Raw genomic sequence first — 52,097 nt, 5'->3', positions numbered from 1 at the left:
CGGGATGGAAAGAAGAGAAGATTATCGAACGGCTAAAAGGGTATAAGGGGAAAAAACTGAACCAATACGGATTCGGAAATATGATGACCGGGCAGGCGACCAAATTGGATGAATCAGAGATGAAAAAAGTGGCCCATTATATTTCTAACCTTACTTCGCCTCAAGAGGAAGTGACGGACACTAACACTACCGAAGAGGCGGTGACCCCGGAGCAACTTGAATATAAAAAATTTATACGTGAGTATTTTATCGCAAATCCGAAATACGGAGAGATTCGACAGGCAAACCGTTTATGGGAAGAGAAAAAAATGAAAGAAAATAGTGCCAAATAAAAGAGGAGGGTGATAATTCCCCCTTCCCCGTTACATCCGTTTCGATTGGCGCTTGGGGGTAATAAAACCGGGTTCGGTCCGTTTATTTTCCAAAAAGAGGTTTTTAAGGGAGGCTGAGAGTTTTCTCCCCGGCGTTTGTGCGATATCTTCCAAAAGGGTTGTTTCAATGAGGAGAGGATCGTAACGCTGTTGCAGATAGAGATACAACAGTGCAATCTGCCGATCGAGTGATATTTTCCAGGTTGAAAGCGTTTGGGTATAAATCCACTCGCTAAAGCTATAGAATCCTTCAAATACTTTTCCCTCTTCCCAGAGCATCTTTACCGATTGGTTAAAGTTTCCGCTGTTGTAGTAGATATCCCAAAAGCGGGCGAACCGTTTCATCTTCTGGATTTGAATAAAACTGAGATCATTATTCTGGAGTATGTCATAAGGGGGGATGTCACTGTAGATCATTCCATACATCTCATCGTGTCGAGAGAGCGTGGTACCGGAGAGATTTTTAAGAATTCCGATTTGAATTTCACTGCGGGTCAGAGAACATAGGGTATCAAGATTGCGTCCGAACCCTTCCATACTCTCTCCCGGGAGTCCGACGATCAGATCGAGGTGCATATGTGTCGAGGTGCCGGTTTCCAGAAACGTTAGATTTTCAACGATTTTTTCAAGACGCAAAGGACGGTTTATCCCTTTGGCAATCACCGGATCAAGGGTTTGTATTCCGATCTCCAGCTGGAGCGATCCGGGAGGAAAAAGGGAGATTTTGGATTTGAGAAGATCCGGAAAATGGTCGGGAATTACTTCGAAATGGGCAAAATAGGGGGGCTCTTTGGAGAGGAAAAAATCGAGAATCCGATTGGCAAACGACATATTGAGGTTAAACGTACGGTCAATAAATTTAAAGCTCCGGGCACCCCGCTGCCATAAAACTTCAAAGGCTTCGAGGAGGTGCTCTAGGGGAAAGTTTCGCACTTTTTCATCGATGGAAGAGAGACAGAATTCGCATTCAAAAGGGCAACCCCGTGACGCTTCGACGTAGATATAGCGATGGGCGATATCTTCGTCGCTGTAGGCGCTGTAGGGGAGATGGATCTGTTTTAAATCGGGGAGCGGTGCGCGGATAAAACGCTCCTCAGGAGCGTTTTTGTCAAGTAAATTGCGGCACAGTTGATAAAAAACGGCTTCCCCTTCACCGCTGATGATGTAGTCGGCACGATCAAAATTGACCCGATGGGGGAGATAACCGGCTTCCGGACCTCCCAGAACAATCAGCGTGGAGGGAGAAACTTTTTTAACGACCTCGATGAGTTGCGCTGTTTCGGAAGCATTCCAGATATAGACTCCGATTCCGATGATTCGCGGAGCGTGTTCGAGTAATCGCTCGGCAATGCTTTGGATTTGTTCGTTGATTGTAAATTCGAGAATCATTGAATCTTTTTTCAATTCGTTTAAATTGGCATAAAGACAACGTAATCCAAGTGAGGTATGGACATAGCGGGCATTGAGTGTTGTAAGAATAATAGGTGTCATGGATGTCATTTGGGTATTTAAATAGATTTTATTATAGCGGAAATATCTTTGAACCGGGAGTGGGGGAAGGTTAATCGATTTTTGTGCTATTCTTATGGCACTAACTGCGGGGGGAGAAGATGCATTATATTCGTCAATTGGATTCGCTCAATTTGGAAGATATCGCTTTAGTCGGGGGAAAGAACGCGAGTTTGGGTGAAATGATCGGTTCGCTCAAATCATTGGGTGTCAAAATTCCCGAAGGATTTGCGGTAACCGCCCATGGGTATCGGGCATTTATCGAACATAACCGGTTTGAACCGCAGATTCGTGCACTACTGGAAGGAGTTGATATTACCGATATCGAATCGCTTAAAAAGTGCGGAGAAGCCATTCGTATCGTGATGCTCTCGGGAAAAATGCCCGATAGGCTCCAAGCGGAGATTGTGCAGGGATACCGTACGATGGAAGAGTTATACGCAGAGGTATCGGTCGATGTTGCGGTCCGCTCTTCGGCAACGGCAGAAGATTTGCCGGATGCAAGTTTTGCAGGACAGCAGGAGAGTTATCTCAACATCCGGGGCGAAACGATGCTGATCGAACATGTCAAACGGTGTTTCGCCTCCCTCTTTACCGATCGTGCCATCAGTTACCGTCACAGCCGTGGATATGACCATTTTAAAGTGGCCCTCTCGGTAGGGGTGCAAAAAATGGTGCGCAGTGATCTCTCCAGCAGCGGCGTAATGTTTACTATCGATACTGAAAACGGTTCGGAAAATTTGATATTGATTAATGCAATCTGGGGACTGGGTGAAAATATCGTCGGGGGTAAGGTGAACCCGGATGAATTTTATGTGTTCAAGCCGACATTGAAAGAGGGCAAGACGACCATCTTGAAACGTCAACTCGGTTCTAAAGCATTGACGATGGGATACGATGAGCGTCATCATACGATTAATGCGGCAACCCCGAAAGCGTTGCAGGAAAAATTTTCCATTAACGACGAAGAGATTGCCGTATTGGCAAAATACGCGATGATTATCGAAGAGCACTATACGCTCAAAGCGGGGGAATACCGCCCCATGGACATCGAATGGGCCAAAGACGGTCTCAGCGGAGAGATTTATATCGTACAGGCCCGTCCGGAAACGGTGCAGAGCCAAAAGCTGTTTGATAATATCTTGGAGCAGTACCGCCTTAAGGAAGAGTCTGCCGTACTCCTCAGCGGAAAAGCGATCGGGGAGAAAATCGGTTCGGGCAAAGTCAAGATCATCCGTTCGCCTCATGAAATCGAGCGGTTTAATGAAGGGGAGATATTGGTTGCCGATATCACCGATCCCGACTGGGAACCGATTATGAAAAAAGCCTCCGCCGTCATCACCAACCGTGGGGGGAGAACCTGTCATGCGGCTATTGTTGCCCGTGAGATCGGGGTGCCGGCGGTTGTCGGAACCATTAATGCGACCAATCTCCTCTACGACGGACAAGAGGTGACGGTAAGCTGTGCGGATGGGGAAAACGGGCAAATTTATGAAGGATCTCTTGAATTTGAGATCCTTCAGACCGATTTGGGGACCTTTCATTCGACCAAAACAAAACTCTATATGAATGTCGGAAATCCCGAAATCGCCTTTAAAGTGGCCAAGCTTCCCAACCACGGGGTTGGGTTGGCACGGATGGAATTTATCATTTCCCATTATGTGAATGCCCATCCGATGGCTTTGGTCGAGCTCTCTCAGGGGAAAAAAGTGGAGGATGCAAAAGGGGTTGAAAGCGCGATGCGCGGATACGATGATCCGAAAACTTTTTTTATCGACAAAATTTCCGAAGGGGTAGGGATGATCGCGGCAGCATTTTATCCCAAACCCGTTATTGTCCGAACCAGCGATTTTAAGTCGAATGAATACAAATACATGGTCGGCGGGAGTGTATATGAACGGGATGAAGAGAACCCGATGATCGGTTTTCGGGGTGCAAGCCGCTACTATTCACCCCAGTACCGCGAAGCTTTTGTCTGGGAGTGTGAAGCCCTCAAGCGCGTGCGCGATGCGATGGGACTTACCAACGTTAAAGTGATGCTCCCCTTTGTCCGTACCCCGGAAGAGGGGAGAAAAGCGATTGGGGTGATGAATGATGCGGGATTGGTGCAGGGGGAAAACGCTCTGGAAATCTATGCGATGTGCGAGATCCCCTCTAATGTTATTCTGGCGGATCAGTTTTTGGAAATATTCGACGGTTACAGTATCGGCTCAAACGATTTGACCCAGTTGACGCTGGGGGTGGATCGTGACAGCGCCTTGGTGTCGTCGGTTTTTGATGAACGTAACGATGCGGTGACGCGGATGTTGAGTATGGCGATACGTGCGTGCAAAGAGCGGGGGAAATATATCGGTATCTGCGGTCAAGCCCCCTCCGATTATCCGGAAATCACCCGGTTTCTGGTCGAAGAGGGGATTGACTCGATTTCACTCAATCCCGACTCACTCCTGAAAATGGCGCAAGTCGTCAGCGCGTTCGAAGCTAAATTATAAGGTTGTTCTGGAAAATGGAATAATATGTTCGATTAAAGCTATTATAATTATAATATAATCTTTTATTGTAAACAAATGAAAATAGTAAGGGTGCGTAGGTATGATAAAAATTATAAACAGTGAAGAGTTTTCCTATTTTTTACGAGTCCATCGAAATGAAATTATAAAAATCTGGATGAATAAAAGTGAGGTACAAAATGTACTTCATCGGCACTCTTTACCCGTGATTGAAAAAAATACCCACCTTTTTTATCAGTTTTGCGACTGTTATATCAGTGTCATAGAATGGCGCGCGACTATTTCGGAGTGCCAGATAAAAATTGATTTTTTGCAGTTGCTCAATCACTACAATGTTACGGTCGCCGATCTTTTTACCCTGATCACCAAATTGAAAAATGCGATTGAACAGATTATTTTTGAAAACGGGAACCTCTCTTTTGCCTTGCACAGTGAAATTGATTTTTTGACGTTACAAATGGCCAATGATTTGGCATCTAATTTTGAAAACATCATCAGCAGCAACCGCAATTACAAAAGTGAAAATTCGAATCTTTTGGCAGAATACAAAAAAGCGGTTGATTTAAGTAATATCGTCTCAAAAACGAATCCAAAAGGGGTTATCACCTATGTTAACGACCGGTTTTGTGAAATCTCCGGATATGTGCGCGATGAACTGATCGGCAAACCCCATAATATTATCCGTCATCCCGATATGCCAAGAGAAGCGTTTAAAGAGTTGTGGGACACCATCAAAGCAAAAAAAAGTTGGAACGGCGTGGTTACCAATATGAAAAAAGACGGGAGTCAGTATATCGTCGACACTACTGTCATACCGATATTGGATGTTGACGGAGATGTTTTGGAATACATTGCGATCCGACACGATATCACCGAATTGGAAGAGACGAAACAGCAGTTACGCAATATCAATAAAGCGATGAAGCATAAAGTGGATGAACTCTATTCGATGACCAATAGATTGGAGCAAAAAGCGTACAAAGACAATCTCACCGGAATCAATAACCGGGAAAACTTTGATGATATTTGTAGTACGGAGATGAGGCATTCAAAGCATAACGATCAACCCTTAAGCCTGATCATTTTTGATGTGGACCATTTTAAACAGGTAAATGATACCTACGGGCATCAAGCCGGCGATGATATCCTGATAGATCTGGTACATCTGATTGAAAACAACATCAAAAACGGAGATATTTTTGCACGGTGGGGGGGAGAAGAGTTTGTGATTCTGACCCCGGCAACCGATGAAGCGGGTGCTTATAATTTAGCGGAAAAGCTGAGGAAACTGGTTCAATCCCATACCTTTGCCTATGTCGGAAAAGGGTTGAGCCTGAGTTTCGGGATTGCTCAATTTACCGCTGAAGATAATAAAAGGACCCTTTTTGAAAAGGCGGACGGAGCGCTGTACGAAGCGAAAAAGAACGGCAGGAACCGGAGTGAGGTCTACCATCCATAATAAAAACTAGCTTTAGGGGATGTTCGATCAGGAAAATCTTCTACGCATCATTTTATAATGGACAAAAGCCACTATTCCAAGAGCCGTTAAGAAAACGGTAAATCGCAATGTATCCAATCCGGCAGATTTGGCTCCGATAGCAAATCCAAACAGGAGAAGGAGAAACAGTGTCGTGAAGCGGGAAAAAAGTTTGGGTGTTTTCATGAATGGGGCTTTCTTAAAAAATAGAACAACCATATCGGCACTAAAAATATTTTCTGAAGTAAAACGTGCTGTATTGTGGAGAGTAAGAACCGCTTTTCAAAACGGATTTTCAATTTTTTCCGCCTCTTTGATCGTTATTTGATCGGGTAAGTTTCTATCCCGTTTAAGGGCATCAATCGAGGCATCGATAAGGCGTTTGAGTTGTAACGCCGATTCAAGCCCGTGGCGGTCTTTGGTAGGTCCAAAGAGCCGTACAGCGAGATGCGGTCAAGACGATTTTCGACCGTCAGATTACCGATAAGGAAAGAGTCAGTTTCATTTTCGTATGCCATAAAAGGTTGCGTGGGCATGGTTAGAATATCCATTTCAAAAGAGTTTCTAGTAAATGGATTATATCCTTATTGGTAAGATTGTTGTAAGAGCTTCCATGACGTTCTTGCGGATCGGGCAAATCCATTGCCTTTTGTTTGGCGGAAGGGGTCATTTTTGGAAAGAGTTTCAGTCCCGATATCTGCTCGAGTTCAAAGATACTGACCACTTCATAATCGCCGGTCGGGGCATTGCTGACCAGATAGGCCGCTCCCCGGCCGCTTGAGGGATCGTAGATGGCTTTGTATAGTTTTGTGGGGACCAATACTCTCCCGCCGATCCGTTTGACTTGTGAACCGCTGAAAATGGGTCCGGTGATGACGTAAAGTTCCCCTTTCTGATTGGTCAGATGGCGCGTCGCGCTTTCGATGGCCGACCATATTCCCCGATTGTTTTCCCCGTTTTGGGGAATCATATTGGCAAGGGTAAAACACTCGTGCTGTGATTGTTTCGTCCCCATATCGGCTGAAGGGGCCATGTGCCCGCGATCATACCCTGATCGTGCATAATCGGAGAGTTCAGCGCGCTCATCCGCGTTTAACTGATCGTCGGGATGAAAATCGTTCGTCCGTTTGCTCTTATGGCGCAACCCTTGTTGGGTCAGATGTTCGGCGCTCCATAAGGGGGTACGGGAGATTCCGGAGTGCATGAGCGCAAAGGAGCTATAGCAGAGCTCTTTGGTTTTCGGAAGGAGTTTGGTATTGAGAATATCGGGAGCCTCATCCCCGTAATAGAGCCCGCTGCATTGTGTCGGGGCGGAAAATAATGCGGTTGAGAGCAAAAGCGATGCGATGGGTAAGAGAAATAATTTCATGGGTGAATTTTACCATTATTTTCTTGTTTCACGGCTCCTTTGAAAACGTTTTGATCATCAGTTTGATTGATATATAATAGCTATAAGATTTCACTATAGATAAGCGGACCGGAATGAAAAAAAAGATAGTCGAACGGTATGAACGAAGCGAAAATAATGAGATCATTATTAATATCTCAGCCCATAAAATAGAAGATTTGTATGATGATTTTGACAAAAAATCCCATTTTTTAAAAAAGGATTTAAACCGCCATCTGGTTGAATATATTATTGATAGCGTATCGGAGATAGACGGAGAATCGTTTTTAATTGAATTTTCTTTAGAAGAGAAATCCACGGATGAGGCAATATCAAGAGTACGTAATAGTGTGAAAAACTTTTTTCTCTATATCAAAGAGTTGAAACTTAAAAAAATGAAAGAGATGATTCGAACATCGATCATTCTTCTTTTTACGGGTCTTGTCATAGCGGGAATGTCGGTATTGATGAATGAGAATGAATGGGCAAAAGCAAGTATTCTTGGCGGGGTGATCGCCGAGGGGCTGACGGTAGCCGCATGGGTTTCCCTCTGGGAAGCTCTGGCTACCTTTTTAATCAAATGGATGCCCTATCGGAAAAAAATAAGGCTTTATCAGAAAATATCCGAATCAAAAGTGATTTTTAGTTTTGTAAATGAATCGGCAGTTTGATAATTTCCTTTTTTGTTTTCACGCGTTAAAGAGCCGTTTTGTCACAAAATCGCGGATATCTGTGATGTTACGCACTTTTCGCTCAAAGCCCGTAAAGTGGCAGGGACTGGCGTCCATACAACCCCCTAAAGCTACCCGCATCTTTCGGATGCGCGAGAATAATGCCCCATGTTGCACTTTCTAAAGCAAGGTGCGTAACATCAGATACTCTCTTCTGTAGTGGAGTAAAAAGGTCTGTTGTCATGTGTACTATCGCACTGGAACGATAAATGAATACATGAGGGTAAAAGGTTTTCCATGGCACAAACCAGCACCTCCCCGAAAGTCATACTGCTCAAAGGCAACGGAGGGATCACGGTCAATAGTGAGATGATGGAGCTACTGACGATCACCCTCGCACACGGATGCATCGGTCTGCCGCTGAAGTCGTTGTATGCTGAAAACGTCTACATCGTCGAAAACAGAGAGACATTTTGGGAGATACACAAACAGATCAAAGAGAAACCGTGCTGTTTCGTCCACGGTATCGACGGACTGGATGAAGAGGATATGAAGAAGATCAAAGCACAAAGCGTTACGTTTGTGTAGCTCTCGTGTTTTGCAAACCGCGTAGGCTGATGGTGGATTTGAAGGGTGAAGAGATTATAAAGGAAGAAAAAATTCTCAGAGTGTAAAGTCATTTTTTACATCATTATCAAAACTCAAAATTTTTACACCTTGTAATCGCTGTCTGGCACACAGTAGTGCATCAACAAAATCGATATTTTTGTTTTCAATGATGGATAATGTTTCGAAGAGGATCAGTTTGTCATCATTGACCACCCCCTCTAACGATAAAATTCGCTTGAGATCGTTGATGACCTCTTCTTTGGGAATTTTATAAAATTCGGTAAGGACAAAAAAAGCTTCCATTGCTACCGATTCGAGGATATGAATTTCAATTTCGCCTTTTTCAACCCGCTCGAAAATAGCACTGCTTTGCGCCAAATGCCCCGCGTGATCGCCGACGAGAAAACGGATGATGATGTTGGTATCAATAAGATAGACCATATTTTTCACCCATCGCTTCCATCATGGCCGATTCTTTAGCTGCTGTGAGATCAGCTGCAGCTTCTACACGATCTTTGTATTTACCTGCTAAAGAGAGTATGGAGGCGGAGGATGAAGCAGGGTAGACAATAGCGACGGTTTTGTTGCGCCGCTTATCGACGATACGGATTGCTTCGGTAAGCGTGGTCAAAATAGAGATATTTTTTTGAATCTGTCCGACACCCATGCTGATCATTTCATGCTCCTATATATGGTTATTGTGATTATTATATATAAATAGTGGGTGGTGTGTCAAGAGGAGGGATGTTACGCACTTTTAGCTCATAGCCCGTAAAGTGGCGGGACGGCCCAGCCGGCACTTCGTGCATCGGCTCCTAAGCTAAAAAAGCCAAGCAGTTGGCTTTTTTGACGCTTTTCACCCCTGAAGCTACCCGCATCTGTCCGATGCGGGAGATTACTAACCTTTTCGCACGTGTTTAGACAAGCTGCGTAAGGTCAGTTATTTCAGAGAAACATCCCTTCGGGAGTCAGCCCCCTTTTTTTCTCTTCCCATATGAGAGAGTGGAACGATGAAAAAATCTACCTGTTCAATCGGTATCTCTTTTTTTGCCATCATGTCAAATACCCCTTCGATCTCTTGTTCTTTGACTCCGTTGTCCTGACCGATATATCCAACAGGCGTAGTTGTTTCGGCTAAATAGTATTTTTTACCCTCAACGCTCACATAAGAAGCGGGAGCGGTAATCTCTTTTTCGTTTGCAATATGAATACCAATGAATCCATGATCTTTTGTAGTAATTAAAAGACATGGGTATTGTTTTTGTAAAAGCAACGTAGCCAGTAAAAATGATTTTTCGTCACAATCACCGCCATTTTGATTGATCACATCTGATGGGTTGCGATTGGTGGAGCTCTCTTTGTAGGGGATTTTAAGAACATACTGATATGCTCGATCAACCTCGCAATACGGATTACCGTTGCACCCTTTTGTCAGCATATCTACAAAAGGCTTCATTTCATTATGCTGATACACATCGTATTTGTAAAACCGGTTGTGTATTTTGACCATTCCCTTTCGTTTACAATACTCGGCATCTGTCTCAGGAGGAACATTGGCTTTTGCATATATCGTATAGCCAATCAATGCTGCGATGCTATACAAGGCGATACGAGAAAAAAGACGTTTAATCACCTCCACACCCTCCGCCATCACAGCTTGAATCTCCTCCACAGCCGCTGGAACAACCACTGCTGCATCCGATATGACCGGCACAATACCCATCACCGTATGCGGGAGATGTGGGGTCGTTGCAATCGAGAACATAGTGATAGCCATCAGGGATCATGAGGAGAGCATCGATGGCAAAGATCATCGGTAGACGATCCGGTTTTTTAGGATCGATCTTTTCGTTGACGCAGGCGATTCTCCACGCCCTTTTTATCCCCTCTTGTGCCAGTGTAGGGGTTTTCATAACTTCGGTCGGGGTATGGTGCAAAAAGCGTCCCAGTCCACGATCACAAAACTCTTTGTAGGAGCGGGTAAAGAGGATAAACTCATGCCATGCGACATCAACAACCTGTGAGGGCATGGAGACCATGGTTTTACCTGCACGATGGGTCATAAAAAAATACTCACGTAGGGTATCGAAAACCAAAGTGATATTGTCATCATTTAGATGTGGGTAGCGTGAGAGAAGTTTTTTACGCAATGCGGGATGAAAGCGATAGGTTTCGAGATATTTCAGACGAGAGATTTTAGTAGAGTAGTTATAGATCAAAAGCGCGACACTGAGTAGCACGAGAGCGATGATGATTTTTTCCATCGATAGGTCTTTTTAATAATTATAGCGTGTTTAGATTGTGATTGAATGAGCTGTATTGTGTATGAGGTATTCCCACTGGGGAGAGAACGTGTGAGGAAATTAGAACAGATAATGCAATGTATAAAGTCATGATAGTAGCTAAGTTCCAAGGAGCGATTTATGGCAGTGTTGATCACCGACTCCTGCATCAATTGTGATGCGTGTATCGAGGAGTGTCCCGCGACGGCGATCGTAAGCGCCGATGAGTCACCTCTGCGTAATGGCGAATATACCTATGTAAAGCCCGAAAAATGTATCGAGTGTGTCGATGCCGCCGTCCCGAAATGTGCCGACGTCTGTCCGACGGAAGAGTGTATTGTCTGGGATATGCCCTATATTCCCGAATACAACGGGTATTTCGTCCACAGTGATCGCTATTCGATTCGCGAACATAAGAAAAAGGGGCTGATGTCTCCTGCAGTGAGCCCGATGCCGTGGCGTGAGGGGATCACGATAGAACAGAGAAAAGCTCATGTGAGTATCGGGCAGACGCTGAGGCTCTACAACTAGAGCGAAGGGTACTCGTTTGTTATTTCGCGATGGGCAAACAATCGTTTTTGAAAAAAGGTAGACAGATAGTAATCACCTTGGACTCCTTTTAAGCCTATTTTCCAAACATAAGAGGACTTCATTCATTAGCTTGTAGTGTATTTTTTCAACCGGAATGACATTGGATAAAAGACGGATAAATAGGTTATTAATCTCTAAATTGATTTCATAATCTATTTTTGTTTGGCCATTCATCTCGCTAAGCGTCCAAATTCCTAAACCGGAGTAAATACCGGAATATTTCATGACAAGCTTAATCGGCTCAACACTCTCAGAGAACTCACATAAAAACGGTATTCCGCCGTAGGGTCTGATTTCTATTTGGGAGCCTATAACATCTTGCATAGCATTACGTATTTTGATTTTGAGTGTCGGAGGCCACCAGAGAGGATAAGATGGTATGTCCGTAAGAACCGTCCATATTGGTCGGGCTGAAAAAGGTATCGTAATGGAATTTACGGAATGTATCTGTTTCATTGTAAATATTAGAGACCTTTCTATGATTTGGAATCATTAATCGGCTATTTTGTAATACAGTGCTTCGTCATTTTGATATGTCCTTTTCTTTTTAGAAAAGAAAAGAACGAAAAGGAAAGCACCCTCTCACCAGAACGCTGGCGGTACGCTTGTGCGACCGTGCTCTTGGTGGAGGAATTCGGAACCGTACCCAAATACTCTATGCCAAACAGTGCGAACGCGCATGTGTTCAATGACACGGATTTACTGGAGCAAGATCGGTTTGAATAATATTCAAAGTTTATTTACTATACCTTTTTGTCAGTCTGCAAAAATCGTAAAAATCACTCAGCATCAAATAGCGAAATTCGACATCTTCGAATTGTTTCATCATGATCGGTTCGCCTTGGAGGTAGAATTTCACGTCTTTTTGAAACTCTTTGGGATACTCCAGCTTTTCTGCCTGCAACGATGCGAAACAATCCAGAAAATCCAGAAAAAGATCACTTACGATCTCTTCTTGTTCTTGTGATCGGTGTGCGAGAAAATCGGCAATAGTTTCAAACCTTTCACATATATGTATCAAACAAGGATTCAAGCTTTCTCCCTACGTGCGATTGTTTGAAACGGTATACATAAAGTATTCTATGATAGTTTAAACTATTCCCGCAATCCAACACCTAGAGCCGCTCCGTTGGCAAACGTGCCGAGAGGAGCGAGCGTTTTTGCTCTTTTCAGAGAAACATCCCTACGGGAGCGCTACGCTTGTTTTGCTACTTTTCGAGTACAAAGAGAAAAGTAGAGAGAAAAAGTAGTACTTCCCTTTTGATCAGGGGTTAGAAATATTGATATTGATGATTTAAGTTTCGCCTTCATCAATTTTGACGATATTTACACCTTCGTGATAGGATGACGCGTATTTACCGCGAACACCGTTCCTGAAATCATAGCTTTGAGGAATGTCTATTTCTTCGAGTGGGATGTAAAATTTACCTTGTTCAGCGTTGGTGAAGTCGTATTCTTCTTTCATTGTTAAGCTGATCGGCTATTGAGCCATTTTTGAAACGATTTTTGGCTTTCTCCCGATGGTTTTCCGAGCAAAAGAGCTTCGATGCTGATGTCTTCGTCGATGGATTCGAAATGGATTCCCGAACCTTTACCGATAAAGCGAAAATCATTTCGTTCTGCTTCGGTAGCGTTCAGAAGTCTAGGAAACCATGCCAGCGGAACGGAAATAGTGCGCCCGTCATTCAAATCGACAGAGAGGGTGTCATCGGTAATGATGACGTTTCGCGCGGTGGGAATACTCATTTCATTCATCAAAATAGTCATGCCATGCCTCCACAAATTCTTGGTGGTGTTCTTGGACAGTTTTTAGCATTTCGGAAATCTCTTTCCGGTTGAAACCGCCACTGTTATCCAAACGGACCGGGTCGAGCCAAATTTTTGCGATTTTGTCATCGCGTTCAATATGGATATGAACCGGTTCATCCCTGTCGCCGGAATAAAAAAAGTACCGATAAGGTCCGATTTTTAAAACCGTTGGCAAAATGATCCTTTAAACGTATTGTATCAATTATAGCGCAAGTTTAAAAAGAGTGCTATTTGATTAAATGATTTTCGTGTAATGGGTAAATATTTAAAATATCCCCGCGATCCAACCCCTAGAGGAACGAGCGTTCTTGGATCGCGGTATGCTCTTTTCAGAGAAACATCCCTGCGGGAGCGCTTCGCTTGTTTTGGTATCTTTTCTCGCTAAAGAGAAAAGTAGAGAGAAAGCTTTTCTCGCTCCCAAGCTCCAGCTTGGGAGTGTATACCATTAGTCTGCATTCCCAACGAGGACGTTGGGAACGAGGGAAAAAGCCCATCACCGAAAGCATCGGTGTACGGTTTTCCGAGATTCGGACCATGTTCTTCGATCATCTCGAAGATATGGAGCATTTTTGCCAAAATCTTGGCGGGGAGGGATAGGGTATCAGTTTCAACCGTGTCGTTGAAAAATTCGATAGCCCATTTCATGAGATTATATCAAAAATGATAACTTTTGGAAAGTAACTGTAAATAGAGAGGCTTAGATTTTTCCGCATTATCAACTCCCTTTTTAGAGAGTAGTGTAATGCTTTGGTAGAATGTTTTGAAAATATATTGCAGTATGAAAGATTATTCCTTTTCTTTTTCATAAGAAAAGAACGAAAAGAAAATCGCATTGCGACAAATCGCTGGCGGTACGTTTCGCCCTGCAGCGAACGACCTTGCTCTGGGTAGCGTCGCAAGGCATTAAACTATTTAAAATATCCCCGTGATCCAACACCTAGAGCCGTTACGGAGGCAGGAGTGCCGAGAGGAACGAGCGTTCTTGGATCGCGGTATGCTCTTTTGGTACTTTTCGGCTAAACAGAAAAGTTGGGTAAGTTATTGGATTTTTCTCGCTCCCAAGCTCCAGCTTGGGAGTGTATACCATTAGTCTGCATTCCCAACGAGGACGTTGGGAACGAGGGAAAGAGAAAAGTACAGATAAAGTTTGATGACTTTTAAGTTATAGTTATCACCTGACCCGAATGGCACTTACTTAAGGGAAAAAGAGCCTAAAAAGCCTAATATATTTACTTGTTTATGTGACTCTATTTGGAAGTGAGGCTTTAGCCTCGCCATCGTGCGGGACTGAAGCCCCACTTCCGATTAAGTTTCATTTGTTTTAGTCTCCGAAATAAGGCTTAAAAGCTTAAGTAAGTGCCATTCTCACCTGACCCCTATTTTTTAGGAGAGTGGAAACGAGGGAAATTTATTTTACCCATTTTCCATTTTCTTCGATTATTTTGCATGGCTTGTCGTCTTGTGACAAATGCAGATTGCATCTCTTCAGGGCACTTTCTCTTGCAGATTCTATTGTCTCTTTACCTGCATCCCATGACCATGCTCCACCAGGAGATTGAGCAAATGCACGGTTGTTACCTGCAATCAAATACTCACTCTTGTACGCAATTTTTGCTGCATTATTTATAATGATATCATTAATGGTGTTCCCGAATAAACTGCTAGTTAAAAATATAGCAATACTCAATTTAATCATATAATACCCTCTAAATGTATGAGTTTCTAAATGATTATAGCATAAAATAAATTTTTAATGTGTGTTTTAATGATGTAGAGACTGGATTCCCGCCTTCGCGGGAATAACGGAGAGATTACAGCGCCTTCGCCATAATACGATTCAATCGAGCAATAAACCCTGCGGTATCCGCAAGCGTCTCACCCTCATACAGTTTCGCCTGATCGAGCAACACATGCGCCGCATCGTCGATGAGGTTCATGTCTGCTGAATCGCTGAGTTTTTTGATCAACTCATGGTTCGGGTTGATTTGGAGGATCGGTTTTGGAGCCGGGAAATCCCCGCCCATTTGCCCGAACTGTTTCATCATCTGTGCCATCATGTACCCTTGGTCTTCTTTATCGACTTTTAGACAGACGGCAGAGTCGGTGAGATCAAAGGTCGTTTCGACTTTGGATACGTTCTCACCCAGAGCGTTTTGGAGCTGACCTACGAAGCCCTCAAGCCCTTTAGCCTTCTCTTCGTGCTCTTTTTTCTCCTCTTCGGACTCTTCGAGTTTCGCATCGACGACGTTGACGAATTTATAGTCGTTGTACTCGGTGACCATCGGGAATACGATCGTGTCGATCTCTTCGTTTAGGACGAGTACATCGATCCCTTTGGCTTTGAAACGCTCCAGCGCCGGAGAGTTTTTGAGCATTTGGAGGGACATTTTCGCGGTGATGTAGTAGATCTCTTTTTTCTCAGCATCGACACCTTTGATGAATTCGCTGAACATAACCGGCTCGGCGGAGTTGAGGGTGTTGAGTTTGAGAAGCTCTAGGATTTTTTCACGGTTGCCCATGTCGCTGTAGAGTCCCTCTTTGAGGACGTTGCCGAACTCTTTGTAGAAGGCGTCGTATTTTTCGGTGTCGTTCTCTGCGATTTTCGCCAATTCGCCCAACACTTTTTTGACCGATGCGTTTTTGATCTTCGCCATAACGCGGTTGCTCTGGAGGATTTCGCGGCTGACGTTCAACGGCAGGTCGGCAGAGTCGATCACCCCGCGTAGGAAACGCATATAGGTCGGCATCAACTCTTTTTCATCGTCGGTGATGAAGACACGGTTGATGTAGAGCTTGATACCGCTTTGGTAATCGACGCGGTAGAGGTCCATTGGCGCTTTAGCCGGGACGTAGAAGAGGGTGGTGTATTCTAATGTTCCCTCCGCTTTGTTGTGCATCCAGAGTAACGGTTCGCTGGAGTCGTGGGCGATGTTGGAGTAGAAATCTTTGTACTCTTCGTCGCTAATCTCTGATTTTGAGATCGTCCAGAGGGCGTTGGCTTTGTTGATCTGTTTGTTTACGGTCTCGTTGTGCCCTTTTTCTTCCCCTTCAGCCGGTGCTACCCACTCCTCTTTGTCCATGAAGATCGGGAAGGGGATGTGGTTGGAGTATTTTTTGATGATACTCTCGATGCGGTGCGTCTCCAAAAACTCGCTCTCATCGTCTTTGAGGTGCATGATGATGCTGGTACCGTGGCTGGCGCGCTCTGCAGGCTCGATATCGTATTCAGACCCTGCCATTGAGCTCCATTTGTAGGCTTGCTCTTCTCCGGCTTTGCGGCTGATCACTTCGACACGGTCGGCTACCATAAATGAGGCGTAGAAACCGACACCGAACTGACCGATCAGGTTGGAGTCTTTTTTCTGATCGCCGGAGAGTTTTTCGAGGAACGCTTTGGTCCCAGATTTTGCGATGGTTCCGAGGTTTTCGACCAAATCGGTTTCGTTCATTCCGATACCGCTGTCGGCTATCGTGAGGGTTTTTGCCTCTTTATCGATGATGATGTCGATGCGGGGAGAGAAATCCACCCCTTTGTAGGCTTCGTCGGTGAGGACGAGCATGTTGAGTTTGTCGAGTGCGTCGGAGCTGTTGGAGACGAGCTCGCGAACGAAAATCTCTTTGTTCGAATACAGAGAGTGGATCATAAGATGTAAGATTTGTGAGACTTCAGTCTGGAACTGATGTTTTGCCATGAAGCTATCCTTTTAGGTTAAATTTTGAGCTGTGATTGTAACGAAATAGTATTAATAATGCAAGAAGTATCAAGTATGTTTAGTCATAATCACTAAACTTACTTGAATAATCAATAAGAAATGCGTGTCAGATAAAGGCCGTTATGGGGTGCGGTATCGGTGCTGTGGCGTTTGACTCGGCCCAGCTGTTCGATGAGCTGCTCTTTGGTTGATTTCCCTTCGCTTATGCGCAGGAGAAAACCGACCATCAGGCGGATTTGGGAGCGTAGGAAGCTGTTGGCTTTGAAAACGATGATAAAGTGCCCTTGATAGGAGTAGGCATAAGCCCGATGTATGATACGGGTGTGGTGTTTGACGTCGGAGCCGCTTTTTTTGAAATAATCGAAATCGTGAATCCCCTCAAATGCGCCGATCGCATCGACAATCGCTTCACGGTTCAGCTTGGGTACAAAGGTGACAAAATCGGCTTCAAACGGGTTGGGGATCCCTTCGCGGATGACGTAGCGGTAGGTACGCTGTTTTGCACTGAAACGGGCATGAAACTGCGGATCGGCAATCTCGATCCGGTTGATCCGCAAAGCGGTGGGGAGCTGGAGGTTGAGCATCTCTTTGAGACGGGTCGTATTGTCCCAAAAATCAGGGACGTCAAGGTGAAAAATCTGATGGGTCGCATGGACGCCGCGATCGGTTCTCCCCGAAGCGACCGGGGAAGCGTCGATCTGGAGCCGTTTGAGGGCGATCATCAGAGTGCCGATGACGGTCTGGGGTGTCGTGGCTTGCTGCTGGGAACCCATAAAGGCTGCGCCGTTGTAAGCGGCGGTGATCTTGAGGCGGATCAAAACCGTCTCCCTACCAGGCGGTTGTAAAAGAGATAGGTGATAATGAGCCACAAGAGGGTAACGACCCAGATCGTGTGAAATCCGATCGACTGCTGGAGGATGATCGAGGAGGCGTAAAAAACGATGATCGAGGTGAAGATCCACAGATAGATCCAGCGGTTCTGATGGCGTGCGTGGACCACTCCCAGCGCGACGATCAAAAAGACCGAGATGAGGGGGAAGAGGCTCAGGAGGGAGTTGACCACGAGACGCTGATCTTTTCGTTCGCGCAGTTCGTTGTTGGTCCAGTAATCATACGTGTCGCGGTAGACGATCATGTCGGCACTGAGGACGTCGTTGATGTAGGCTGTTTTGAAATTCATCTGTTTGTAGAGGTCGTCATTGTAGCTGTAGCTCTCACCGTCGGTAAGACGGAGTTTCAGCACCCCTGCGTCGTTGATGAGATCGGCTTGTTTGGCGATGATGAGGATCTCCTCTTTCATCGATTTGTTGAAGAGGGCGACATCACTGAAATTTCGGTTGTCGGGGCCGTTTTTGTTGACAAAAAGCATCCAGTCGCCGAAATGGTGGCCGAATTCGGACGCGGTGAGGTTAAATTTGGCTTCGGCCCTTTTTTGGTCGACGAAATTGCTGGAGATGATTTTGATGTAGGGGGTGACGACCAAAAAATCGATAAACAAAAAGAGCGAGAGGATAAATGCCGGTTTGAAAAGGGTCCGGACGATGTACAAAGGGGAGATGCCCAGCGAAAAGACGACAATCATCTCGTTATCGTTAGAGAGGCGGTAGAGGGTGAGTGCCGATCCGATGACAAACGCGATAGGGAGGGTATAGAAGAAAAGTTCGGGCAATACGAACAAGTAGAGCTCCCCCATCTCCGCAATCGTGAGCTGGATCACCGAGGTGTAGGTGGCCAGTTTGATCATAAAAATGACCGAGGCAATGGCAAACAGCGGCAAAAAAATCGAATAAAAGAGGATCGATAAATTTGAGAGGAGATAGCTGCGCAATTTATCCATACAGCCCCGCCATATAGGTACTGACATAGGTGTCGAACATCAAAACGATCCATGTCGCCATTGCCAAAAAGGGGATAAAGGGGAGCTGTTTGGAATCTTCGCTCTCATCCTGGGTCAGGAGAAGGGCCGGAAGGGCCAGAAGGGCGGAGAGAAAAATGGCCGCCAACGCCAGCTGTACCCCAAGCAATGCCCCCATCGTTGCGGCGATCATAATATCGGCCTCACCCATCGCCTCTTTTTTGAGAAAATAGGAGAGGTAAAAGCGCAGCAGGGTGAATCCTCCGGCAAAAAGGAGGGCGTGGGTGAAGTTATAGCCGAGCTGTACGAGCGAGCCTGCCCCCGCAACGGCGAGGGTGAGGGCGAGGAGATTGAGACTGTCGGGGACCATTTTGTATCGAAAATCGATCACCGAGAGGGCCAGAAGCATCTCAAAGACGAGGGCTGTGGTGAGGGCTTGAAACGATATGCCCAGTTTGAGGGTACTGAAGAGAAAAATCAATCCGCTAAGGGCTTCGATAACCGGATACTGGGATGAAATTTTCGCACCGCAAAAACTGCATTTTCCCCGCAAAAAGAGCCATGAAAAGAGGGGGATATTGTGCCAAACCCGCAAAGGGGTATTGCAGCTCATGCAGTGTGAAGCGGGAAAAGAGATGCTCTCCTCTTTCGGAATCCGAAGGATCAGCACATTCAGAAACGATCCGACCGCCGTCCCCAGCAGGGTGATAAAAATAAGTTCGATCACTGTAAACCTCCGAAACGTCTTTCGACGCCTTTGAATTTTTCGATAATCGCTATCAGCTCCTCTTCGACAAAATCGGGCCAGAGGGTATCGGTAAAAAAGAGCTCCGCATAGGCCGATTGCCACAAGAGAAAATTGGAGAGGCGGTAATCGCCTCCGGTACGGATCAGCAAGTCGACGTCATGGCGGCTATCGAGGGCGTCGCCCAGCGATTCTACCGTGATGGGAAGCGAATCGCGGTTCAGACGTTCGGCTGCCCGGGCGATCTCATCGCGTCCGCCGTAGTTGAGAGCGAGGCTTTGGATCAGTCCGGTGCAATGAGAGGTTGCTTTTTCGACGCGGGTGATGGTTTTGCGCAGCGAAGCCGAAAAAGGGGAGAGATCGCCGATCGGTTCAAAACGGACATTCTCTTCAAGATAGATGGGGAGCTCTTTTTTGAGGTAGCGTTCGAGCAGTTTCATCAGAAACTCCACTTCGAGTCGGGGGCGCTTCCAGTTTTCGGTACTGAAGGCATAAAGGGTGAGCCGTTTGATTTCGGGATGATTGGAGCAAAAGGTGGTAATGGTACGAACCGTTTCGGCCCCCTTTTCATGCCCTTTAGTACGGTTTAACCCGCGCAAGGAGGCCCATCGGCCGTTGCCGTCCATGATGATGGCGATATGGGTGGGTAGATTGCTCATAAAGACTCGGCTTGTTGTAAAATTTTTTCGGCAAGGTCAAATTTACTATGGCGGCCCAAATCGATCTCCTTCTCTTTGCTGATAAATATAATGCTATTCTCTTCTCCGCCAAAGCTTTTGGCATCGTCAAGAAAATTGTAACAAACCGCATCGACCTCTTTTTGCGTCAAAAGGGCTCTGGCGTTATTGAGCCCCTCTTCGCTATCCATTTCCGCTTTAAAAGCGATGGTGGTAACACCCTCCCGATCCTTGGAAAGCGTGCTTAAAATATCCGATGTCTGTTGGAGTTCAATTTGCCAATTCTCCCCTAACATCGATTTTTTAAGCTTCCCTTGTTGCGGAAACTTGGGGGTAAAGTCGGCTACAGCGGCGACCATAAACAAAAAGGGGCGTTTTTGTATCAGTTTGATCGCTTCGGTCGTGTTCAGTGAGGCTTTGCTCATCTTCCCTTTTTTGGCGACACGAAGTGCATCTTGGGTATATTCCAACATCTCTTTGGCATCATCTACGTCGATTGTATAAATGCTTTTCGGAAGCCCAACGTTGCCTTTGGTGGTGATGTAGCATACATCCGCCCCTTTGAGGTAGAGGGAGAGGGCAATGGCTTTTGCCATTTTTCCCGAAGAGAAGTTGGAGATATAACGCACTTCATCTATTTTTTCCCGTGTCCCGCCGCCGGTGATCACCACACGTCTGTCTTCCCAAAATGGGTCTTTGAGCACTATTCTTGCCGTTTCGAAAAAGATGTCATGCGGTTCGGCCATCGCTCCTTCTCCTACGACTTGACAGGCAAGCTCTTTGGTCTGGGTAGATACCACTTCATAATTGGCGATGGCGAGCATTTTTATCGAGGCTTGAATCATCGGATTTTGGATCATGTTGGTATTGGCCGATGGGGCGATCAGTTTTATGCCGCTGAAGGCAAGGGCGCACTGGGTGAGGATCGTGTCGGCGATTCCGTTGGCGAGCTTGGCGATCGTGTTGGCCGTGGCGGGGGCGATCACCATTACATCGGCCCACTGGGAGGTTTTGATATGGTTGAAATCATCCGCCCAGGATTCGTTGGTATCATCGAGAACGCGGTTGCGGCTGAGTGCCTCAAAACTGAGCGGAGTAACGAATTTTTTGGCGGCAGGGGTCATGACGACCCGCACCTCGGCTCCCGCTTTAATGTAGAGGCGGAGAAGTTCAAGTGCTTTGTACGCCGCGATCGAACCGGTGACACCGAGGAGGATTTTTTTACCCTCCAGAAGGTTGGCTGGGATGACCATTAAAGACCTTTAGCGAAAAATTTGGTGAAAAAGCCGGCCAATTTTCTGACCGGTGTACGGCTGATAATGAGGATATCTCCCTCATAGCTCCCCGACGTGACGGTAGTTCCTGCGGCAATAATGACGTTATCGGCGATGTCGACCGGAGCGACCAGCTGGGTATCGCTGCCGACGAAAACATTTTTACCGATAATCGTCCGGTATTTTTTCTTTCCGTCGTAGTTGCAGGTGATCGTCCCCGCACCGATGTTGGTCCCCTCATCGATGAGTGCATCTCCCAGATAGCTCAAATGTCCCGCTTTTACCCCCGTCAGGGTCGATTTTTTGACCTCGACGAAATTGCCGATGTGGGTTTCGGCAATCAAGGATTGGGGACGGATATGGGCCAGCGGTCCGATATCGGAGTTGCGGATCGTGCTCTCTTCGATGACGCTGTGGGCTTTAATGTGGGAGTCGGCGATGAGGGTGCTTCCGCAGAGGCGGACGCCGTTTTCAAGGATACACTCCCCCTCGAACGTGACCCCCTCTTCGAGGTAGATCGTGTGGGGAAGCTGCATGACGACCCCCTTTTCCATCCACTCGCGGCGGAGGCGATCCATCATGATCATTTCGGCATTGGCCAGATCGTTTTTGGAATTGACCCCTTTGAACTCCGCTTCATCGACGCTAAGGGGGGCGATGATCATCCCGTCGCTATGGGCCAGGGCGATGACGTCGGTGAGGTAGTACTCCCCTTGTGCGTTGTTGTTGGTGAGTTGGGGGAGGTAGCGGTCCAGAACATGATGTTTGAAGGCATAAACCCCGGCATTGACGGTATTGATCTGTTTCTCTTCATCGGTGGCGTCTTTCTCTTCGACGATCCGCTGCACTTTTCCCTCTTCAATGACGACGCGCCCGTATCCTCGGGGGTCTTCGAGGGGGATGACCGACATGACGATGTCGCTGCTGGCGTTCATAAAGGCATCCACCGATGCGCGGGTGATGAGGGGCATGTCGCCGTTGAGAACGAGGACGTTTTCGTATCTGGCCTTGACCCCCATCATTGCGCCGCCGGTGCCGGGGAAGTTTTCGGAGTCTTGAGTGACGAAGGTGATTCCGGTGAAATATCTCTCCATTGCATTGATAACGGCATCTTTTTGGTGGGCAACAACAACGATGATGTCATCCGTGATGGCACGTGAGGCTTTGATGCTGAAATAGAGCATTTCCCGTCCGCAGATTTCATGAAGTACCTTGGCTTTCGGGGATTTCATTCGGCTCCCTTTGCCGGCGGCGAGGATAACAATGGAGAGGGGTTGATTCATGGTGGCTCCTAAAGAGAGGGATAATGGATGCTATTTTATCTTGTTTAAACGAGAACCACCCTTAATGTGTGGTATTATCGCCTCTTTAAAAGTATTTCAGGAGTGATCATTTGGCACGTTTGTTGATGGTATTGCTCTGGATGGGTACGGCACTGTGGAGTGCAGACAACCCGGTACCGGCGATGAGTTTTAATCTTACCGCCCCGGAAAGTCCCGAAGAGGTTGTCAGCTCGCTCAATGTTTTGTTGATGCTGACCGTCTTGTTTTTGGCACCGAGTCTGGTGCTGGTGATGACGACATTTACCCGTTTCGTCATCGTATTCGGATTTTTGCGTCAGGCTCTGGGGACACAGCAGGTCCCCCCGACGCAGCTGCTGGTGATGCTGGCGCTGATTCTGACTGTTTTCGTTATGGAACCGGTCGCGACCAAAGCGTACGATGAGGGGATCAAACCCTACAGCGAAAAAAAGATCAGCTACGACGAGGCATTTGAGAAAACAACCGATCCGTTTAAAAATTTCATGGTACGCAATACCCGTGAAAAAGATCTGGCTCTCTTTTTGCGAATCCGTCATATGGAAAATCCCCAGTCGATCAAAGAAGTTCCCCTTACGATCGTGATTCCCGCATTTGTGATCAGTGAGCTGAAAACGGCATTTGAGATCGGATTTCTCCTTTTTCTGCCGTTTTTGGTCATCGATATGGTCGTCGCGTCGATTTTGATGTCGATGGGGATGATGATGCTTCCGCCGGTCATGATCTCGATGCCGTTTAAAATACTGGTATTTGTTATGGTAGACGGATGGAATCTTCTGATCGGCAACCTCATTGCCAGCGTCAAATGAGTATGGTGTGAAAAGTGCCGGGGGTGCGCGGGCTTCGCGTCGAGTAAAACCTAGCGTTAGTGTAGCCGTGGGGGCTTATTCCCGTGGCCTGTAAGGATTTAAATGAACTGTGACTATTTCGGAATTTGCGGAAGCTGCCGCCATTACGAGGGGGGATACGATGCCCAGCTCTCCTGGAAAACAGCAAATATACAAAAGCAATTTGCCCCCTATTTTCAGGGAGAGATCGATGTTTTTACCTCGAAGGAGGAACATTTCCGTTCCCGGAGCGAGTTTAAAATCTACCATGACGACGGGGAGATCTTTTATGCGATGAACCGTGCCGACAAGCAGGGGGTTGTGAAAATCTCCTCCTGCTCCATCGTCTCCGAACCGATTGCCAAACTGATGGGGCCGCTGTTGGAAGCGATCCGCAAAGAGGGGATCGGACACCGCCTTTTCGGCGTCGATTTTTTATCGACGCAAAACGGCGAAGTGGTGGTGAGCTTTTTGTATCATCGGGCGCTGGATGAGGAGTGGCAGGTTTCGGCACGTCGGATCGAAACGGAACTGGGGATCCATATCATCGGGCGAAGCCGCAAACAAAAAGTGATCCTTTCTCAGGATTTCGTGACCGAAACACTCCGTATCCGGGGACGCGATTACCGTTACGTCCATATCGAAAACAGTTTTACCCAGCCCAATGCGACCGTTAACGAAAAGATGGTGGGGTGGTCATTGGATCAGATGGAGGGGATAGGGGGCGATTTATTGGAACTCTATTGCGGTGCGGGGAATTTCACGATCCCTTTTGCTTCCAAATTTGATCGGGTACTGGCAACCGAAATTTCCAAATCCTCTATCATGGCGGCAAAACGGAACATGGAACTCAACGGTGTCGGGAATATCGATTTCGTCCGCCTCAGTGCCGAGGAGTTTACACAGGCCCTTGACGCAGAGCGTGTATTTCGCCGTCTGGAGGGGCTGGATGTTTCCGACTACCGGCTTAAAACCCTTTTCGTCGATCCGCCGCGCAGCGGTCTGGGAGAGGAGCCGTGCACTTTTGCCGCCCGCTTTGAGCATCTTCTTTATATCTCCTGCAATCCCGAGACGCTGTTGCGTGATTTGGAACAGTTATCCCAAACGCATACCGTCGTTTCGATGGCCCTGTTTGATCAGTTTCCCTACACCCACCATCTTGAAATGGGTGTAAAACTTATTAAAAAGTGATCGTATGAAAATAATTATTCTTTCCCTCTGCGCCGTATCGTTGTTGTACGGAAGTGGCTCCAACGACTCCTATGTTATTCTCAATGAAGTGGCCAAATTGCGCCAAAAATACGAAGAGTGCCGCTCAGGGCAATGCCAGATTACGGGAATTGCCCCGGCAGTGCACCAAAAGTGTGACAAAGAGCGCCGTGACGCGATACGAAAAATCGCGGAACAGCAAAACACGATTGCGCAGCTAGAGAAGCAAATCCATGCAATGAAAGCCCGGAGAGTCGATTTGAAAGAGCTAAAGGGGGCGGAAACTCCCCCGGCGGCAGTGAAAATCAAAACTCCTCCCCCTTCAGCCAAAAAATTGCCGCTTCCCCCTCCAAAACTGTGTAAAGTTGAACAAACGGCAACATCGAGTGAGAAAAATCATCCGGTCGCGACGAATGAAAGCGAACGGGAGCGGCTCAAACGTCTCCTTGAACTTGAGCGGAAAAACCATCCGGCAGAAAAACCGTTCACTCCTCCAAAAAAATTCGCCGCTACGGATAAAACTCCGGCGGCTTACCGGATGAAAATCGATGGGATGATCTACGATGCCCCGGAGGGGAAGCCCCTTTTTACGTGGGAGTCACAGCGGTCGTTTACCTCGGGGGTAAAGTCGGGAGAATGGATCAAGATTACAGGATACTTTGTCAATCGCAAGTGGCAGGCAACACGTGAGAATGAAAATTTGTGGGTCAAAGAGAGTGACGTGATCCGAAGATAACGGTTTGTGCAAACGGCCCGGTTTTTTATCGGTGGCCATAATAGGGGTCTGGTTCTTGGGAGAAAGGGAGATAGCATCAGATTGATTATCTCTCCCGCATCCGGAAGATGCGGGAAGCTTCAGGGGGTTGTAGGGACATTTGTCCCTGCCACTTTGCGGGCTTTGCCCGAAAAGTGCGTAACATCAGATATTAATATCCGTCGTACGGAAGTTTTGCCTCTTTCCAACCGAACATGTATCCGTTTTCGAGATTGTAGGCTTTAATCCCCTCTTTGGCGAGAAGGTTTGCCGCTGCGGTTGAGCGGGGACCGCTTCGGCAAACGAGGATGACTGCACCGACGTTTCGGAGTTTCATCGCCTTCATCACATCAGAAACAAAGCTTTTATTGAATACCTCTTTGGCATCGTAGAGTTTTTGGGTATCGGCGTGCCCTTTGACTTTATCAGTTTTGAGTTCGAATTCAGCACTTTTCACCCGATCTTCGATGGATTTGGGGATATAGGTCCACTCGTATGCCGGAATATTGACAAATCCTTCTCCGTGCCCCGTATAGATAAATTCGAGGGTGGTTCGGACATCGACGATGAGGGCTTCCCCTTTTTTCTGCATCTCATACGCCTCTTGCGCCGTGAGATCCCCCTCGTAGAGGTCATTGGCTTGGAGCATCAAAGCGCTTATTAACAGCATCAGTAGCTTTTTCATAGGAGTAATCCCTTATTGTGTTGGAAAATAGTGGCGCGATTGTAGCTCAAAAAGTTTACAACCTGATAAATCGTCCGAGGTAGCGTTCCCCATCACCTTTCCATCACAGCAAACACTTTGAATCCTTATCAATACAGTATGAATACTTGACAATAAAAATAAATTCCTTTATCATGGCAAAAAAAAAGGAGTTACAATGGCTCAGGCATGTCCATTGATTTTTCGTCAGGTAGACGCAACCGTCGTCCGGATTAATACTCTCTTCGTTTTCGGTGCGGTCAGCGCTTTTTTGATAACCCACTCGGTGGCTATTTTGGTGTTGCTTGCGGTTGATTTTGCCCTCCGTCTCTACGGTTATAAACACATCAGCCCGATTCAGAACCTCTCATTGCTGATCCAGAAAAAATTGTCGATACCGTCCAAAATGGAAGATGCGGGGGCAAAGCGTCTGGCTGCATTTTTCGGCCTCGGATTTACGATTGCATTAGCGGTCGTCCATCTTCTGGGGATCCAATGGGGCGTTATGAGTATTGCGACAATCTATTTGGCGTGTGCCGGTTTGGAACTTTTGTTTGGCTATTGCGTCGGCTGTAAAATCTATTATATTGTTCGGAAAATTTTTCCGAAAGCGTTTGCCTGAGCATGGCAGCCCTCTCTTCCAAAGCGATTTACGGTCTCGCGGCCATGCACGTACTCTCTCATGCGCCCGGCGGTAGGATGATGCAGGTGCGTGAAATCGCGGCGATGACGCGAATTTCGCACGGCTATTTGGAACAGCTCCTCTCCATGCTGCGGCGAAACCATCTGGTGATTAGTATTCGAGGGGCGTCGGGGGGATACAAACTCTCCCGCCCCGCTCACGAGATAGAGGTGATTGAAATTATCGAAGCACTGGACGGGCCGTTTTACAAGATTGACGGCAATGTCGGCTCAAGTTTGATTCTGGAATATTTTTGGAGTGATATCGAGGAGAAGATGCGTACCCTCTTTACGATGAAACTCTCCGAACTCGATCAGGCCTATCAACCCCATTACTACGAGATTTAATGGATTGTGATTAACGGTGGGTGTAGCGCGCGGTTTCGATAAGTTTACGATTTCGCATCATCGAAATTTCAATTTCGGCGGCATTTTTATTTTGATATAACGTGAGTTCGTTTCGGTTGATGACCGATTGGACTTCACGGTATAAATCGCTTAAACTCCCTTTGATCCTCTTGGCTGTGTAAAATGATCCGTTATAGATATTTCTTGAAGTCTCAGGTTCTGAATATTTGGAGAAGAGTGCTTCTAGGGCTTTATTCTTACGCATCACAACCTCCTCATCGGTAATTTGCAATACGTATAGCAAAAACAGTTCCATTAGAACCCCTCATTCATGACATACCACAACCGATCAATCTCATTATCGTCTAAAAAGAGGGTAGAAGCATGGGTATAAAGCCATTCAAGCCCTTTTGGGTTAAAGGAGAGGGTATGCGAACATTCCGAATGGGCCGGTAAAAATGCACGGATCAGGGAAATCTCATTCTCAATCGGTTTGTCGCAAAAAAAACACTCCATCCGGCGATGAAGCCGCCCTTCATGCTCCAGAAGTTTGACGTACGACTCGACCGCAACCCTTTTGGGATTTTGATCGCTCCAGCAGGAAGCGGCATCACTGAGAAGCTCAAAATAAAAACTTCCGATCTCTTCGGAATCGTGCAGATGAGGGTAAAAGAGTGAGACAAACTGCTGCCACACCCGGATCCGTTCATAGCGGCTCATCCACGGGTACCCCAAATGGATGACGTCACGCAATCGGGAAATAGAGCTTTTGTATGAGTGTTCGACTTCGAAATCGATTTTAAATCCCATATTGATGGGGCTGTGCCGCGCTCCGTAGAAACGGTAAAGGGTCTGTAAGTTTTCTTCCGTTATGATTGTGACGATCATATCCTCATCCCGTGCACGGTTGAGCCTGATAATAAATCCCTGCATATTTGATTCTACTTTACACGCTTTCCATGAATTTTTTTATAATCTTTCTCATTTTAATCATTTTTAACCTAACAGTTGTTAAAATAAGGAAATTTACATCTTCTTTAAACTACTTATGTTTAAAAAGATATTAAAAAATAACAATTTGCCGAAAATATTCGGTGAAAGGTGATGCTCTAGTGGAATATCGAGATTTATTACGTTCATTTAAAGATAACTGCGGATTTGGTTTGATCGCCAACATTAAAAACCGTCCCTCACACGAAAATCTGGAGAATGCGATTACCGCATTGGAGCGGATGATGCATCGCGGTGCGGTTGCAGCGGATGGGAAAACCGGTGACGGAAGCGGATTGCTCCTCTCGATTCCCCATGAGTTTATGCGTGCCGTTACCGCTGAGCAGGGGATTGAACTTCCTGAAATGTATGCGGTTGCGGTGGTATTTACCCGTGACGCTTCCCAATTGGCCGTTCTTGAGAAAATTTGTGCCAACAACGACTTGAAAGTCGTATTGGACCGTCGCGTGCCGATCGATACCAATGCGTTGGGGCAGCAGGCACTTGCAACGCTTCCTGAATTTCACCACCTGTTTATTACCCCAAACTCGTTGATGGCGAGCCAGCGTTTTGACGCATTGGTCTATTTGAGCCGCAAAGAGACGGAACACGCATTGATTCAAGATGAAGATTTTTACATTGCGTCGATGTCTTCTCGGGTTATTTCGTACAAAGGGCTTATTATGCCGACGCATATCAAGGAGTTTTACCCTGATCTGCAAAATGAAAATTTTAAAATCTCATTTTCCCTTTTCCACCAGCGCTTTTCGACCAATACCCTTCCAAAATGGCGTTTGGCCCAGCCGTTTCGCGCCGTTGCCCACAACGGTGAGATTAACTCGGTCGAAGCAAACCGCTTCAACGTCGCCGTTAAATCCGAATCGATTAAAAGTGAAGTCTTCACCCCTGAAGAGATCGCGCGACTTCTTCCGATCCTTCAACCGGGCGGATCGGACAGCGCCAGTGCCGACAACTTTTTCGAGTTTCTAATCGTCAACGGGATGGATTTTTTCAAAGCGGCACGTGCCGTTATCCCCGCACCGTGGCAGAATGCTCCCCATATGGATCCGGAACTCCGAGCGTTTTACGAATACCATTCCACCGTATTTGAAGCATGGGACGGTCCTGCGGCGTTTTCTTTGACCGATGGGCGATACATCGGCTGCGTTCTTGACCGTAACGGTCTGCGCCCTTCAAAGTATATCATTACCCATGACGATACCCTTTTGATCGCCAGCGAATACGGAGTGATCGATATTCCGCAAGAGCAGATCAAAGAGCGAGGACGCCTCCAGTCCGGGCAGATGATCGGGTTGGATTTGAAATTCGGGAAAGTGCTGAAAGATGAGGATATCAACCAATATCTCAAATCTTCCAACCCGTATATGAAATGGCTCAATGAACAGATGATCTATCTGCAAGAGCATGTGGACGAGCAGTACGTTACCCGCAGCGATTACGAAACCGAAAATCTGGTGGAGCGCCAGCGCTATTTCAACATCACCCAGGAGGTGATTGAGCAGGTGATTGAACCGATGATGCGTGACGGCAAAGAGGCGGTCGGATCGATGGGCGACGATACCCCTTTGGCCGCTTTCAGCGACAAACAAAGAAATTTCACCGATTTTTTCAAACAGCGTTTTGCTCAGGTGACCAACCCGCCGATCGATCCGATCCGGGAAAAAGTGGTGATGAGTTTGAATACGGGATTCGGTGAGACCCACAATATCTTGGACGAGATCCCCTCCCATGCGAATCGTCTGAAAGCGATCTCTCCGATTATTCTGCGTGAGAAGCTTGATGTCCTTAAATCGTTTGGTGATAAAAAATCACCGAGATACCAATCATTTTATTCCAATGAAGTTTTTTCGACTGCTTACAAAGGGGGATTAAAAAACTCCCTGGAAGCGTTGGTAGAGAACGTTATCAAAGCGGTGCGTGAAGAGGGAGTTCGAATCGTTATTTTGGATGATACCGGATTCGATAAAGATCACAAAACCATCCCAATGGTCATGGCGGTAGGGCGTATCAGCCGTGCGTTGTTAAAAGAAAAAATTCGTCATCTCGCATCGATCGTTGCTTGTTCGAGCGAAGTGATCGATTCGCACGGTGCGGCGGCACTGATCGCCTACGGTGCAAGCGCCGTCTATCCGAGCTTGTTGTTTGCAACGGTGGCCGCACGTATCGAAAGAAATATCACCGATCTCAGTACCTCGGAAGCGTTTAAATCGGTCCACCATTCGCTTAATTCAGGACTTTTGAAAATTATGTCAAAAATGGGAATTGCAACGATTGCCTCGTATCGCAATTCCGGTTTATTCGATATTATCGGACTCAGCCGGGAGATGGTTGAAGAGTGTTTCGGCGAATCGCATGTGCTGATTCCGGGATTGAGCTACGAAGATATCGATGAGCGTTTGGCCAAAAACCACAAAGAGGCGTTTGAAGTCAACGGATTCAACCGCATTTTCCCGCTAAAAATAGGGGGATTTTATAAATTTTACAACGGACAGGAACATCACGATTTCAATCCGGACGTCATTCATGCTATCCACCGGGTCTCCAAAACCGGAAAACGTGAAGATTTTGATCGTTTAAATCAGGTGATCCACGGTCGCGGCCAAAAATTTATCCGCGATTTCTTTGAGTTTCATTCGGACAGAGCCAGCATCGATATCTCTGAAGTGGAACCGAAAGAGGCGATTTTTAAACGGTTTGCCTCAGCGGCGATGAGTTTGGGATCGATCTCTCCGGAAGCGCATGAGTGCATGGCGGTAGCGATGAACACGATCGGCGCTCAAAGCAACTCGGGTGAGGGGGGAGAAGACTCCGCCCGTTTCGATACGTTGAAAAACTCCAAAATCAAGCAGGTTGCATCAGGGCGCTTCGGTGTCACACCGGCGTATTTGCGAAGCGCCGAAGAGATTCAGATTAAAGTGGCCCAAGGGGCAAAACCGGGAGAAGGGGGGCAGCTTCCGGGGCACAAAGTGAGCGGTTTGATCGCCCGTCTGCGTTATACGATGCCGGGTGTGACGTTGATTTCCCCTCCGCCGCACCACGACATCTATTCGATTGAGGATTTGGCACAGCTTATTTTCGATATGAAACAGGTCAATCCAAATGCGACGGTAGCGGTTAAACTCGTATCTGCGGCCGGCGTGGGGACTATTGCGGCCGGTGTAGCCAAAGCGTATGCCGATAAAATCGTCATCTCCGGAGGGGACGGCGGTACGGGTGCCGCACCGCTGACATCGATCAAATTTGCGGGGAACCCGTGGGAACTCGGCCTTTCAGAAGCGCATAACGCCCTGAAGGTTAATAACCTGCGCGGACTCGTCCATCTCCAAACCGACGGCGGTCTCAAAACCGGACGTGATGTTGTCAAAGCAGCACTCTTGGGTGCAGAGAGTTATGCCTTCGGTACCGGTGCCCTTACTATTATCGGATGTAAGATGCTTCGCATCTGCCATGTCAATAAATGTTCGGTAGGGATCGCAACGCAAAACGAGAAATTGCGCCATAACCATTTTGACGGAACGGTAGAACAGTTGATCAATTACTTCACCTATCTGGCGGAAGACGTTCGCGTCATTATGGCCAAGCTGGGGTACAAAACGATGGAAGAGCTGGTAGGGCGAAGCGACCTGCTCCGCGTTATCGACACTGATTTTGCGAAAAAATTTGATTTTAGTTCCGTATTGCATCGCGAAGAGGGGGTTAATACCTGCCAGAGTGCTAGCAATGAACCTTTCGATCTGAATCAATTTGAAAAAGATGTTCTTACCGAAGCGATGGATGCAATTAAAAATCCGGAACGTCCGGTTCGCATTACCCGTGATATCTGTAATTTGAATCGCAGTTTCGGTGCCCGTATCAGCGGCGAAATCGCGCAGTATTACGGAGATGCCGGACTTAAACCCGACACGATCCGCCTTCACCTCAAAGGGATAGCGGGCCAGGCATTGGGTGCATTCTTGATCAACGGCGTATCGATTCATCTTGAAGGGGTTGCCAACGACTACATCGGTAAAGGGATGCACGGCGGTAAAATTGTCATCCGTTCTCAGCATCAGGGCGAAGAGTTCAGTGCGGGCGGAAATACCTGTCTTTATGGTGCAACGGGAGGTAAACTCTTCATTTCCGGTTCCGTCGGCGAACGTTTTGCCGTCCGTAATTCGGGTGCACTTGCGATCGTCGAGGGGACAGGGGACAATGCGTGTGAATACATGACCGGCGGTGTTGTTGTTATTTTAGGAAAAACCGGGATCAACTTCGGTGCGGGGATGACGGGCGGATTTGCGTTCGTTTATGATGAAAACCATACTTTTGTTGAAAACGTGAACCGTGAGCTGATCGATGCAATCCGTATTGATACGGATGACGGAGATGAGGCTCGACATTATTTGAAACGGCTCCTGAAAGATTATATTGCCGAGACGGAAAGTGTAAAAGCACAGACCCTATTGAATAATTTCCGTGTTGAAATTCGTAACTTCTGGCTTGTCCGCCCGAAAAACTTAACCAAATTGCCACTTAATCCTGATAAAGGGGACTAATACTTATGAGAGAATTTTTAACCATTGAACGAATCGATCCGGCAAAACGTCTTGCCGTACAGCGCTTGAAAGATTTCAGCGAAATTTATGAGCCCATGGGGCAAAAAGATGCTACGGCACAGAGTGACCGATGTATCCAGTGCGGTGACCCGTTTTGTCTGAACAAATGTCCGTTGCACAACTATATTCCGCAATGGCTGAAAGCAGTTGCCGAAAAAGATTTGAAGTTCGCTTTTAATCTCTCCAATGAGCCTTCGCCGTTTCCTGAAGTGATGGGGCGTGTCTGTCCGCATGACAGGCTATGCGAAGGGGATTGTACGTTGAATGACGGCTACGGGGCCATTACGATCGGTTCGGTTGAGACTTTTATTAACGAAGAGGGATTCAAACAGGGGTTGAAACCCTATTTTCCGGGGATTACGACCGATAAAAGAGTAGCGATCATCGGATCGGGTCCTGCCGGACTTTCAGCGGCAACCTATCTGCTTCGCTCCGGTATTGCGGTCACGATGTATGAGCGAAGCGACCGTGCAGGCGGTTTGCTGACCTACGGTATCCCCAATTTTAAATTGGACAAGAAAATTGTTGAACGTCGTGTCGCGTTGCTGGTCGATGCCGGTTTGAAACTGGTGTTTAACTGTGAAGTCGGAAAAGATATCGAATTTGATACGATTGCCGATCAACACGATGCCGTATTTATCGGTATCGGTGCAACCAAATCCAAGAGTGCAAAAATCGCCGGTGAAAATGCTTCCAATGTTTACACGGCAATGGAGTATCTGACGGCCATTCAGCGTAAAAACTTCGGACTCTCCTACGATAAGAAATTCGATTTCAAAGATCTCGACGTCGTTGTTGTCGGAGGGGGAGACACCGCTATGGACTGTGTCCGTACCGCCAAACGGGAGGGGGCAAAAAATGTCAGCTGCCACTATCGCAGAGATGCTCACAATATGCCCGGATCGGTCAAAGAGTACAAAAATGCGATTGAAGAGGGGGTAGAGTTTGTTTTCCATGCCTCTCCGAAAGAGGTTATCCTTGGCGATAGCGGCAAAGCGATAGGGGTCCATATGGCGAAAACGATTCTCGGGGCCAAAGACGAGAGCGGGCGTCAGAGAATGGAAGAGGTCAAAGGGGGCGATTTTAATGCCAATGCCGATGTCATTATCATGGCACTTGGTTTTGACCCGGCAGTCCCTCCGTTTTTAGCAGAAAACGGCATCTCCGTTAACGGCTGGGGCGGTATCGTTGTGAATGAGAAATATGAGACCACTACACCCGGGATATATGCCGGCGGCGATTGCTATCGCGGTGCAGATTTGGTAGTCACGGCAGCGTACGACGGGCGTGAAGCGGCACGTTCCATGGTTAAGGCATTGCTCTAACTCTGTGCTATTTTTAGGTACAATGCGACCATACGATATTCAAGCGGGTCTTTATCTGAGCCGCCATCTTTATACGTTTCAAAATGACCGCATTATCCTGCTGAGTCGGGATGAAAAAGTTTTTGAACGTATCCTTGCGATTGTAAAAAAGGAGATTTTTTGAGTCTATTCAACCTCTTCGGCGACTCCGAAAAGAAAAAACAACCTACCAAAAGCGAAGCCCCTTCCCACTGGGTTAAATGTCCGGCGTGTCAATCGCTTATGTATTACAAAGAGATAGCGAAACAGCATCATGTTTGTCCTAAATGCGGTTTCCATCTCCGTATCGGTGTTAAAGAGCGTCTTACACTGATCGCAGACGAAGGTAGTTTTGTTGAATTTGACGCCAATTTACGCCCTACCGATCCCCTGAGCTTTGTGGATAAAAAAAGTTACGCTGCACGGATTGAAGAGGGATTTGCTAAAAATGAGCGTTACTCTTCGGTTGTAAGCGGTGAGTGCACGATCAACGAAGTACCCGTTCAATTGGTCGTATTTGATTTCAACTTTATGGGGGGATCACTGGGTTCCGTAGAAGGGGAAAAAATTGTCCGTGCCATCAACCGTGCGATCAACAAGCGGATGGGGGTCATTATTGTCAGCGCCAGCGGCGGTGCCCGGATGCAGGAGAGTACTTTTTCGTTAATGCAGATGTCTAAAACCTCTGCGGCGCTGGCACGTCTAGCGCAACAAAAACTCCCTTATATTTCGCTTTTGACCGATCCTACGATGGGTGGGGTCAGTGCTTCTTTTGCAACTTTAGGGGATATTATCATTGCAGAACCGGGTGCATTGGTCGGTTTTGCAGGGCAGCGTGTTATCAAGCAAACGATCGGTAGCGATCTTCCTGAAGGGTTTCAGCGTGCCGAGTTCTTACTCGAAAAAGGGTCTATCGACATGGTAGTACCCCGTAGCGAACTTAAAGAGACCCTCAGTGATCTTTTCAAACTGCTTGTCCCCTAATGCGACTCTATGCTCTTTGTGACGCCGATACCCTCCGCAGCCGGGGGGTTGATTTGCCTGCTTTTGTAGATCGGGTAAAAGGGCGAAACGGTGAAATTCTCCAATACCGAAACAAACACGGTGATATTACACAAATCAAAAACGACCTCATTCTTTTGCGCCGCTTATGGGACGGTTTTTTAGTGATCAACGACCATTACGAGTTGGTTCCGTTTTGTGACGGAGTTCATTTGGGACAAGAAGATTTGATCCGAATTGATCCAAATCCCGAGCGCGCGATTAAAATGTTAAAAATGGCGATAGGCGAGGAGAAGATTATCGGTTTATCGACCCATAACCGCGAGGAGATTTCAGCTGCGAACACTCTGGATCTTAATTATATCGGTTTAGGGGCGTACCGTGCTACGTCAACAAAATCGGATGCCAAAGTATTGGGAGAAGAACTCGATTCTTTGGCAAAAATGTCGAAACATCCGGTTGCGGCCATCGGTGGAGTCAGGCTGAACGACACCTTTAAATACGTCACCTATCATGTGATCGGCTCAGGGCTCTTAAGTGAGGATATCGGATGAGAAATCCCCTTGATTGTGTACGCAACTCTGTCTTGAGGTGGTAGAATGATGAATATCTCACTGATAACCATCGCCAAAAAAGAGCGCTCTTTGTACGATCCCCTTTATCAAGAACAGATTAAGATGATCTCCCGTTTTGCCAAACTTGACGATATTGAACTTTTCCCCAAAGAGATCGTTAAAGCGCACCAAATCGGATCGGAGGCATCCCAAGCCGCTTATTCCAAGCTCTTGATACCGATGTTGGGTAAAAATTACTCGATTGCGTTACATCCTGAGGGGAAAAAGGTTGATAGTTTTGCATTTAGTAAGCTTATAAGTGATAAAATTTCGTTGCAATTTTTTATAGGCGGTGCCTACGGCTTTGAAAAGAGTTTTGTAGAGCAATGCGATACGGCTATCAGTTTGTCTGGGTTGACTTTTAGTCATAAAATAGCCAAAACTGTTTTGCTGGAACAAATTTATCGCGCCTATTCACTGTTAGCAAACCACCCGTACCATAAATGAGGAGAATTGATGAGAGATAATGAGCTGCACTATTTCGAGGAAATATTATTAACACGCAAAGCTCAAATTATTAAAAATATCAACGGTGTTGAAATTGAGATGAGTCAGTTACGTGAACTTGAGCTCAATGATGAGGGGGATTATGCATCGGTCAGCAATGACAATATGGTCGAAAATGCCATCGGAGCCCAGCAAGCCAAAGAGCTACAGGAGATTGAGGATGCCCTCTCTAAGATTAAAACGAAACAGTACGGTATTTGTGAAATGTGCGAAGACGATATCGGATTTCAGCGTCTTAAAGTAAAACCGCATGCAAAATATTGTATCGTATGTCGTCCTATCGTTGAAAAAAATAAAGGGTAAAGAGGAGCAGCTATGCAGTTAAAGCGTTACACCATTGCGTCACTAATTTTAATCGTATTAATTGGTGCTGCGGCGTATAACATCACAACGGAATCGGTCTCTTTCGAACTATTAGGGATGGTATTTCCCAATATGCCGATCGCATTTTGGGTCGTTGTTCCGGTTCTCTTACTGTACCTAGCGAGTGTTGTACACATGATGGTTTACACGTTGGTCGGCAACTTTAAGCTTAGACGGCTGAACAAAGATCATGAAAAGATGGTGGATGCGCTCAGAAGTGCACTGCTGGGTTCGGGGGAACGTAATAATGTATACAAAACCGATTCCTATAAATTAATGGGAAAATTGATCGATAATTCTATTATCATGCCCTACGAGACCCTCCGTGCGGTCGGGCATGAGAAGATTGATGAAGCGCTTGAACTTATGCGCGATGTCAAAGAGAAGAAAAAAGTTGAGATCAAAAAATTTCATCTTCCCAATACGGCATCCATTGTGATCCAAAATAATCTGAACCGTTTTGAACGGGGTGAGATCGATGCGGAGAGTATCCTTTCTCACAGCGAGAGTTATGGCGATATCGTATGTACCAAAGCGTATGAAACGTATGTTAAAACGGCTTCAGCCGGTGCCATTATGAAAAATAAACGTTTTTTTACAAAGGCTGCGCTGCTTGATTTCGTTCAGCGTATCAATGCGGCTGAAAACGGAATTACGCTAAGTAATGAAGAACTTCTCCCCCTTTTGAGTGATTTAAAACTTGAAAATGAAGAGTGGGTTGACCTTTCCGACGCCATGTCGAAAAATATGCTTCCGGAGCAGCGTATCCGTCTTTTCGAGATGTTAAGCGAAAAAAACGATGATGTGATGGAAGGGTATCTCTTTACCCTGTATGATCTTCAAATGATCGATACGGCGAATGAGATTTTAAACAATACCTCTAAAGAAGATTACCAGATTTTCAAGGCATATCGCGATCTCAAAGCAGCTAACAAACATTATGATATTGCAATCTTTCTTCACCGAAGTTGCGACTAAAAGCGGGATTGCTCCGCTTTTCCTCCCCTCACAAGGTAATTTCCATGACTCCAAAACTCGATTTTAATACTCCCGTTTATGCGCTTGCGCCGCTTGCCGGATACACCGACCTGCCGTTTCGCAATGTTGTTAAAAAATTCGGTGCCGATTTGACGGTGAGTGAAATGCTCAGCTCCAACGCCCTTGCGTACGGATCGGCCAAAACACTGAAAATGCTTGAACGCAGCCCGAATGAAGATCCCTATTCGGTTCAGATTGCCGGCTCCGAAGAGGAGATCGTCCGTCGTGCGGTGGAGGTTCTGAACGGACAGGAGGAGATTGATATTATCGATCTTAATTGCGGATGCCCGGTACCGAAAATCGTCTGTCACGGTTCGGGAAGTTCGCTTTTGAACGATTTGCCCCGCATGGCGCGGATAATTGAAACGATTAAAAAAACCTCGAACAAATCGACATTGAGCGTTAAGATACGTCTCGGTTTTGAGAGTAAAAATCATATCGAAATCGCCAAACTCGTCGAAGGATGCGGCGCCGATTTTCTCGCCGTTCACGGCCGTACCCGTGCAGGAAAATTCAAAGCCCCCGTCGACTACGACGCAATCGGCGAAATCAAAGCCGCAGTACGTATTCCGGTTATTGCGAACGGAGATATCGATTCATTTGAAAAAGCCCAATGGGTGTTGAACCATACCAAAGCCGATGGGGTTATGATCGGGCGGGGAGCCGTCGGAGCTCCATGGATATTTCATCAGCTGAAAACCGGGAGTGCGACCGTCGATCCGATGATCAAACACGCCATCATCATGGAACACCTGGACGGAATGGTCCGTTTCTACGGAGCACGGGGTGTCATAACCTTCCGCAAACACGTCCACACCTATTCAAAAGGGTACGAAGGGGCTTCGGCCCTGCGCGATCTTGTCAATCGTATCGACGATCCGCTCCACTACCGCGAAGTGGTTGACGAATTTTTCCGCACCCACCGTCAGATTGCGGAAGGGTTTAAAGCTTCTGATCTCGTTTGCGAGTGCTGAGTTTCGATCCCGATGTCGATAAAACGATCGGGTATAATTCAGATATGGAAAATTTTAGACAAATTGAAAACAACTTTTTAAAATCGCTTGATAATTTTGACGTATCTTCTAAAGAATCCGCATTGAACACATTCCACAATCTATGGATGAGTGAAGAAAAATACTTTGCCCATTATGAAAAAAGAAAAAAAGAGGGCTTTGTAGCTGATAGATTCGATTATATGCGCAAAACATTCAATACGATCACTAGTGAGGAGGTATATTTCGAGACGTATGAAATGCCGGAGTTATGGGACAGGGTATTTTATTCGAAGGATGACAATACGGCGGTAGTGCTGGCTAAAAACGGCAAGATATTGACTTCATACCAAATAAAGACTACAATTGAAAAGACGTTTAAAAAACATATAGATTTCTTAAATGCAAAAATTATAAAAATGGAGGTAAGCGATGAGTTCTCAAGACAGATTGAATCGATTGCAAACAAACTTGCGCTTTTTTGATCTTGAATCTTTCTTCCATGATGAAACGTTTTTTGATATTTTAGAAGATAGAAAAATGCTTGAAGAAAGCAAAGAAGGTTTGACGTTTGCAGAGCGTGAGAAATTATTCTACATTGATAATATCATCAACAGTTATTACAATCTGTATAAAGACGAGAATCTGGATGGATATGCTGCTATGAGCTTCAAATTGTTGGAAAAAGTAGAGGACATTTCAAAAAAATCAATCGAAAGCTATACAAAAGCGGCATAAGCAAGAGGGAAAAAAAAAGCCGATGGTTAATTACTCCCTCCGCCTAATCTTACCGCTCCATTAATGACACGAGAAGTTGTTATTGCAAAAAAATTATAACACAAAAAATAAATAAAATGCAGGCAGGCTAGAATGGCACTTACTTAAGCTTTTTAGGGTGTCCATTCTTCAGAATTTCTTCTCTAGCCACGTCTCTTAATTTCATCAGGAGCGGGTAATCATTTCGCCTTCTTTTGATAGCACGAGGTTCCACACGTCCGGCTCGATTTCCAATATATTTTTCACCAATACGTCTTAAGAGTTGTTTTGTGGTGATCTTGCAATTGTTACGAAATGCAGAAAGCAACTGTAGAGTATGTTTGAAACTGATTTCTCTAGGAAGTAGTGAACATTGGTGGGCAGAAGCTAGCATTATTGAGCGGATTAAATTATACGCTAAAAAGTAAATCCAAAGTTCTTTGATTGCCATTTGTGGTGTCTTACAACTGAGGCTTTTTAGTCCCAGTGTCGATTTTATATTGCGCAAGTCCACCTCAATCTGCCACCGTTGTTTATAGAGTGCACCAAGAGCCTTGAGAGGATGTTTTTTAGGGCATAGCATGGTCGTAATAAGCGTTTTCCCTCCTGCTTTAAGCTCTCTAATGGTTAACTTATTGGGTGCACTATCATACTCGTTTTGCGTCATCCATTCAGGTTTGAGTTTTGGTTTTTTGAGTGTGATCAGATGATCATTTTCCCCCATAACCGTTCCCGAAGTAAAATCAGTTGTACGTGAACGTGCACCGTGTTGTACAAAGACGATATCGATTCCGTGTGCAATCATATGTTCAATCAAAAAATAGGTGCTGTAAAATGCATCTGCTAAAACAACATCACCACGCTTGAATACTCCAAGCATGTTACGCAGTAGCGTTTGTTCGGAAGCACCTTTTCCGTGGTAAGGACTCACACATGCATCCATGAGCGATCCCGTTGATAGCGATATAACCCCAACTACACGACAAATAGGAAATCCAAGTCCTTTGGGAAGTGCGGATGTCTGCGGGTAACTTTCCTGATTGGCAGAGGTATCTGGCATAGTAAGGGTTGTACCATCAACGAGGTAAACTGTTCTCTCTTGCCAGCGCCATCTTATTTTTACTCGCTGCTCATTACGTTTCGCTACTGCTTTAGTAAGTTTTGATACCATCGTCTCACTCAACCGCTGACGTGCTTTACAATATCCGCCGGTAGCCACGGATTGATGCGTCGTCAATGCCATCTCATTGACGACATTCTGGCATGATCGATCGCTATTGAGAGCCTGTGATATAAACATGCAGAGGGTTTGCATAGGAGTATAGAGGCGACTACGATAGTTAGGTAGCTCTTCTTGGATCGTCTCAATCAGCTCTGGCTTCGCAATAAGACTCTCAATCGTACTAAAGCTTTTATGTTGAAGTTTCTTGAGGGCACTTTTTTCTTGGTGTTTTAACGCTTTTGTGATAGCATTCATTACGGCTGGCTCTTTGTATGCAGTATTTCATTTGGTGATGATTACTACTCAAAAGCCAGTTGCATTCCATCTCGTAAATAAATCTGGTTTTTTAGGCTCTTTTTTCCTTAAGTAAGTGCCATTCCAGGCAGGCTAAATTTTCTTGCGCCCGTTTATACTTCTCCTCCTCTTTCAAAGTAACCCTCCCGTTATAGTTTCTCGTTAGCCTCTTTTGCTACAATCCCTCCTAAAAAAAGGTCACATTGATGGCAATCGATTTTTACACGGCAGGTATGAATGCCTATGACGGCAGACGCTATGAAGAGGCGCATGAGTGGCTTATTCAAGGTACGGACGATCCGCGATGCGCGTATGCACTCGGAACACTCTATTATAACGCTCAGGGCGTCACACGGGATTTTAAAAAATCAACCGAATACTACGCTCAGGCGGCGGAAGCGGGGATACTCCCGGCTCAAGTGAGTGCCGGATTTGCGTATGCCAATGCGATGGGGGTTCCGGAAGATTTTGATAAAGCTGCGCATTACCTCAAAATGGCGGTTGCTCAGGGGGAGGCGGCGGCAAAAGTGACGCTGGCAGAGATTTATGCAAAAGGGCATGGCGGCGGAAGCCGTAAAGAGGCGGCGGTACTGATCCGTGAGGTATTGTCAACAACAGGTGGGGAAGAGGCGTATGATGTCTACAGCCGTTATGATCTGGGGAATGTGAAATAAAGGGTGCTGGAGGAGTTTCTCCGGCGTTTAATGGCTGAGCTTACGCATTTTTTTAAAAAAGGCGATAAGGTCGGTTATTTCTCCCGCATCCGGAAGATGCGGGAAGCTTTAGGGGGTTGTAGGGACATTTGTCCCTGCCACTTTATGGGCTTTGCCCAGAAAGTGCGTTACATTGAGTAATTAATAATTGCCGGAAGCCTTCGCTTTATAAGAATTAAACGGCTCATCCTGTGCCGGTGCAAGCTGAAAAAATCCGTCGAGTTCACGATGTTTGGATTGCAAAAGGGTTTCAAAATCGTTTTGGGTAACGGGGATATTGTCCTGAAATTTATCCAGTAACAGGGTATTGTTCCCCAAAAGAACCAGATAGCTCTGTGTGCCGTAATCGAGCATGGCAATGGTATGGGAAGGATCGAGCGTTTTTTGGAACCGGATATGGACACCTCCCGCGATCTCTCCGGAAGGGGCAACCGGCGCAGTTGAAGGGGCTTTTGCCCCGTTGGAAGGTTTGTTGAAAAGCCACGGTACCTTCGGCTCTGTCGCCAAGGTACCGGAACGTTTGGCAATGTTTTGTTTGAGCCAAAACAAAATGGCGATACCGATGATTAAAACGGCAATAACAACGTAGTAGCTTTGCTCAAATTCATTATCGTTTTTGGTCGGGAGCCCTTCAACCGCCGCTTCATCAACCGGAGGGTTTTTGATGGTATTGTCGGCATTGGCGACACCGTTCATAAAACGGAGCCGTAAGCCGTAGGAATCGGATGTCTTGGAAGCTTGCATCACAACATCGCTAGAAATGAGCGCCGTAATCTCAATCTGTTCACCTTGCGGAGTGAGGGTAATGTTTTTGAGATACCGGGAATTGACATTTTTGACTTTCTGCGATTCGAGGGATGCCCCCTCGAGTTTGATCGTAATCGTATCATTTTGCCGATTTTGGCGTAAAACCCCTTCATACGGTGTATCAAACGTCAGCATGACGTCAACACGGTCATTACGGTCGTAGATATTGTAACTGAGAATTTTGGAACCCCATAAAAATGCGGGGAGTAACACTAAAAACAGGGCGGTAAATAGTTTCATAGTCTCTCTTTTGATAGATAATAGAGTACGGCACTCGAATCGAGCACTTCATTGATACGGATAGCAAGATTTTTTTCATAAACCATCACTTCCCCTTTGCCGATGATTCGGCCGTTGACGTACGATTCGACACTCTCTCCGGCCGGTTTTCCCAGATCGATGACGGAACCTTTTTCAAGTTTGATAATTTCACCTAGGGTGAGGGTTGTTTGCCCCAAATCGGCGACAAATTCAACCTCCATATCCAATAATCCGTCGTAATCCATCCATGCGAGCTCTTTGGCGCGATCGAAAGTGTGGGATTCTTTATTGTCGACCGTGAGGGTTTCATCCATACGTTACAACCTTTTTACGGCAATCAACATTTCGCCGTTTTTTATACTGATACAACAGAGATCCTCCCCGTTTGAACCGATTGTTTCGTCCGGGGAGAAAAAAGGGGTTGCGATACGGATTGACGTATCGTAAGCTTCCGATGCGAGTACTTTGGCGCTTCCGACTATCATATTGGTCGTTTCCAGCAGCATGTCGATCAACGTCTCGTCGTCGCTCTCCTCTTCTCCCAAAAAAATCTCGGTGATCATCTGAATCAAGAGGCGGTCACAGCCGATAAAGGCGCGATGCGCGCTACCGTTTTCCGCTTCGATATCAATATAAGCAAGAAACGTTCTCATACTGTTAAGGGGAGGAACAAATCGGTAGGAATCCCTTATTTGATGAAGGCAGAAATTTTCAGCCGCTTGGATAATAATCGGTAGCATCGTACCCTTCTGTGAACGTAAGTATGAGAATTGATTATAGCGTAAAATCAGGTGATCTAAAAGAGTTCTATTGAAGGGTGAAACGAGTATAATCGCGCGATCTGATTCGTTTGCAAAAGACCGAAAGATGACTTTGACACTTCTGTTTGCCGCGAAGGTAGTAAAATTTGTCGTACATTCGACAAATGATTGATTTGTAAAGAAAGTGGAATGATGACGATTGAATTGAGTTTTTTAGGGATTCTAGTCGGTACCATGTCGGGTTTCTTCGGTATTGGCGGGGGGACCGTTACGGTTCCGCTGCTTTTGGTACTCGGATTCGGGATTAAAGAGGCGATCGGAATTTCGGTGATGCAGATGGTAGCGGGGTCACTGATGGCGGCATGGATCCATCAAAAAAACAAAACCTACGGGATCGGAGATGTAAAATATTTCGGATTTGGCGGGGTCGTCGGAGCGGTGATCGGGGCGATGCTGGTCAAAGCGCTGGATACGTCATTTCTGGAGTGGCTCTTTTTGGGGATTGTTGCGTTCACGCTGGGACGTTTGGCCTTTTCGAATCCGGTGCCGACACGCGCTGAAGTGGTTAATCGTCCTCTGTATAGCGCCATCGGCGGCGGAATCGGTATTTTTTCAGGGATGCTCGGAGTGGGGGGGTCTATTTTACTGACCCCGATTTTGGTCAGTTTTATGGGATTTCCATTGAAAAAAGCCTCGGCAGTGGCCCTATTTTATGTGATGTTTACCTCCCTTTCGGCATTTATAACGATGGTGAGTCTTGGCTTGATCAACTTTCATGCAGGAATCATTATGGCGGTTACCTCATTAATCGGTATCCGATTGGGAATTTGGCTGGTGGATAAAACGAAAATCACCCATTATAAGCAAATCCTGATCCTTTTTTATACACTTATTTTTAGCATTACGGCATACAAATTGATAGCGGGGTAAATAATGGACACAATTAAAATAATCGGTGCCAGAGAGCACAATCTCAAAAATATTTCTCTTGAAATTCCGAAAAACAAACTGATCGTTTGTACCGGAATCAGCGGAAGCGGTAAGTCGACACTGGCATTTGATACCCTCTATGCGGAGGGGCAGCGCCGCTATATCGAATCGCTTTCCAGCTATGCGCGACAGTTTTTGGATCGTATCGGCAAACCGGATGTTGACAAGATCGAAGGGCTCACCCCGGCCATCGCGATCGATCAGAAAACCACCTCTAAAAATCCCCGCTCGACTGTAGGGACGATTACCGAGATCTACGACTATCTTCGTCTTTTGTATGCCCGTATCGGGGTTCAGCACTGCCATTTATGCGGAAAGAAAATCTCAAAAATGTCGGCACAGGACATTATTGATCAGGTTCACAAGCTTCCCGAAAATGCCAAAGTGGTGATCCTCTCTCCGTTGATACGTGAAAAGAAAGGGAGCTTCGCCGATATTCTCGAATCATTGCGTCATAAAGGGTATGTCCGTATCATGATTGATGGGGTTATGGTCCGTCTGGATGAGGAGGTGGAGCTTTCCAAAACCAAAAAACACACCCTGAAAGTAGTGATCGACCGCCTTGTCATCAAGCCGGAGAATCATGACCGGCTGGCACAGGATGTTGAAAAAGCGCTCAAAGAGAGTTACGGTGAAGTAGAGATCGAGATTCAAAACGGTGAGGAGATCGGTCTGCATGAAAAATTGATCCATTACAGTGAACACAGTGCCTGTTTTGATTGTAAAGTGAGTTTTGACCCGCTTGAGCCGCTCTCCTTTTCCTTTAACTCCCCGAAAGGGGCATGTTCGGAATGTGACGGATTGGGAATACGCTACGCTCTGGATTACGACAAGATTATCGATTCGGAACTTCCGATTGAAAAAGGGGCTATTAAAATCGTCTACGGTTTTAACAAAGGGTACTATTTTACCTTTCTGAAAGCTTTTTGTGCCGCATCGGGAATCAATGTCAACGCCCCCTTTTATACCCTTGAAGAGCATCAGAAAAAGGCGATTTTGCACGGAGGTATCGAGGATGTTACCTTTAAATGGCAGGAACATCCGATTACCCGTGTCTGGCCCGGTATTGTACGGATAGCGTATGATATTTTCAAAGATGAAAAAGATTTGGCCGATTACATGAGTGAAAAACCGTGTAATGTGTGCAACTCCTATCGGCTTAAACGCGAATCGCTTGCGGTGAAAGTTGCCGGAAAAGGGATCGGTGATATCATTTCGATGCCGATGAAAGATTCGTATATGTGGTTTACCGATCCGGCAACGTTTGAGCATCTGGGCGACCAAGAGGCGATGATCGCCGCGTCAATCCTCAATGAGATTCGGGAGCGCCTTTTCTTTCTCTATGATGTGGGGTTGGGATACCTTTCTCTGAGCCGGGATGCCCGTACGATCAGCGGAGGAGAAGCACAGCGTATCCGTATCGCAAGCCAGATCGGGAGCGGTTTGACGGGGGTAATGTATGTCCTCGATGAGCCGAGTATCGGATTGCATGAACGCGACACCCTCAAACTCATCCGTACCCTTCGTTCATTGCAGGAGAAGGGGAATACCGTGATTGTCGTCGAACACGATAAAGAGACGATTGAACATGCCGATTTTATTATCGATATCGGTCCGGGTGCGGGAAAATTCGGAGGGAATGTCATGTTCGCCGGAACATTGGAAGAGCTGCGAAAGAGCGATACCCTGACGGCCGATTACATGTCGGGACGCAAGCAGATCAAATACTTTTACCGCCGCCCTCAGGTAGAGTGGATGAGTATGAAAAATGTCACTTTGAACAATATCAAAGATTTGAGCATACGGATCCCCCTCAAAAACTTTGTTTGCGTTACGGGGGTGAGCGGGAGCGGTAAAAGCTCACTGATTTTGCAGACTCTGCTGCCGGTGACCCGTGAAATTTTGAACCATGCGCGAAAAGTGAACCGTGTAGCGGGGGTCGAAGTTGAAGGACTCGACAAACTCGATAAAGTGATTTATCTCGATCAAAGTCCTATCGGACGGACGCCGCGCTCCAATCCCGCAACCTACACGGGGGTGATGGATGAGATCCGCAACCTTTTTGCCAAAACCAAAGAGGCTCAGATTCGAGGGTACACCGCGTCGCGTTTCAGCTTTAACGTCAAGGGGGGGCGATGTGAAAAGTGTCAGGGAGAGGGAGAAATCAAGATCGAAATGCACTTTCTCCCCGATATTATGGTGAAATGCGATGCGTGTCACGGGAGCCGTTACAATCTTCAGACCCTGCAGGTGGAGTACAAAGGGAAAACCATTTCGGACGTTTTAGGGATGAGCGTGGGGGAAGCGTTGCAGTTTTTTGCTCCGATTCCGAAAATGAAACTGATTTTACAGACCCTTAGCGATGTCGGGCTTGATTATATCACGTTGGGGCAAAATGCGGTGACCCTCTCCGGCGGAGAAGCGCAGCGGATCAAGCTTTCCAAAGAGCTGAGCCGCCGGGATACGGGAAGTACCCTCTATATCCTCGATGAACCGACGACGGGTCTGCACTTTGACGACGTCAACCGTCTGACGAAAGTACTCCATAATTTTGTTGAACTCGGGAATTCGGTATTGGTCATCGAACATAATCTGGATATGATCAAAAATGCCGATTATATCATTGATATGGGGCCCGAGGGGGGAGACGGAGGGGGCTTGCTTGTTGCGGAAGGGGACCCGGAGAGTGTTGCCAAAAGCTGGGAAAGTACCGGAAGTTTTACCGGAAAATATTTGGCTCTCGAATTAGATAGGGTATAATTGCTAACTAACACAAAATTATCAAAAATTATAGAGGAATGAAATGAAAAGTTCGATTATTAATAGTATTAAATCATTGCCCCCCCTTCCGAAAACGGTATTGGAGATGCAGCGTATCTGTAACGATCCGGACTCTTCCATCCAACAGTTGGTCAAAACGGTTGAAACCGATCCGATGATCGTTGCCAATTTGCTGAAGGCGGCAAATTCACCTCTTTACAGTTTTAACCGTACTATTATCAATGTGGCTCAGGCGGTCTCTTTGTTCGGTATGAGTATGACCCGGTCGATCGGACTGGGCAATTCGGTCCGCAAGCTTTTGAACGTCGATATGGAGCCCTATGGGATCAGTTCTGAGCGCTTTGCCGAAATATCATCGATCCAAGCGGCATTGATGCAAAAGTGGTATACCCAGATTGACCGCGTTAAAGCGGATAAACTCTTTTTGGCCTGTTTTTTGCAGGAGACGGGGAAAATTATCATTGCGAGCGACGTGATTCAAGAAGATATGGCGACCAATTTCCGGTCCGACGTTGAGAGAGCCGTTAACATAGCGGCTGTGGAAAAATCGTATGTGGAAGATACGACGGCAACCGTTACGGCAGCGATTTTTACCCACTGGAATTTTGATAAAGAGTTTGTGGAGATGATCGAGTATTCAGACTCTCCGGAAAAGGCTCCCGAAGAGGTGAAAGAGTTTGCAACCGCACTGAATATTGTTAAAACGATCATTCCGCTCAATGATCCGCTTGGGGAACACAATATCGCGTTCGGACTGAAAAAAGCGGAAGCCGCAGGATACGATATCGATAAACTGCAAAGTGCGATCGATACGATTCTTGCAACGTTTCATTGATTAGTGACACAATGGGCCAATCTACCGTCACGATAATCGATACGTTCGGATTTTTTTTCCGCAGTTTTTATGCGTTGCCTCCCCTTCGCAACAAGCAGGGGTTTCCGACCGGTCTTTTGACCGGATTTATCAATTTTATTGCATCGCTTCACAAAGATCACAGCAGCGATTACCTCATTTTCGCCCTCGATGCGAAGGGGCCGAGTTTTCGTGCCGAAATTGATCCTGCGTACAAAGCCAACCGTTCCCCCGCACCCGAAGAGTTGATCCAGCAGCTCCCTGTTGCAATCGACTGGATTGAGAAAATGGGGTACAAGTCACTCAGCGTGAGCGGATTTGAAGCCGATGATGTGATCGCTTCGGTTGTCCGTGAAGCGCGCACACACGGTCATCTGGTCCGTATCGTATCACACGATAAAGATCTCTATCAACTGATAGAAGATGATTTGGTTGTTCTGGTCGATGCGATTGCCAAAAAAGTGCTGAATGAACGCCATTGCGATGAAAAATACGGGGTTCATCCGCGCCAGTTTATCGATTACCAAGCCCTCATCGGTGACAGTGCGGATAATGTTCCCGGAGTCAAAGGGATCGGAAAAGTGACGGCGCAAAAACTGCTCACACAATTCGGAACCCTTGATGCGATGTACGAACGTCTCGATGAGGTGACTCCGCCGCGTATTCGCGGGCTTCTGGAAACGTATCGTGACGATGCGTTTCGTTCGCGTCAACTGGTGAGCCTCCGAGACGATGTCTTTGAGCGGTTGGATTTTAATGAATTTATCATGCATTTTGACAATCCGTTTCTCCCTATTTATGACGATTTGGTCCATTACGAGATGAATGCGGTGTTGCGCACCCTCAAGGCCAAAGCGCTGTTTGAGGAGTCTTCGGAATCTTCAGCCGCACCTATTGTACCGAAGAGCAGTGAAGTTACGGTTGAGTGTGAGCAAGGGTGCAGCGTGTTGATCGATACCGATGAAGCACTCGAAAGGCTCATTGCATCGATCCCCCGGAATTGCGTTATTGCATTCGATACCGAGACGACGGGATTGAATCCCCACAGTGATATTTTGGTCGGTTTCAGCTTTAGTACGGAGGGGAAAACGGGCTATTATGTCCCGATGGCCCATAGCTATCTGGGGGTTGGGGTTCAGGTCTCCCGGAGTGCCGCGAAAGCTGCAATGGAAAAAATTTTTACCCATCGGGTGATCGGTCACAATATCAAGTTTGATCTCCATTTCGTTACCCGATTTCTCGGAGTGGAGCGTTTGCCGATCCATGCCGATACGATGGTTCTGGCATGGCTTGGGGATTCGGGGCGCTCTTTGGCGATGGACAATCTGAGTGCTTCGCTCCTTCGCCATGAGATGATCCATTTCAAGGATACGGTGAAAAAAGGGGAGAATTTCGCCTCCGTTGCCATCGAAGATGCGTGTAAATACGCAGGAGAAGATGCCATTATCACCTATCGACTCTACGACGTACTTTGCGAACAACTTCTCGTAAAGGGTGGACAAGAGGCACTGGATGAGGCGTTTAGCGTCGAATTTCCTTTTACCTTAACATTGCTGGGGATGGAGCGTTACGGGATCGCCGTTGACACGGCGGTGTTGGAGACGTTTAAAAAAGAGGTAGCCTTAGAGATCGCCACTCTCACGGAGCAAATCCACAGCGCATGCGGAACCGTGTTTAATCTCAATTCTCCGAAACAACTCGGGGTTATTTTATTCGAGACGTTGGGGCTGGCGCACGGCAAAAAAACCAAAACCGGATACAGTACCGATGAGCAGGTTTTGGAAGGGTTGAAAAACGAGCATGCGGTGATCCCGATGCTGTTGCAGTACCGCGAATACCACAAGCTCTATTCCACCTATATCGAACCGCTAATCGCATTGGCGCAAAACGATTCGGCTTCCCGTATTTATACTTCGTTTGTCCAGACGGGGACGGCGACGGGACGGCTCAGCTCAAAAAATCCGAATCTCCAAAATATCCCCGTAAAAACCGCATTGGGGATGCGTATCCGCGAAGCGTTCGTCGCACCGCAGGGTAAAAAACTGATCGGGATCGACTATTCGCAAATCGAACTGCGCCTCCTCGCCCATTTCAGCGGGGATGCGGTTTTGGTCAATGCTTTTAACGAAGGGCATGACATCCATATGCAAACTGCGATAGCGTTGTTCGGCGAAGAGGAAGCGGTGAGCAAACGTAACATCGCCAAAACGGTCAACTTCGGTCTATTATACGGTATGGGGCAAAAAAAGCTCTCCGATACGCTGGGGATTACGACCAAGGAGGCAAAAGCGATCATCGATCGTTATTTCGAGACGTTTCCGAGTGTCAAGGGGTATTTTAGCGGTATCGTAGAGCAGGCCAAGGAGATGGGGTACGTCGAAACGCTGCTCCACCGCCGCCGCTATTTTGATTTCGCCTCCGCTACCCCGATGCTCAAAGCGGCGTATGAGCGCGAGTCGGTCAATACCGTATTCCAAGGCTCCGCATCCGATCTGATCAAACTCTCGATGAATACGATCGATGCAATGATCCGTGAAGAAGGGCTTGGGGCGCGAATGTTGCTGCAAATTCATGATGAACTGATTTTTGAAGTGGATGAGGATGTCGCCGAAGAGTATGCCGTACGATTTGTCGAGGCGATGGAGAGTATTTTAGAACTGCGTGTCCCGCTGAAAACGTCGATGCATATCGGGAATCACTGGGGTGAGTTGAAATAGTTTCTCGTCATTCCCGTGAAGGCGGGGATCCATCCCTACTTAAAATCATAGAAAGCGTGATATGAAAATTTTGTATGTAATTGGTAATGGATTTGACCTAAAGCATAACTTGCCCACTCGGAACAACACCACAGTTTTGGATAACATTGCAGGATAATTTTGATTTGTATCAAGCGTATAAGCAAGAATATACATCGATTCAAAAGATTAAAAAACTACACGTGGCGTAATCTAGTAAATACGAAAGATCGGATTTAAAATTGATTATTTGCTATAATCGTTCTCATGAATAAAGAACAAATCTTGGAGTATCTTAGAAATGTCAAAAGCACGTATGCGCAAGAAGGTTTTTTGATAGAAGCTCTCTTCGGATCGTATTCACGTGATGATGCCGATCCGAAAAGTGACATTGATATACTCGTCGAAGCCACACCGCAATTTGCCTCAAAATATGGTTTTCAAGCCTTTGAACGTATCCGTCAAATCCAAAATGAGTTAAGCAATGCACTCGGCGCGAAAGTCGATCTAGCGGATCGTACAGGTATGGGAAAAACAGCTCAAAAGTTCATTATCGATCGGGCAATTTATGTCTAAAGAGTCGATCAGCAAAATTTATCTCGTTCTCGAAAAAATTGAATATATCGAAGAAATTATCAAAGATGCGGGAAGCATAACGAGAGCACTGGAAGATGCCGTTACCAAACGCCCTGCGATTTTGATGCATCTCACCGCTATTGCGGAACAATTCAATAAACTCAAACTCGAAAATGCGACCCACATCCTTGAAGCGTTTGATCTTGGGGATATCAAAGGGATTTATGACGTCCGTACCTACATCGCTCACGATTACGAAGGGGTGAACCTCGCCATTATCGAATGGATCATCCGTAATGGTTTACCGAAATTTAAAACATTATGTCAGAGTGTTATAAATCAATACACAGCAGTCTAATTCACCCGTAGTTTCGTTAGTTCCATAAGCTGGATTTACCCTAAACGTGAAGTCTGGAATGACGATTATTGAACATAAAAAGCTTCAAAATAAGGAAAATAATATATGGTCGAAAAAATTTTAGCCAATCTTGAAAAATCGAATTGCGCTACCGATTCGACATTTATGCAGGCGGTCAGCGAAGTTCTGCGTTCATTGACACCG

At 46.4% G+C, this 52,097-nt stretch carries 58 protein-coding genes and 1 pseudogene (1 of these 59 only partly in view); 30 read left to right on the top strand and 29 right to left on the bottom strand.

The annotated features are described in order from the left end of the window. Positions 1-332, top strand: a pseudogene (locus M0P91_RS05935) (hypothetical protein); the annotation flags it as partial. 30 nt (positions 333-362) lie between these two features. Here M0P91_RS05935 and M0P91_RS05930 read toward each other — a convergent pair. Continuing rightward, positions 363-1,862, bottom strand: coding sequence for a radical SAM protein (locus M0P91_RS05930; protein ID WP_295065616.1), 1,500 nt, complete (start codon positions 1,860-1,862; stop codon positions 363-365). Positions 1,863-1,981: 119 nt separating this feature from the next. Here M0P91_RS05930 and ppsA point away from each other — a divergent pair, with 119 nt between their 5' ends. Beyond that, entirely contained in the window at positions 1,982-4,372 is a 2,391-nt protein-coding gene (gene ppsA, locus M0P91_RS05925; RefSeq protein ID WP_295065614.1) for a phosphoenolpyruvate synthase, read from the top strand. Positions 4,373-4,472: 100 nt separating this feature from the next. Next, positions 4,473-5,849, top strand: coding sequence for a sensor domain-containing diguanylate cyclase (locus M0P91_RS05920; RefSeq protein ID WP_295065612.1), 1,377 nt, complete (start codon positions 4,473-4,475; stop codon positions 5,847-5,849). Between the two features lie 27 nt (positions 5,850-5,876). Here the strand turns inward: M0P91_RS05920 and M0P91_RS05915 are convergent, their stop codons facing one another. The 3 genes from M0P91_RS05915 to M0P91_RS05905 form a co-directional block, all read right to left on the bottom strand. Beyond that, positions 5,877-6,053, bottom strand: coding sequence for a hypothetical protein (locus M0P91_RS05915; protein WP_295065610.1), 177 nt, complete (start codon positions 6,051-6,053; stop codon positions 5,877-5,879). 134 nt (positions 6,054-6,187) lie between these two features. Then, on the bottom strand, positions 6,188-6,403 hold the full coding sequence (locus tag M0P91_RS05910) for a hypothetical protein (protein WP_295065608.1): 216 nt from the start codon (positions 6,401-6,403) through the stop codon (positions 6,188-6,190). Between the two features lie 2 nt (positions 6,404-6,405). Further along, a complete protein-coding gene (locus M0P91_RS05905; protein WP_295065606.1) occupies positions 6,406-7,236 on the bottom strand; it encodes a DNA/RNA non-specific endonuclease in 831 nt (276 codons plus the stop codon). A gap of 113 nt (positions 7,237-7,349) precedes the next feature. Between M0P91_RS05905 and M0P91_RS05900 the strand changes: the two genes are divergently transcribed. Together M0P91_RS05900 and M0P91_RS05895 are read left to right on the top strand one after the other, a co-directional pair. Beyond that, positions 7,350-7,925: a hypothetical protein gene (locus M0P91_RS05900; protein WP_295065604.1), complete on the top strand. Its 576-nt coding sequence runs from the start codon at positions 7,350-7,352 to the stop codon at positions 7,923-7,925. Between the two features lie 297 nt (positions 7,926-8,222). Beyond that, positions 8,223-8,513, top strand: a complete 291-nt coding sequence (locus M0P91_RS05895) for a hypothetical protein (protein WP_295065603.1) — start codon at positions 8,223-8,225, stop codon at positions 8,511-8,513. Positions 8,514-8,588: 75 nt separating this feature from the next. Here M0P91_RS05895 and M0P91_RS05890 read toward each other — a convergent pair whose 3' ends face one another. From M0P91_RS05890 to M0P91_RS05875, 4 genes are all read right to left on the bottom strand, one after another. Further along, the gene (locus tag M0P91_RS05890; RefSeq protein WP_295065600.1) at positions 8,589-8,975 is read right to left on the bottom strand and encodes a PIN domain-containing protein; all 387 of its coding nucleotides are present in this window, start codon (positions 8,973-8,975) and stop codon (positions 8,589-8,591) included. Beyond that, positions 8,959-9,210 (bottom strand): hypothetical protein, encoded by a 252-nt coding sequence (locus M0P91_RS05885; protein WP_295065598.1) that lies wholly within the window; start codon positions 9,208-9,210, stop codon positions 8,959-8,961. The genes M0P91_RS05890 and M0P91_RS05885 overlap by 17 nt, the downstream gene beginning before the upstream one ends. 264 nt (positions 9,211-9,474) lie before the next feature. After that, a complete protein-coding gene (locus M0P91_RS05880) occupies positions 9,475-10,248 on the bottom strand; it encodes a hypothetical protein (protein WP_295065596.1) in 774 nt (257 codons plus the stop codon). Next, positions 10,160-10,798, bottom strand: coding sequence for a hypothetical protein (locus M0P91_RS05875; protein ID WP_295065595.1), 639 nt, complete (start codon positions 10,796-10,798; stop codon positions 10,160-10,162). Before M0P91_RS05875 ends, M0P91_RS05880 begins: the two co-directional genes overlap by 89 nt. A gap of 159 nt (positions 10,799-10,957) precedes the next feature. Between M0P91_RS05875 and M0P91_RS05870 the strand changes: the two genes are divergently transcribed. Next, entirely contained in the window at positions 10,958-11,347 is a 390-nt protein-coding gene (locus tag M0P91_RS05870) for a 4Fe-4S dicluster domain-containing protein (RefSeq protein ID WP_295065593.1), read from the top strand. Positions 11,348-11,735: 388 nt separating this feature from the next. On the opposite strand, the gene M0P91_RS05865 is transcribed toward M0P91_RS05870, so the two are convergent. The 14 genes from M0P91_RS05865 to glmU all read right to left on the bottom strand — a co-directional run bounded on the left by M0P91_RS05865 (position 11,736) and on the right by glmU (position 22,763). Continuing rightward, positions 11,736-11,900 (bottom strand): hypothetical protein, encoded by a 165-nt coding sequence (locus M0P91_RS05865; protein ID WP_295065591.1) that lies wholly within the window; start codon positions 11,898-11,900, stop codon positions 11,736-11,738. A gap of 243 nt (positions 11,901-12,143) precedes the next feature. Continuing rightward, a complete protein-coding gene (locus M0P91_RS05860; protein WP_295065589.1) occupies positions 12,144-12,428 on the bottom strand; it encodes a hypothetical protein in 285 nt (94 codons plus the stop codon). Between the two features lie 273 nt (positions 12,429-12,701). Further along, on the bottom strand, positions 12,702-12,872 hold the full coding sequence (locus tag M0P91_RS05855) for a hypothetical protein (RefSeq protein WP_295065587.1): 171 nt from the start codon (positions 12,870-12,872) through the stop codon (positions 12,702-12,704). A 2-nt stretch (positions 12,873-12,874) separates the two neighbouring features. Next, positions 12,875-13,174, bottom strand: a complete 300-nt coding sequence (locus M0P91_RS05850) for a DUF2442 domain-containing protein (RefSeq protein WP_295065585.1) — start codon at positions 13,172-13,174, stop codon at positions 12,875-12,877. Continuing rightward, positions 13,155-13,391: a DUF4160 domain-containing protein gene (locus tag M0P91_RS05845; RefSeq protein ID WP_295065583.1), complete on the bottom strand. Its 237-nt coding sequence runs from the start codon at positions 13,389-13,391 to the stop codon at positions 13,155-13,157. The genes M0P91_RS05850 and M0P91_RS05845 overlap by 20 nt, the downstream gene beginning before the upstream one ends. Before the next feature lie 206 nt (positions 13,392-13,597). Further along, complete coding sequence (locus tag M0P91_RS05840) at positions 13,598-13,861, bottom strand: type II toxin-antitoxin system RelE/ParE family toxin (RefSeq protein ID WP_295065581.1); 264 nt, start codon at positions 13,859-13,861, stop codon at positions 13,598-13,600. 763 nt (positions 13,862-14,624) lie between these two features. Then, the gene (locus M0P91_RS05835) at positions 14,625-14,912 is read right to left on the bottom strand and encodes a hypothetical protein (RefSeq protein ID WP_295065579.1); all 288 of its coding nucleotides are present in this window, start codon (positions 14,910-14,912) and stop codon (positions 14,625-14,627) included. Positions 14,913-15,027: 115 nt separating this feature from the next. After that, positions 15,028-16,908 (bottom strand): molecular chaperone HtpG, encoded by a 1,881-nt coding sequence (gene htpG, locus M0P91_RS05830; protein WP_295065577.1) that lies wholly within the window; start codon positions 16,906-16,908, stop codon positions 15,028-15,030. Positions 16,909-17,018: 110 nt separating this feature from the next. Continuing rightward, positions 17,019-17,747, bottom strand: coding sequence for a tRNA pseudouridine(38-40) synthase TruA (gene truA / locus M0P91_RS05825; RefSeq protein ID WP_295065575.1), 729 nt, complete (start codon positions 17,745-17,747; stop codon positions 17,019-17,021). Further along, positions 17,744-18,766: an LptF/LptG family permease gene (locus M0P91_RS05820; protein ID WP_295065573.1), complete on the bottom strand. Its 1,023-nt coding sequence runs from the start codon at positions 18,764-18,766 to the stop codon at positions 17,744-17,746. The genes truA and M0P91_RS05820 overlap by 4 nt, the downstream gene beginning before the upstream one ends. Then, the gene (locus M0P91_RS05815) at positions 18,759-19,508 is read right to left on the bottom strand and encodes an A24 family peptidase (protein ID WP_295065622.1); all 750 of its coding nucleotides are present in this window, start codon (positions 19,506-19,508) and stop codon (positions 18,759-18,761) included. The genes M0P91_RS05820 and M0P91_RS05815 overlap by 8 nt, the downstream gene beginning before the upstream one ends. Continuing rightward, positions 19,508-20,188, bottom strand: coding sequence for a polyprenyl diphosphate synthase (gene uppS / locus M0P91_RS05810; RefSeq protein ID WP_295065571.1), 681 nt, complete (start codon positions 20,186-20,188; stop codon positions 19,508-19,510). The genes M0P91_RS05815 and uppS overlap by 1 nt, the downstream gene beginning before the upstream one ends. Next, complete coding sequence (coaBC, locus tag M0P91_RS05805) at positions 20,185-21,459, bottom strand: bifunctional phosphopantothenoylcysteine decarboxylase/phosphopantothenate--cysteine ligase CoaBC (RefSeq protein WP_295065569.1); 1,275 nt, start codon at positions 21,457-21,459, stop codon at positions 20,185-20,187. The genes uppS and coaBC overlap by 4 nt, the downstream gene beginning before the upstream one ends. Then, positions 21,459-22,763, bottom strand: a complete 1,305-nt coding sequence (gene glmU / locus M0P91_RS05800) for a bifunctional UDP-N-acetylglucosamine diphosphorylase/glucosamine-1-phosphate N-acetyltransferase GlmU (RefSeq protein WP_295065567.1) — start codon at positions 22,761-22,763, stop codon at positions 21,459-21,461. Before glmU ends, coaBC begins: the two co-directional genes overlap by 1 nt. A 125-nt stretch (positions 22,764-22,888) precedes the next feature. Here glmU and fliP point away from each other — a divergent pair, with 125 nt between their 5' ends. From fliP to M0P91_RS05785, 3 genes are all read left to right on the top strand, one after another. Further along, the gene (gene fliP / locus M0P91_RS05795) at positions 22,889-23,608 is read left to right on the top strand and encodes a flagellar type III secretion system pore protein FliP (RefSeq protein ID WP_295065620.1); all 720 of its coding nucleotides are present in this window, start codon (positions 22,889-22,891) and stop codon (positions 23,606-23,608) included. Between the two features lie 102 nt (positions 23,609-23,710). Beyond that, positions 23,711-24,817 (top strand): tRNA (uridine(54)-C5)-methyltransferase TrmA, encoded by a 1,107-nt coding sequence (trmA, locus tag M0P91_RS05790; RefSeq protein WP_295065565.1) that lies wholly within the window; start codon positions 23,711-23,713, stop codon positions 24,815-24,817. A 4-nt stretch (positions 24,818-24,821) separates the two neighbouring features. Then, positions 24,822-25,571: a hypothetical protein gene (locus M0P91_RS05785; protein ID WP_295065563.1), complete on the top strand. Its 750-nt coding sequence runs from the start codon at positions 24,822-24,824 to the stop codon at positions 25,569-25,571. A 190-nt stretch (positions 25,572-25,761) separates the two neighbouring features. On the opposite strand, the gene M0P91_RS05780 is transcribed toward M0P91_RS05785, so the two are convergent. Continuing rightward, positions 25,762-26,274: a rhodanese-like domain-containing protein gene (locus tag M0P91_RS05780; RefSeq protein ID WP_295065561.1), complete on the bottom strand. Its 513-nt coding sequence runs from the start codon at positions 26,272-26,274 to the stop codon at positions 25,762-25,764. A 196-nt stretch (positions 26,275-26,470) separates the two neighbouring features. Here M0P91_RS05780 and M0P91_RS05775 point away from each other — a divergent pair, with 196 nt between their 5' ends. Next, the gene (locus M0P91_RS05775; protein ID WP_295065559.1) at positions 26,471-26,914 is read left to right on the top strand and encodes a DUF4395 domain-containing protein; all 444 of its coding nucleotides are present in this window, start codon (positions 26,471-26,473) and stop codon (positions 26,912-26,914) included. A gap of 2 nt (positions 26,915-26,916) precedes the next feature. Continuing rightward, complete coding sequence (locus M0P91_RS05770; RefSeq protein ID WP_295065557.1) at positions 26,917-27,321, top strand: Rrf2 family transcriptional regulator; 405 nt, start codon at positions 26,917-26,919, stop codon at positions 27,319-27,321. A gap of 10 nt (positions 27,322-27,331) precedes the next feature. Here the strand turns inward: M0P91_RS05770 and M0P91_RS05765 are convergent, their stop codons facing one another. After that, positions 27,332-27,637, bottom strand: coding sequence for a hypothetical protein (locus M0P91_RS05765; RefSeq protein ID WP_295065555.1), 306 nt, complete (start codon positions 27,635-27,637; stop codon positions 27,332-27,334). Continuing rightward, positions 27,637-28,254, bottom strand: coding sequence for a recombination protein RecO (recO, locus tag M0P91_RS05760; protein ID WP_295065553.1), 618 nt, complete (start codon positions 28,252-28,254; stop codon positions 27,637-27,639). Before recO ends, M0P91_RS05765 begins: the two co-directional genes overlap by 1 nt. 179 nt (positions 28,255-28,433) lie before the next feature. Here recO and gltB point away from each other — a divergent pair, with 179 nt between their 5' ends. The 11 genes from gltB to M0P91_RS05705 are packed head-to-tail and all read left to right on the top strand — an operon-like array spanning position 28,434 to position 39,524. Continuing rightward, a complete protein-coding gene (gene gltB / locus M0P91_RS05755) occupies positions 28,434-32,867 on the top strand; it encodes a glutamate synthase large subunit (protein WP_295065551.1) in 4,434 nt (1,477 codons plus the stop codon). Positions 32,868-32,872: 5 nt separating this feature from the next. After that, positions 32,873-34,252 (top strand): glutamate synthase subunit beta, encoded by a 1,380-nt coding sequence (locus tag M0P91_RS05750; protein ID WP_295065549.1) that lies wholly within the window; start codon positions 32,873-32,875, stop codon positions 34,250-34,252. A 22-nt stretch (positions 34,253-34,274) separates the two neighbouring features. Then, the gene (locus M0P91_RS05745) at positions 34,275-34,415 is read left to right on the top strand and encodes a hypothetical protein (protein ID WP_295065547.1); all 141 of its coding nucleotides are present in this window, start codon (positions 34,275-34,277) and stop codon (positions 34,413-34,415) included. Next, positions 34,412-35,254 carry an acetyl-CoA carboxylase, carboxyltransferase subunit beta gene (gene accD / locus M0P91_RS05740; protein WP_295065545.1) on the top strand — a complete coding sequence of 281 codons (843 nt, stop codon included), beginning with the start codon at positions 34,412-34,414 and terminating at the stop codon, positions 35,252-35,254. The genes M0P91_RS05745 and accD overlap by 4 nt, the downstream gene beginning before the upstream one ends. After that, complete coding sequence (locus M0P91_RS05735; protein WP_295065543.1) at positions 35,254-35,826, top strand: thiamine phosphate synthase; 573 nt, start codon at positions 35,254-35,256, stop codon at positions 35,824-35,826. The genes accD and M0P91_RS05735 overlap by 1 nt, the downstream gene beginning before the upstream one ends. A gap of 45 nt (positions 35,827-35,871) precedes the next feature. Continuing rightward, entirely contained in the window at positions 35,872-36,333 is a 462-nt protein-coding gene (locus M0P91_RS05730) for a 23S rRNA (pseudouridine(1915)-N(3))-methyltransferase RlmH (RefSeq protein ID WP_295065541.1), read from the top strand. A gap of 9 nt (positions 36,334-36,342) precedes the next feature. Continuing rightward, the gene (gene dksA / locus M0P91_RS05725) at positions 36,343-36,696 is read left to right on the top strand and encodes an RNA polymerase-binding protein DksA (protein ID WP_295065539.1); all 354 of its coding nucleotides are present in this window, start codon (positions 36,343-36,345) and stop codon (positions 36,694-36,696) included. 12 nt (positions 36,697-36,708) lie between these two features. Beyond that, on the top strand, positions 36,709-37,734 hold the full coding sequence (locus M0P91_RS05720; RefSeq protein WP_295065537.1) for a hypothetical protein: 1,026 nt from the start codon (positions 36,709-36,711) through the stop codon (positions 37,732-37,734). A gap of 44 nt (positions 37,735-37,778) precedes the next feature. Then, positions 37,779-38,768 (top strand): tRNA-dihydrouridine synthase, encoded by a 990-nt coding sequence (locus tag M0P91_RS05715; RefSeq protein WP_295065535.1) that lies wholly within the window; start codon positions 37,779-37,781, stop codon positions 38,766-38,768. A gap of 44 nt (positions 38,769-38,812) precedes the next feature. Next, positions 38,813-39,271, top strand: coding sequence for a hypothetical protein (locus M0P91_RS05710; protein WP_295065533.1), 459 nt, complete (start codon positions 38,813-38,815; stop codon positions 39,269-39,271). Beyond that, on the top strand, positions 39,219-39,524 hold the full coding sequence (locus tag M0P91_RS05705; protein ID WP_295065531.1) for a hypothetical protein: 306 nt from the start codon (positions 39,219-39,221) through the stop codon (positions 39,522-39,524). The genes M0P91_RS05710 and M0P91_RS05705 overlap by 53 nt, the downstream gene beginning before the upstream one ends. A 139-nt stretch (positions 39,525-39,663) precedes the next feature. On the opposite strand, the gene M0P91_RS05700 is transcribed toward M0P91_RS05705, so the two are convergent. Further along, entirely contained in the window at positions 39,664-41,019 is a 1,356-nt protein-coding gene (locus tag M0P91_RS05700) for an IS4 family transposase (protein ID WP_295065529.1), read from the bottom strand. 245 nt (positions 41,020-41,264) lie between these two features. Between M0P91_RS05700 and M0P91_RS05695 the strand changes: the two genes are divergently transcribed. Continuing rightward, a complete protein-coding gene (locus M0P91_RS05695; protein ID WP_295065527.1) occupies positions 41,265-41,732 on the top strand; it encodes a hypothetical protein in 468 nt (155 codons plus the stop codon). 180 nt (positions 41,733-41,912) lie between these two features. Here the strand turns inward: M0P91_RS05695 and M0P91_RS05690 are convergent, their stop codons facing one another. The 3 genes from M0P91_RS05690 to M0P91_RS05680 are packed head-to-tail and all read right to left on the bottom strand — an operon-like array spanning position 41,913 to position 43,492. Further along, positions 41,913-42,818 (bottom strand): hypothetical protein, encoded by a 906-nt coding sequence (locus tag M0P91_RS05690; protein ID WP_295065526.1) that lies wholly within the window; start codon positions 42,816-42,818, stop codon positions 41,913-41,915. Further along, positions 42,815-43,153 carry a flagellar motor switch protein FliN gene (gene fliN / locus M0P91_RS05685; protein WP_295065524.1) on the bottom strand — a complete coding sequence of 113 codons (339 nt, stop codon included), beginning with the start codon at positions 43,151-43,153 and terminating at the stop codon, positions 42,815-42,817. The genes M0P91_RS05690 and fliN overlap by 4 nt, the downstream gene beginning before the upstream one ends. Positions 43,154-43,156: 3 nt before the next feature. Beyond that, positions 43,157-43,492 carry a chemotaxis protein CheX gene (locus M0P91_RS05680; protein ID WP_295065522.1) on the bottom strand — a complete coding sequence of 112 codons (336 nt, stop codon included), beginning with the start codon at positions 43,490-43,492 and terminating at the stop codon, positions 43,157-43,159. A 300-nt stretch (positions 43,493-43,792) separates the two neighbouring features. On the opposite strand from M0P91_RS05680, the gene M0P91_RS05675 reads away from it, so the two are divergent. The 7 genes from M0P91_RS05675 to gdhA all read left to right on the top strand — a co-directional run. After that, positions 43,793-44,530 (top strand): sulfite exporter TauE/SafE family protein, encoded by a 738-nt coding sequence (locus M0P91_RS05675; protein ID WP_295065520.1) that lies wholly within the window; start codon positions 43,793-43,795, stop codon positions 44,528-44,530. A gap of 3 nt (positions 44,531-44,533) precedes the next feature. Then, complete coding sequence (gene uvrA, locus M0P91_RS05670; RefSeq protein WP_295065518.1) at positions 44,534-47,350, top strand: excinuclease ABC subunit UvrA; 2,817 nt, start codon at positions 44,534-44,536, stop codon at positions 47,348-47,350. A 43-nt stretch (positions 47,351-47,393) separates the two neighbouring features. Beyond that, positions 47,394-48,206 carry an HDOD domain-containing protein gene (locus tag M0P91_RS05665; RefSeq protein ID WP_295065516.1) on the top strand — a complete coding sequence of 271 codons (813 nt, stop codon included), beginning with the start codon at positions 47,394-47,396 and terminating at the stop codon, positions 48,204-48,206. An 11-nt stretch (positions 48,207-48,217) separates the two neighbouring features. Beyond that, entirely contained in the window at positions 48,218-50,941 is a 2,724-nt protein-coding gene (gene polA / locus M0P91_RS05660; RefSeq protein WP_295065514.1) for a DNA polymerase I, read from the top strand. A gap of 285 nt (positions 50,942-51,226) precedes the next feature. Beyond that, positions 51,227-51,535: a nucleotidyltransferase domain-containing protein gene (locus tag M0P91_RS05655; protein WP_295065512.1), complete on the top strand. Its 309-nt coding sequence runs from the start codon at positions 51,227-51,229 to the stop codon at positions 51,533-51,535. Next, entirely contained in the window at positions 51,528-51,893 is a 366-nt protein-coding gene (locus M0P91_RS05650; protein ID WP_295065510.1) for a HepT-like ribonuclease domain-containing protein, read from the top strand. Before M0P91_RS05655 ends, M0P91_RS05650 begins: the two co-directional genes overlap by 8 nt. Before the next feature lie 105 nt (positions 51,894-51,998). Next, positions 51,999-52,097, top strand: the 5' end (the start) of a protein-coding gene (gene gdhA / locus M0P91_RS05645) for an NADP-specific glutamate dehydrogenase (protein WP_295065508.1). 1,254 nt of this gene lie beyond the right edge of the window; 99 of the gene's 1,353 nt are visible here — the first part of the coding sequence; it begins with the start codon at positions 51,999-52,001; its stop codon lies beyond the right edge, outside the window.

Source organism: Sulfuricurvum sp. (assembly GCF_023229695.1).
Lineage (GTDB): Bacteria > Campylobacterota > Campylobacteria > Campylobacterales > Sulfurimonadaceae > Sulfuricurvum.
The sequence above is the reverse complement of the archived record's forward strand: the minus strand, read 5'-3'. Positions and strand labels throughout refer to the sequence as shown.

Bases quoted from the DNA above. Each gene is read 5' to 3' on its own strand.
- M0P91_RS05720 (WP_295065537.1), top strand. From the start codon at position 36,709: ATGCAGTTAAAGCGTTACACCATTGCGTCACTAATTTTAATCGTATTA.
- M0P91_RS05915 (WP_295065610.1), bottom strand. From the start codon at position 6,053: ATGAAAACACCCAAACTTTTTTCCCGCTTCACGACACTGTTTCTCCTT.
- M0P91_RS05930 (WP_295065616.1), bottom strand. From the start codon at position 1,862: ATGACACCTATTATTCTTACAACACTCAATGCCCGCTATGTCCATACC.
- M0P91_RS05865 (WP_295065591.1), bottom strand. From the start codon at position 11,900: ATGATTCCAAATCATAGAAAGGTCTCTAATATTTACAATGAAACAGAT.
- M0P91_RS05700 (WP_295065529.1), bottom strand. From the start codon at position 41,019: ATGAATGCTATCACAAAAGCGTTAAAACACCAAGAAAAAAGTGCCCTC.
- M0P91_RS05870 (WP_295065593.1), top strand. From the start codon at position 10,958: ATGGCAGTGTTGATCACCGACTCCTGCATCAATTGTGATGCGTGTATC.
- M0P91_RS05920 (WP_295065612.1), top strand. From the start codon at position 4,473: ATGATAAAAATTATAAACAGTGAAGAGTTTTCCTATTTTTTACGAGTC.
- M0P91_RS05855 (WP_295065587.1), bottom strand. From the start codon at position 12,872: ATGAAAGAAGAATACGACTTCACCAACGCTGAACAAGGTAAATTTTAC.
- M0P91_RS05900 (WP_295065604.1), top strand. From the start codon at position 7,350: ATGAAAAAAAAGATAGTCGAACGGTATGAACGAAGCGAAAATAATGAG.
- htpG (WP_295065577.1), bottom strand. From the start codon at position 16,908: ATGGCAAAACATCAGTTCCAGACTGAAGTCTCACAAATCTTACATCTT.
- M0P91_RS05835 (WP_295065579.1), bottom strand. From the start codon at position 14,912: ATGATTAAATTGAGTATTGCTATATTTTTAACTAGCAGTTTATTCGGG.
- uppS (WP_295065571.1), bottom strand. From the start codon at position 20,188: ATGAGCAATCTACCCACCCATATCGCCATCATCATGGACGGCAACGGC.
- M0P91_RS05695 (WP_295065527.1), top strand. From the start codon at position 41,265: ATGGCAATCGATTTTTACACGGCAGGTATGAATGCCTATGACGGCAGA.
- M0P91_RS05775 (WP_295065559.1), top strand. From the start codon at position 26,471: ATGGCTCAGGCATGTCCATTGATTTTTCGTCAGGTAGACGCAACCGTC.
- M0P91_RS05735 (WP_295065543.1), top strand. From the start codon at position 35,254: ATGCGACTCTATGCTCTTTGTGACGCCGATACCCTCCGCAGCCGGGGG.
- M0P91_RS05910 (WP_295065608.1), bottom strand. From the start codon at position 6,403: ATGCCCACGCAACCTTTTATGGCATACGAAAATGAAACTGACTCTTTC.
- trmA (WP_295065565.1), top strand. From the start codon at position 23,711: ATGAACTGTGACTATTTCGGAATTTGCGGAAGCTGCCGCCATTACGAG.
- M0P91_RS05680 (WP_295065522.1), bottom strand. From the start codon at position 43,492: ATGAGAACGTTTCTTGCTTATATTGATATCGAAGCGGAAAACGGTAGC.
- M0P91_RS05730 (WP_295065541.1), top strand. From the start codon at position 35,872: ATGATGAATATCTCACTGATAACCATCGCCAAAAAAGAGCGCTCTTTG.
- M0P91_RS05690 (WP_295065526.1), bottom strand. From the start codon at position 42,818: ATGAAACTATTTACCGCCCTGTTTTTAGTGTTACTCCCCGCATTTTTA.
- M0P91_RS05850 (WP_295065585.1), bottom strand. From the start codon at position 13,174: ATGACTATTTTGATGAATGAAATGAGTATTCCCACCGCGCGAAACGTC.
- M0P91_RS05770 (WP_295065557.1), top strand. From the start codon at position 26,917: ATGGCAGCCCTCTCTTCCAAAGCGATTTACGGTCTCGCGGCCATGCAC.
- ppsA (WP_295065614.1), top strand. From the start codon at position 1,982: ATGCATTATATTCGTCAATTGGATTCGCTCAATTTGGAAGATATCGCT.
- M0P91_RS05875 (WP_295065595.1), bottom strand. From the start codon at position 10,798: ATGGAAAAAATCATCATCGCTCTCGTGCTACTCAGTGTCGCGCTTTTG.
- M0P91_RS05745 (WP_295065547.1), top strand. From the start codon at position 34,275: ATGCGACCATACGATATTCAAGCGGGTCTTTATCTGAGCCGCCATCTT.
- M0P91_RS05715 (WP_295065535.1), top strand. From the start codon at position 37,779: ATGACTCCAAAACTCGATTTTAATACTCCCGTTTATGCGCTTGCGCCG.
- M0P91_RS05710 (WP_295065533.1), top strand. From the start codon at position 38,813: ATGGAAAATTTTAGACAAATTGAAAACAACTTTTTAAAATCGCTTGAT.
- glmU (WP_295065567.1), bottom strand. From the start codon at position 22,763: ATGAATCAACCCCTCTCCATTGTTATCCTCGCCGCCGGCAAAGGGAGC.
- M0P91_RS05905 (WP_295065606.1), bottom strand. From the start codon at position 7,236: ATGAAATTATTTCTCTTACCCATCGCATCGCTTTTGCTCTCAACCGCA.
- M0P91_RS05705 (WP_295065531.1), top strand. From the start codon at position 39,219: ATGAGTTCTCAAGACAGATTGAATCGATTGCAAACAAACTTGCGCTTT.
- M0P91_RS05890 (WP_295065600.1), bottom strand. From the start codon at position 8,975: ATGGTCTATCTTATTGATACCAACATCATCATCCGTTTTCTCGTCGGC.
- M0P91_RS05655 (WP_295065512.1), top strand. From the start codon at position 51,227: ATGAATAAAGAACAAATCTTGGAGTATCTTAGAAATGTCAAAAGCACG.
- M0P91_RS05675 (WP_295065520.1), top strand. From the start codon at position 43,793: ATGACGATTGAATTGAGTTTTTTAGGGATTCTAGTCGGTACCATGTCG.
- M0P91_RS05765 (WP_295065555.1), bottom strand. From the start codon at position 27,637: ATGGAACTGTTTTTGCTATACGTATTGCAAATTACCGATGAGGAGGTT.
- dksA (WP_295065539.1), top strand. From the start codon at position 36,343: ATGAGAGATAATGAGCTGCACTATTTCGAGGAAATATTATTAACACGC.
- M0P91_RS05785 (WP_295065563.1), top strand. From the start codon at position 24,822: ATGAAAATAATTATTCTTTCCCTCTGCGCCGTATCGTTGTTGTACGGA.
- M0P91_RS05650 (WP_295065510.1), top strand. From the start codon at position 51,528: ATGTCTAAAGAGTCGATCAGCAAAATTTATCTCGTTCTCGAAAAAATT.
- M0P91_RS05750 (WP_295065549.1), top strand. From the start codon at position 32,873: ATGAGAGAATTTTTAACCATTGAACGAATCGATCCGGCAAAACGTCTT.
- M0P91_RS05840 (WP_295065581.1), bottom strand. From the start codon at position 13,861: ATGAAATGGGCTATCGAATTTTTCAACGACACGGTTGAAACTGATACC.
- fliN (WP_295065524.1), bottom strand. From the start codon at position 43,153: ATGGATGAAACCCTCACGGTCGACAATAAAGAATCCCACACTTTCGAT.
- recO (WP_295065553.1), bottom strand. From the start codon at position 28,254: ATGCAGGGATTTATTATCAGGCTCAACCGTGCACGGGATGAGGATATG.
- fliP (WP_295065620.1), top strand. From the start codon at position 22,889: ATGGTATTGCTCTGGATGGGTACGGCACTGTGGAGTGCAGACAACCCG.
- M0P91_RS05895 (WP_295065603.1), top strand. From the start codon at position 8,223: ATGGCACAAACCAGCACCTCCCCGAAAGTCATACTGCTCAAAGGCAAC.
- coaBC (WP_295065569.1), bottom strand. From the start codon at position 21,459: ATGGTCATCCCAGCCAACCTTCTGGAGGGTAAAAAAATCCTCCTCGGT.
- M0P91_RS05665 (WP_295065516.1), top strand. From the start codon at position 47,394: ATGAAAAGTTCGATTATTAATAGTATTAAATCATTGCCCCCCCTTCCG.
- M0P91_RS05885 (WP_295065598.1), bottom strand. From the start codon at position 9,210: ATGATCAGCATGGGTGTCGGACAGATTCAAAAAAATATCTCTATTTTG.
- uvrA (WP_295065518.1), top strand. From the start codon at position 44,534: ATGGACACAATTAAAATAATCGGTGCCAGAGAGCACAATCTCAAAAAT.
- polA (WP_295065514.1), top strand. From the start codon at position 48,218: ATGGGCCAATCTACCGTCACGATAATCGATACGTTCGGATTTTTTTTC.
- M0P91_RS05820 (WP_295065573.1), bottom strand. From the start codon at position 18,766: ATGGATAAATTGCGCAGCTATCTCCTCTCAAATTTATCGATCCTCTTT.
- M0P91_RS05780 (WP_295065561.1), bottom strand. From the start codon at position 26,274: ATGAAAAAGCTACTGATGCTGTTAATAAGCGCTTTGATGCTCCAAGCC.